Here is a 53,064-nt window from a genome sequence, read left to right on the forward strand (position 1 = left end):
TAGTCGAGCGTGACGGCGACGGCAAAATTTGGGTGAACGACAAAACATTTGACGGCTTGTTGGCTGCCGAACGGTACATCCGCGACCAATAAAGAAAGCAAGGGCCCCGCCGGAGCGGGGCTGCCTATCGCAGTTCTATTCTGAAAGGTCGATTACGTATTCTGCCTCTACGTCCCAAGCTGTCGCAATTAAAATTCTGCGCCTCGGAACTCGTTCTAAAACCACAGACGGGCTTCCGGTCACATCGGGAAATTGCCTTCTGTAATTGGCGAAGTGTCTGGCAACCCGTTGATCCGTTGTCCAACTCATTCCATTTCGAATCTGCCTTTCATCACCAACCCCGCCGCGCCACAGAGTTACTTCTTCTGGCAATCCGGGCTGGACCAACCAATCCGAGTATCTTCGGGCCTCTTTGGCGAACTCTATTATCCCGCCAAGGCTACTTATTACCTCTGCTATGTCTTCTTTCACGCAGACGTAAAACAACAATGCATCAAGCTCTGTAACCTCATCCCTTTGAACTGGGAAATGATAACCAGCGTCACACACATCAGGCCAGCCATATTGCGCCTCAACGATTGCCGCCTTTTCAGGGGGCAGTATCGGCTTGTCTTCCCAAAGCTGCATGCTCACTGGTCCCCTTTCTTGACCAAAACCACACCGGGACCCTTTGCGGCGTCCGTTTCGCTTAGGAACTGAATGCCTTCAGCCTCAAGCGTTGCCTGTATCCGGTCTGCGGTTGAAAGCTGGATTCCACCTTTTTCTGTTTCAAACCGTGTGATTGTAGCCGGTGCCGTTTCCGACATTTCCGCTAACTCACGAACGCCAATCCTAAGCGCTGCGCGGGCCATTCTAAGCTGCTCTGGGGTCATTCTTATATCCCTGACATAAAAAGTTATATCACAGTGTTGACACCAGTGTGTCATCGCACTAAATACTTATCACAAGGACATAAGTACACAACACAGAGTTACAAGTAAGGGTTTCCGCCATGTATGACCGTCAGAGCATCATGAACCGCGCATGGGCCATTATGGCAGGCCGCAAGTTTCACCGTGTTATCTGGCGCAATGCACTGTTTCAGGCTTGGGGCGAAGCAAAGGAAGCCATTCGCCGCGCCAGCATGACTGAAGCGGACCACATCCGCGAAGCCATGAACATGCTGCAGAACAAGGACACTTGGACGGATGCTGATTACCGCAAGCATGACGAACTGGCGGCTGCTCTGCGTATCGCCATGGATCACGAAGCCAAGGCCAAGGAATACGCCGAAAAGCGCGACCTGATTGCCAAGGCGAAAGGCCGGTTCGTCTCTGTCACGTTCACCAAGAAAGACGGTACGCCGCGCACCATGCGGGTACAGCCCGCCACACTGCGCCAGCACGTCAAGGGCGATGCAGCATCGAAAGCGGCCCGCTCAGCCATCGAGACCCGCGCACGCCGCCACCCTCACCTGCTGGCAGTCTGGGACACTGAGGCACGGGCTCCGCGCTCTGTGAACCTCGCAACCGTGTCCCGTATCGCTGCTGACGGACACGTTCACCACTTCACTCAGTAAGGGGACCCCCTATGCCAAAGACCCGCCACGAAATCGAAACGGACGCCGTGACCCTGAAAGGCCTGACGAAAGCACTTGAGGGCCTGTCATGGGAAGGCCCCGACCCTGAGACATGGGGGTCTGTTACCGCCCTGATCCGCACCATCAACAATCAGGCCATCGAGCTTTCCGAAGCCATCGCCCGCCAACCCGAACAGCCCTGAAAGGAACTGCAATGATTAACCGTCGCACCATGATACAGACCGCACCGATTGCCGCCGCAGCCCTGACCATTGGAACAGTCGCACCCGCATCTGAGACCGACCCACACCGGGCTTGGGTTGGCGAACACAAGGCAGCGTATGACCGCCTCTTTGCCCCTGACGCCCCTGACTTTGAATCTGACAATCCCGATTGGGTGCGCCTGCAGGAATTGGACAAGCTGATTTGCACGACGCCTGCCAAGACTCCTGAAGGTGCCGCCGCGCAGTTGGAATTCGCCTTGAGTGACGAGGCCAATTTTGACCTGACCGGGGGCGTTGCCCACGACTTGGACGACCGCGCTTTGCGCAACGTCCTAGCCACCCTGATAACCCTGACCTGAGAGGATCGAGCTATGACCACGTTTCACCGTCGCACATTGCTGAAATCCAGCATCCCCGCACTGGCCGGGGCAATCGCAACCGGGGCCGTCGCCAGTGAGTTTGTGACCGAGGAAACCCCCATTCAGCGCCTCTATGTCGAATGGGAGAGGCTGGGAAACCGCTACGGCAACGGGATCGACGAAAACAACGCCCTTGCTGCGCAACTGAAAGCGGCAGACCACCCCGACCGCTACGGTTTGGAAGAGGATCACTATAAGGAAAACGTTGACCCGCTTTGCACCGAATTTTTAGCGCTTGAGGATAAGCTGATGGAGATCCCGGCGCAGGACTTCAAAGACCTTGCCATCAAAGCGCGTATCTCAGCCCGCCAAGACGGCGTGATTGACAATGAGTTCAATCGGCTGATCCGTGAGGACGCGAACAGGTTGCTGGGGCACGTGAATATCTGAACCGACCCTACTGCCCTTTAGAGACCGCCCCTAGATACGGGCGGTTTCATCGCTTCAGCGGAAAGGCCGCTCTGAGCCCTGAGCGGTCATTTTCATCCTACAGACACGGTGCGCATTCATCCGTCAACTCTCCCAGAATACCTGAAATGCGGATTGCAACTCAGGTACAATGTCGGTGCGGTTGATGAACTCTCGGATTGGCATCATTCGCCAACACTGTCCCTCTTCACCAAACCTAATCATCGAAATAACGTCTTTCGACACAATGCTCGTAAAAAGAGCAACTTCGCGTTTGGGTAGAAAGCCTGCAGCTTCAGCGAAGTATGTCGCTTCGTAAACAATCGGGCTCTTTGACAAACAGATGCCAAACTCCTCCTGTGTTTCACGTAATGCACATTCAAGGGCGGTTTCGACAGACTCGCGTACGCCGCCTGGCAGGTCCCATTGATTTGGGTTGGGAATGTGGTCAAAATCATCTCTTAGATATGCCAAAACCGTGTCATCACAGATGATGGCTATCTTGGCCCCTTGCAGTTTTTTTGATTGGGCAACGCTCACTATTGCTCCTATTTGTCGTCTTTAACTAGGATGTCGCGTTGTATTTTGTCCCGCAGTAGCAGGAAGACGCAGACCAGAGCCATTGCCCCCCAAAAGATGAGGTACTTATAGGCTGTAAACGGTTTTGGCAGGAAATCAACGTCGGGGATTAAGAAGCCGGGAAAACCCATCGGCAAACCATATCTGAATGCTACTAATAAGGCTGTTGCAGCTAGAATTTTACAGCCCCGCAGAGCAAACTTTTGATTTTCAAAACCGCTCCAACGCCCCTGTTAGTCATCTACAGTACCTAGCCCGCTTGAGCCGTGACCGCGCTGCGCGAGTCTCAAGGTTTTTATACCGGCCACCGGAGTACCTGGCGCAATCCAAAGCGTGCCCTGCGGCGATTACAGCCGCTCCTACGTCCTGCCCGTCGGCGTAACACACCCCCACCCAGCGGTCATAGGTGCGCTCACCGTTCAATTCACAGGAGATAGATTTTCCCCGGAGGTAGTTCACCATCCAGCGCTTTGCATCCTGACCGGATCGAGTACCCAACTCGGGCGCATCCACTCCGTTCAGTCGCACCGGCGTGCCATCAACAACGATGGTGTCAGCGTCTCGGACATGTAGGGAGCCAGCGGTGGCAGAAGTGGCAAACAACAGAAAGACCAGTAATCGCATCATGCAGCTAATACACCTGGTGTGCAGGGCCGCAACACTCAAGAAACTGAGATGCAGTCTCAAAAGGACGGCTTCACCCATTGCATGCACAGCCAACACCTTTGTGGCATGTATAGCTTCGATTGATGCAACTGTCCCCGCAAGCCTTACCTTTTTTGCACACTTTACAACAGGCGGTATCAAGCACTTGGGACTTGTTGTCTTGTTTCATTAGGTTCCAAAACACGTCTGTCGCTACTAGTGATTGCGGAGTGTGTTTGGCTTTGGGAAAACTCTGAGCCACAGCAATTGAACTAAATAAACACAGCGCCATCGTGCCAAGTATTAGATAGTATTTCACGGGCTTACTCCGTCATATGTCAGTGGTTCCGCACGCGCTGCCTACAGCTCATTCCCACTGAAATAGGGCAGGATTATGGTGTCATTTTGACACCCCTTCCTGACGCTTTCCCCTTCAGGCGTCCAGCCGCCGCCGATTGTTGCCGCTTGACGTTCTTATCTCACACCTAGCACCATGCCCCTGCTGAGTATCGCTTGAGGCGAGATCCTTTGCCATCTGGATTTCTTCGTCGCTAAAACCTGCTTCCGAACAAAAGATTTCAAGCACTGTACCCAAACCAGACAAGACATTTAGCGACTTGTCTTGCTTTGCTTCGTCGACCAACTCCGACAAAGCCTCAAGAAACCAATGATTGTTACTCATGAAACCCCTCGTATTTTTGTTTTGCCTACTGTCGGGGTTGTTTGGTTAACGTCAAGTTAACTGATGGTTTGGTTTTGAGACTTTTGGCCGTTCATTTGGGACAACCCATTTGTTTCGTTCCGAATATAGGTGTCGATGACCTGCCGCATCGCTTCGGCGGTCAGGTGCAAACCTTCGGCTTCAAGCCTTAATTCTATGTCGTTCGCTCTTTGCAAGAATTCTGTGTTCATCTTGGCATCCCTCATTTTACCAATGTACCATTTACTAACACTGCCTAAATAACGCCGATTCCATTAACGAATGGTTAATTGTTCCTTGTAAGACCTTCGTTCCTGTGGCCGCCTAACGAAGTGGGTACAAAATCTTCCATTTGACTCAGTTTTTAGAGAACTCAGGATTTCGCTGTTTCCAATTAGACACCAGTCACGTCGTTAAATCTCTCTGTCCAATTCAGGTGTTCTCGTCTTGTTCTTGCCACACATGGGGTAATAAGTTACCTTCTCCTTAAAACGGATGGAGGTAGCAACAGCGAGGGCAGGCAAGAGTATGGAAGAGCTTGTCGCGATGGAGGAAGAAAACCGACCCGCCCTGGCTCAATTCGCACCTATGCGGGCACAGCCTATTCAAGCGTCTCAGCGTGACCCGATGTTGGCCTATCTGCAATTCACCCAATCCATGATGGGGCGTTAGTAAAGCGCTGAGTAGAGTATCCAGGCCCCGTATTATGCGGGGCCGACTGCACCACCAAGAGTGGCCAGCCCTATAGCGGCGTAGCCCAACCAAGAGAAACTATACTCGGGGTCCATGGCGACATTCCAAAGCGAAAAGCAAAAAAGGCAAATATCGACGCAGACGCAGCAATGACGCAATACAGTTCAAAAGTGGATAGGTCAGTAACTGTCATGCGTTCCAGATGGCAACTTGGGCGCAGACTTTAAAGCCTATGTCGACTTTTCCCAAACCAGCCTTTCGCGTGCAACCCATAGATGGCCCGGCTTTCGAAACACCTCAGCATTTTGTACCCCGGCGATTTCTCGCGCCTCATCTGCGGTGTGCGCCAATGCCCAGCCGTGGGATTTACCCCCAGCTGAAAAAGTTGCTGGCACTTCTATTTTCCAAACTTGTAACATGAGAAGACTGTGCCAGATTTTGGTTAACGAATAGTTCCCAAGAATGCGTTGGGTTTTCCTTATTAGGTACTTTGGCGCTTACTGACCGGCCCCAGCCAAGAGAGTTGATTTCAGCATCCATCGCAACCGTCCACAAGGACCAGCAAGCCAAAACGAACAGGGAGGCCGTCGCCCTTATCACGCAATACAGTTCGAAAATGGAAAGGTCAGCAACTGTCATGCGCTCGAAGAATCCAACTAAGTCACTACTTAGAAACGCCGTTCTAAACCTGCGGAAAACCTGCTTTCGTTGTAACTAAACGCATCGATACCGGACAACGATTCCCTATATTCAAACTCAGCAAAAGGCGAAAATCCGTTCCCAAAAAACACGTTACTTTTTTCAACCCTTATAGCCACCCCATAGGACGTCTCGTCAGGATCTCCGACCAACAAAGGGCTAGCGTCACGAAACCTCTTTTGGGCAACAAAGATACTGGGGGACACTGTCAGCCCTGCGCGCAAATCGAAGCTTCCAAAAATTCGCATTCCACGGATCAGGTAGTTTTCGAAACTGTAGTCGACGTTTTTGTCCTCAAAAAAAACACTGAACCCTAATATGTTTCTCCCGTAGACTGACCGTCGAAATCCAAACTCACCAAATGTCTCATAGCCATCCAAATTACTCGACATTTGATTGTGTAGGTTCGCGGTGGTTAGTGCTCCAAAGAAAGATCCTCCCAATAAGCCGCGATGTTCGAAAGCCGCATTCCAAGCGTATCGATTTTCAAAGACTCTGCCCGACACAATCCTGGTAGAAACTACCGGACCAATAGAAAGTGTGGTTCGTGGAGATAAAAAACGTGCGCCTACACTTCCAACGAATTGGTAGTCGTCATTAACAGAAGCCCTTGCTTCCCGTATTTCAAAAGACACCGAAGCAAAGGATACGGTATCCAGGCCAAATACTTGATACGGCAAGGGCTTTCTAAAATTGGCTGACCCAGCAAGATGCAGGCCAATCTCACTTGTGTTTTTTCGCTCTAGCTCAAAAGGAATTTCTAGCCCCCCTAGATTCAGAAGCACCTCATTGGTCCTGTAGTTCCTAGCCCCACCAACAGAAGTTACCCCAATACTGAGATCCCAATCGAAACCTCTCCTGGCATCAATAGCTCGAATGAAGTTTAAGACATTTGCTCGGACGGGGTCCGGCAAATCACTCGAAAGTACCCTAAAAAACTCGTTACGGGATCGTTCCCACTGACGATTGAAAAAATACGCTCTCGCCAGTTCTAGGCGAACCCGAACCAAAGAGGGGTTCTGAGCAAGTATCAGAAGAAATTGCTCGGTCGCTAGCTCTGGTTCTCCAGCTTCCAAATATCGCATTCCGAGCACAAAGGAGCTCTCTATGCGGGTAGAACTATCCAGTTGCTTTGGTTTTTCAGCCCTATTTTCGTTTGCGAATGCGGAGCTACAAAATGCCACTACTAGGAAGATTGTTTGGGCAAGACTGAAAAACACGGTTGAATGCCGCAATGCACTAACACCTTTATGCCGGTTGTTTCAAACTAGGGAAACTGGTCGCTTTTCCAGCGAAGGATGCCTTTAACCATAAACGTGAAAGGTTTCGCGAAATGCCCGCGCGTTCGGCTACACGGTTGCAATCCTCGGCTGAATAGGGCCACAGCCCCACCGAAATCTGATCGCGCCCCTTTCCTTCGGCCCCAAGAACAACGGGAGAAGACCCGATCAGCCGGTAAATCCGGATCATGCGCGCATCAAAGACACCGGCGATATGAGTCAGGCCGAACCATTCCATCATCTCGCCACCGCTGAGCATGATTGCCCCCGCCGTATGCGGGTTGGCCGTGCGAGAAAGGCAAAAGCGCGTCACCTCCCAGATCAAAGGACTACAAATCGGCTTACCGCCGGTCAGATGTCCGAACACCTCATTCACCATAACGGGTCCGGTTGTCGGCAGAACGCGCATGGAGCCGCCGTGACTGCCATCCTCTTCTTCCCAGATGACGTACAGAGGGTTCAGGTCATCGTACTGATCCCGCTCCTCTCCTTTTTCGTTGATGTGGACGTCCCAACCTAGCCGGGTCTTGAACTGATCCGCGCGGTCCCGGAACATACCTTCAGCTAGTTTGGGAAATTTATCCAGCTCTTCTGCAAATACATACCTTAGCATTGCTTGCCCCTTGATTCGAACACGAGGCAAGTAATGAAAAATAATGGTTAACTGCTTTTTAGCAGCCGCTTCAACGAGTAAGCTTTCGTAAACTAGTCGTCCGAAAAAAAGTGACCCCCCCTGCTTTTCGTTAAGTTGATTTTCATAAAATGCGCACAAAAAGTCTTCACAACCCAAGGGGGAGTGAAGCTTGTTTTGCACAACAACAACGCCATTTCAAATTGAGGATGTAGTTGAAACACTGGGCAAACCCCCAACTACAGTGGAGGTCGCGTGGAGGATGCTTCAAGCAGACTTTGGTGCGCAAGCCGTTTTCGGATGTGGCCGCGTCGAACCAACACCCAACTTTTATGATGTTGTCGCAATGGCCGTTTTGACAGCTTTACTAACTAAACCTGTGGAGGTTCGGTTTGCTATTGAACTTGCCATAGCAGTCGCCGATGAAACCTCGTTGGTGTTAGAATACTCCGATGACGAAAACACATTCAGTCCGCACAATCAGTTTTGTGTTCTAAATGAAATAAATGCTTTGTTGGATCAGAGCTCAAATTGTTCAAAATCAAAACTCGACTCTAAACGAATGCATGATATTAGCGCATCAATAGCTTCCATCTTTAAGCATATGAGGGCCAGTCTAGTTTCAGCGCCCAATTATCTAACTACTACAACACCCTCGGCATTGAAATTATCATTCTGAGGTATAGGATTTCGGTAGTTTGTCGCTTTTTGGTCGCCCGAAGAGTTTTATTGATCAGGTTTCGCAAATATCTGCGGGGTGCACGTCATACAAAGACGAAATCATCTTCCAAAAGAGTTGTTGGCGCACCTGCAAGTATTGCAATTGGAGAATCGTCGAGGCTTACCACTGTAGAACCGTCCTGGATGGTGAAAGTCAGATCCTCAAAGCTCGCCCCAGGTTGGTCAATTCTGATAACGTCAAGCCCGTCCTCAAAATCGAAGATGGTATCAACGCCCTCGCCTGCGCGAAAAACAAATACGTCGGCACCTCCGCCACCAACTAGTGTGTCGTTGCCCATCCCGCCTTCCAGCACGTCGTCATTGGCTCCTCCTTCCAAATAGTCGTGTCCCTCCCCTCCCCAAATCATGTCGTCACCCTTTCCTCCGGAAAGCACATCATGGCCAACTCCGCCAACTACAACGTCGTTTCCATCTCCCGCAAGTAGTGTGTCATCTCCGCTACCGCCGTCGAGAGTGTCATCGCCGGAACCTCCAAACAAAAAGTCATCACCGTCACTTCCAAACACAGTGTCGTTCCCAACTCCTCCTTGGATAGTGTCATCTCCGCCACCACCTTCCAGCGCGTCATCGCCACCGCTGCCAACGGCGCTAAAGTCGCTATCACTATCATCTGTGGCACTGATGATATTTTTGGCAACAGCACTGGCAATCTGAATTAGTGATACAGGACTGTAGTTATCATAGTATACGTCTCCCGGGTCTAAGGTGATTTCGACTACTTCGTAAGGGTCCAAAACAAAATTTATGTCGGACACATCGTCGAAATCATACTCTTCGACCTCAACCGTTACATCGACTTCACCTGCAAAATAGAAATCATCGATGCCTGTCGCGGTTTCAGGAGTAATTCCGGGCTTTAGTAGTATCGTGGATGGTGGGGGAAAATAGGTACGGAAAGTTCCATCCTCATAGGGGCTAATATCTCCGCTGTCTAAAATTCCTAATTTGAACAAATTCTTTAATAGTTTTTCTAGCTCCAGTTTTTCTGCCTCACTAATCACGCGGAGCTTGTTCCGCGAGTTCGGGACTAAATTTCCGTCGTCGTCATACACCGCTCGATCACTGAGACCATCTGAGCTACCATCCTGAATTCCGAGCTTTCGGACCGAAGCAAAAGTGCTGTAGGGAGCCAAGTAAGACAGGTTCAAACCCACATTGACCCCAAACTCATTTGTTCTACTGGAAATGTAGAGAATGGTCTTCACGCCGTTGGTGTAAGCGTTGATCTCTATGGGCCTATGGTTTTCTTGAATCCCGCCGAGGTCCAAAAGGGACAGACCTTGACCATTATCATCGATTAGGCTTTCTCTCATCCAAGCGAAAACCTGACCGGCGGGCGAGAAATGAACTGGGCTATCTTCCGTTATTCCCCCGGCAAAAGCATTGTAGTTTCTATTCAAAACCGACCAGACATCAGCGGCATCAACGCCCGCGTTAATCATGGTTTCGAACTGCTCAAGTATTACAGAAGCAGCCTTTAATCCCTGCTGGCCGATATTTGCATTCTGCACGTTCCATTCGGTTACGTGATAATCAAGTTCCTTTTCAAAAAAACTCTCCCACATACGAGTGCGAGACTCGATAGCGCGGTTCTCGTAATACCCACCGGAAAAAGTGTTATCATCCTCATAACTTTTGTTAAAATAGTAATGAGAAACGATCCCGTCGATTGCTTCGCTAGCTACAGTGGCTTGGAGACCGTCAGACAAGTTTTGGTTCGCATCAAAGGACTTTATGATTTCCATGTTTTTCTGATCTATGGAACTGTCCTCCCCCACGTGCCAGGGCGGCGCAGTTTGAACGAGGATCTTAGGATCATAGTCGGAAGCAGATGACGTATTATTGTAAGCTTCGATTGCATAATAAAGGTATTCCGCTGCTTTCGAAGCATCCTGACCGTACTCCGAAGCTTCCTGAAAATCCCAGTATTCATTACCAATCTCGAAGTTTTTCAGGAGATAACCGTCGGGGCCGAGCTTTTGGTACACAGCATCCACAAATTCGATCATCTGTTCTTGTGTAGCCAGCAAGTCTCCGACAGGAATACTCAACGTAAACGGAGTGCTCCGCTCCACCACCCAATCTAAAAACTCGATAAGTCGTTCATTGAGTTCGCCATCCGGCATGAAGGTGATGTTCTGCTCCTGGGCACTTCCGGAAGGGTAACGCAAGTTTGTGACATCTAATAGGTCGTACGCCTCGCCAATATTTGGAAACATTTCCCTAAAATTGGCACCAAAATGCTCGATGTTTACTTTATTAGAAATTGCCCCAGGAGTGAGTGTAAATTCATATGACGTCATGTCTTTCCCCGATTTCCGAGACGTGCACGAACCTGATAATCTGATAATGGTGACTCTTCGGAAACGGTCAAATTAAATGGCGCTAAACTTCGTTCTTTAAAATAATAAAAAGCACTTCAAATCGCGCAAATATATCCAACCCAAGACGGGCAAGTAACGTCAACTTAATAAATAGCTTTTTATCCTCCTAGAACCAAAGCGATTCTAGCTTTTGGCAATAGAGGACTTTCTATGCTGCCTGCTACTCTACGGTTTTTCATTTCAGCCACCGCGCTGTTGTTAGTGCCAGCATGCTCTGGCAGCGGATCAAGTTCCAGTACACCTTTATCCTCTGGTTATCCTAGCCTTCCACAAAACGTTACCCTAAGCCTTGATGGTCAAACCGTTACGGCCTCTTACACAATTGATGTACACTCAGGAAAAACTACTATTTCTGGTGCAACCGTGTCGGAAGATGGCCGTACCAGTATAACCAACAGTGACGGAAACTTGCTTGGGTGGAGCGCAGGCGGTTCTGATTCCTCGGTCACGTTTGACACATTGGTCGGCGACACCTTTACGACTCAGGGGGGCGTGATCTTTGCAGAAACTGCCGATAGGCAGAGTATCGGTATCTTTGTTGACCCTTCTTCGCAGGGATACGAACATCAAACTTTTGGAGCGTGGATGACTGGACTAGGCACCGGCTCAGGAAAAGTCGGAGCTGGGTCATTTGGGGCAAAAACAGAAGCCGGAAACGTACCGACCGGAACGAACGCAACATACAATGGTGCGACGACGGGGGTCGCAACTCTTGCCGATGGCCAGACATATTTGACCAGTTCAGAGGTTTCAGTTGCCACGGATTTCTCAGACATGACCTTTTCCAGCTCAGGCACGCAAGCTGTTAATATCAACACCGGCACAATCCAAACGACGCCGGAGCTGGATTTCGTAGGTACCGGGAGTGTTTCTGGTGCAACTTTTACAGCCAATGTCACTGGTTCTGGAACAAGTGGCAGCGTAGGTGGAGTATTTTATGGTCCTCAGGCTAACGAAATCGGTGGAACGTTCCATACTTCAGGACCGGGCGGAATCAGTCACACTGGCTCTTTCGGCGGAAAACAGTAGAACATGATTGAAAATTAGGTTAGGAACCGGGCTCAAATCTCGGCCCGGTTGCAAAACTTTGGCGGTCGGTTTGGCTACGACAACTTCCAGCTTTCTGCCGGTCGTCGGTCAAGGATATCAATCGACACACGACGCCGGGACGGACCCAGCAAAGCCCGACAATTAATCAGCCATTTTATAAAGGTGAAAAATTGGCGCTGGGCAAATCATCGCGCCGAGTGGTGGTAGGTCCGATTCAGCAGCAAAACCGTGCACTTTGTCCCCCATATGTCCCCCAGAACCGACACCGCGACACGCTGCGGCAGACGCCGCGTAGGGCGCGTCACTTCTAATGCATTGAAATTGATTAGGGAATTAGTGGTGCCCCCACACGGACTCGAACCGCGGACCTACTGATTACAAATCAGTTGCTCTACCAGCTGAGCTATAGGGGCACTTGGTGTCGATTACTTTCTCTTGTTGTGGACTGCAAGCCCATATTTTTATCTCAACTTAGGGATTGGCGGTTTTCCTGACTGTGCAATGATCCTTCCGCACATACTGACGCGGGTTTGACTGTTCAGGTCGCAGACTGTAACCCGGCAGGCGGGGCAAAAAGCAGGGGCAAGAACCGAAGATGCAGGTTGTTATCCACGCAGGTGTAGCTTTCACCGACGAGGGTCGGGTGTTGGCCTCGTTGAACAAAAACGCATCCGCTTTGGCGACACAAGGGGCCGCCTTTTTTGGTCCCCGGCGATACAAGCGCGTGTTCAAGCCAGCATTTGACAGATTCGAAAACGCGCCTGCCGAGTTCCTCGCCCAGCAGAATATCAATGCCATTCTCCCAATCGGCGATGGCACCCGGCGGGCAATCTACTCAAGTGGCAGTTTTGCAGGCGAACCGGAAACGGCGCTACAGGATGGGCAGCTGTACCCTTTCGCTGGCCGCAGAATGGCTTTGCTGGAACAAAGCTTTCACGACCACCAGGTTGAGCTGTTCATGGGGCTGAGAAACCCAGGGAGTTTCGTCCCAAAACTGCTGATGTCGCTACCGGAGGAAGTACGCTCCAACGCAATTCGGGATACCGATCTGAGCTGCCTGAACTGGATTGGCATGATCGAGGACATCCGGGATCTTGCGCCCGGTATTCAGATAACGTTGTGGGGCAACGAAGACACCCCTTTTATCTGGGGTGATATCATTCGCGCTCTGGCTGATCTGGACGAAGACACACCCCTGGAAGACGAGCACGATCTGTTGCTGTCGCTGCTGGATGAAACAGGCCAGAAGGAAGTGCTGGCGCTAACCAGTCAGGATGCAACCCATAGCAAGGCGAGCCTGCACGAAAACATGGCTCGAATATTCGACGATCACGCTCAGCCGGAAGAAATCGAAGAAGAACTGGACCTGCCCGGTTGGAGCACCGAGATCGTCGACGCGTTTTCGGAACTTTATGAGCAGGATCTCGAACGGCTTGGTACCATTCCCGGAGTTCGGGTTCTGAAACCCTGATCGTATTTCGAAAATCCGGTTTGTTGAAACTGCAAATGCGCAGTCATCCGGCCAAGGGCATTGCGTGCACTATGCGCGGTCAGAATTGCCCCAGTTTTCTTTCCACTTAAATGTCGCCCTGACCGGGAATAGTAGACCTGTGATGCGTGCCCCGGATCGCGCAATCCCTGCGGGGCACACATTTTTCACGCTTCTGAAGGGGCCCGTCAGTTGGGCCTCAGCTCATGCCCAGCGCTTCTTTGTACATTTCCAGCACGGCTTCTTCCTCGGCGATATCGTCTTTATCGCGTTTACGCAGAGCGATCACCTTGCGCATAACCTTAGTATCGTAACCGCGGGCTTTGGCCTCGGCCATCACCTCTTTTTGCTGTTCCGCCAGGTCCTTCTTTTCCGCATCCAGCCGTTCGAAGCGTTCGATGAACTGGCGCAGTTCACCTGCGGTAACGCGATAGTTGGCAGAGGCCTGATCTTCGGTGATGTCGTCCATTTACGTCTCTCCCAGAGGTAGATTTCTGTTGCTGTGGCAGCGGGCAATATGCCGGATACATTGCCGCCGCCCGCGCCGCAAGCGCGCAATCGCTGGCGGGCTTGTGTGCGCGGGGGTTCTCGGCTAAGCGCAGAGGAACGTGACAAGCACATGTGGGGAACCATGTTCGAATTCATCACCTGGGGCGGTGCCGCCCTGTCGCTTGCCGGGCTTGTGGGCCTGGTCTGGTGTATTGCGCACGTGATGAAGGCGCGCAAATCCGGCCTGTCGGACGAAGAATTGCGCGCCGTTGTTCAGGGTGTTCTGCCGTGGAATCTGGCGTCGTTGTTTCTGTCAGTGATTGGCCTGATGGTGGTAATCCTTGGGATTTCCTTTGGCTAACCTGCCAGCCTAAACCGGCAGATTATCAAAGCGCGCCTCCATGGCATCTTCGCACAGGGCTGCATCCAGCTGGCGCAGACGCGACGGTACGTGCATACCCTCCTGACGCATTCGTTCGATCACTTTGGCCACGCTTGGCTGAAGGGCAAGCCGTGTATCAAGGCATGCGCCGTTGAGCTTTTTTTCAAGTTGTTCAGCTTCTGAGTACAAATTGATTGATGACATTTCCATCCTCCCAAATGTCTTCATTTACTCCGATTTATGTGACCATTTTAAGACCCGCCCAGATTACCTGAAAATCGCGCGGGAATCCGCCTGTCGGCCCTGCCGTTCCGGTTGTCCAAAAGCGAGTTGACTAAATTTTACTCATAATGAGACTTCCCTGCCTTGACCAGCATCAAATTACGCATATTGATTACAACACATTCCGTAATTAAAATATGAAATGGCGACACAGGTGGAGGGCCACATGACACCCATTGTGAAAGCGTTTTTTGACCCCGAGACCTTTACGGTTTCATATCTGGCGCAGGAGCCCGAGGGCCTTGCCTGCGCGGTCATCGACAGCGTTCTGGATTTTGATCACGCCTCGGGTCGCACCAGCACGCGCTCGGCGGATCAGATCATTGACCATGTGCGCAAGAATGATCTGCGGGTCGACTGGATTCTGGAAAGCCACGTCCACGCCGATCACCTGTCAGCAGCCCCCTATTTGCAGCAGGAATTGGGTGGCAAGATTGGTATCGGCGATCAGATCGTCACCATTCAGGAGACCTTCGGCAAAATTTTCAACGAAGGCACCGAGTTTCAGCGCGATGGCAGTCAGTTCGATGCCCTCTTCCGCGAAGGTGACAGTTTCCATGTCGGTCAGATGCGCGGAGACGTGCTGCACACGCCGGGGCATACGCCGGCCTGTTTGACCTATGTGATCGGCGACGCGGCTTTTGTCGGCGACACCCTCTTCATGCCGGACTTCGGCACGGCGCGATGCGACTTTCCGGGTGGGTCTTCCGCAATGCTGTATGACTCGATCCAGAAAATCCTGTCGCTGCCGGATGAGACGCGGGTTTTTGTCGGCCACGATTACAAAGCCCCGGGGCGCGATGAATATGCCTGGGAGACAACTGTTGGCGAGCAGAAAGCACTGAACGTCCACATCGGTCAGGGCCGTTCGATCGAAGAGTTCGTCGAGATGCGTGACGCCCGGGATGCAACGCTGGCCATGCCGCGCCTGATCCTGCCGTCCCTGCAAGTCAACATGCGCGCAGGGCAGATGCCTCCGGCCGATGAACATGGCGACGTATTTTTGAAGCTTCCGCTGAACAAACTCTGAATTTCTGGCCGCGAACGGCAAAGGACGCAAAATGCAAATGGACTGGATATGGGGCCTTGGTGGAGGCCTTCTGATTGGGCTCGGCGCCGCCGTTTACCTGTTGGGCAACGGCCGCATCATGGGGGCCAGCGGCATTCTAGGCGGGTTGGTCGACAACAGCGACCGGTCGCTGGATCGGCTGAGCTTTCTGGCAGGCGTGATCGGGATACCCCTGTTGTTGCGGCCCCTGCTCTCTCCGGCGCCAGAGACACACCTAACCAGCAATATAACCGTGGTAATCATCGCAGGTCTGCTTGTTGGCGCCGGGACGCGCATCGCCAACGGGTGCACATCCGGCCACGGTGTCTGCGGGATTTCGCGGTTCTCACTGCGCGGCATCGTCGCCACCCTAATCTATATCGGGGCCGGCGTCGTGACGATCACTTTGTTCCGCCATGTCTGGGGGGTGATCTGATGCGTGCGCTTGTTTCCCTTCTTGCGGGTGCTCTGTTCGGTGCCGGCCTGCTGCTGTCAGGCATGACCGACACCACCAAGGTACAGAACTGGCTAGACTTTTTCGGCCAATGGGACCCAACGCTTGCCTTTGTGATGGGCGGAGCGATCCTGCCCATGCTGATCGCCTGGAGATTGACGGCCCATCGACGCCCCCTGACTGGAGGCCAGTTTCCGCAACCGACCGCGCCAGAACTGGACCGCCGCCTGATCCTGGGTTCGGTGCTGTTCGGGATGGGCTGGGCGCTGGCCGGGTTGTGCCCCGGGCCTGCCCTTGCCTCGCTTAGCTATGGCGGGATTGGTGGGATTGTCTTTCTGCTGGCCATGATTGCGGGTATGTACGCGGCGCCGACATTGGGCGCGCAACTGGACAGAGTCGCAAAGGCGGCCTAATCAATTGCCATGGAGATTCGCCCGATTACCCCCCGCTACGCCGTCTCACCGCAAATCACGGTCGAGGACGTTCCAGCCATTGCCGAGGCCGGTTTTGTCAAAGTGATCTGCAACCGGCCCAATGTCGAGGTTCCGGCCAACATGCAGTCGGATGCAATCGGTGAAGCGGTGCGCGCGGCGGGACTGGAATACGAGGTTCTGGAGCTGACGCACCAGACCATGACGCCCGAGAATGTGGCCCTACAACGCGAGCTGGCCGAAAGCTGCAGCGGGCCGGTTCTGGCCTATTGCGCATCGGGCACACGCTGCTCCGTGGTTTGGGCGCTGGGTCAATGCGACCGGATGAGCACGGACGACATACTGGATGCCACAACCAAAGCGGGTTACGCGCTGGAAAACCTGCGCCCAACCCTTGATCAGATCCGCGGCGGTGCCGACTGATTTAACTCAGGGCACCTGGGTCTGTGTCTGATAGCTTCAGTCCGGCCAATTGCGAAATCTCGGCCACCATCTGATCTGAATCGGCGAAATTCAGGTTGGACTCGATGTCGTTTGTTGCGTGCGGATCGAAAGCGACCGGCATCTGCGATATCTCCGCCCGCGTAGGCTTGTCCGGGTCAGATTGCGGCGTTGCGGTCGCGCGGGCCTCAAGAAACTCCGCAGCTTCGGATTGGGTCAGCGCTGTCAGCGGCGCATATTCATTCAGACGTACGGCGCGCATTCCTCCACATTGCCCCAACCGGCCAACCGCAGCGCGAGTGCGGTCAATCGTAAGGATCTCTGCCCGGTCCAGGCGCGACCCAGTCAGAGGCAGAACATCCCCAACCTTGAGCTGAGACAGGGATGTCAGAGGCAACGACATGCGGCAGATCACTGTGTTCAGCTCGGCCCGCAACACCCCCGATGCCTGTTCAAGATTTGGGCCGGTGCCCTCTTGCGGGGCCTCGTCGGCATCCCCGGCAAACCGGTCCGGCAGGAAAATGGAAATCTGCCCTTGCCGCAGACCGCCGCCCAGTTCCACTGTCAAATCAAACACCAGATAGGCATCTTCGACCATGGCCAGCGACATCGTGCGCAAATCAGCGAGACGCGTGGCAAATTCAAACCCCGACAAGCTGGATTGGTCCCCCGGCGCCTCTACCAGATCGACCGCCCGCGTGAGCGCATCTTCGATCAAGGGCGCCACCATCGCCCCATCGGTATGGGTAAACGCGCGGGGCGTGGGCTCCTCCGCCATAACCTCGCCAATGGTTTGCACCTGAACGATGGCTGAAACCGCCCCCAGATCCATGCAGATGGCTGCTGACGCCCCGTCGCCGGTCACAAACTGCAACAGCAACCAGTCCTCCCCGACGTGATCCGCTAATACGTCCGGTGTCCGATGGGATTGCTTCGCGCCGATAACGACCATGGGCAGTTGCAACCGATCCCCGGCGGCGCGGGCAAAGGCCAGCCGCAGCGCGCGCAGGACCGAACGCGGCTTGTCGCCCTGCTCTTCCTGTCCCACTGAAAGCTTGCGCGCCAAAGCTGCGCTGACCGTCTGCGTCATGCCCCAAAACCGCTGTTGATTGCTGTATCTGACATCCGGTCTAACCCGGTTCAGGTTACGAATGTCTTTACAATTGCGTCACTGCGCCGCCTGTTGATACGCCACCGGTAGCCTGACACGAAACGCCGCGCCGCCCTGTCCCGGCAGATAGGTGATCTCTCCGCCCAGACGCTGCATGATCTCACGGCAGATCGCCAGACCCAGCCCGGCACCGCCGGCCTTGTCGACGCCCACGCGGGCGAATTTCTCGAACACCATCGAGCGGGCTTCGGGCGGGATGCCACTGCCATTGTCGGCAAAATCAATCACCACCTGCCCACCGACATCATGGGCTGAAATCGTCAGAACCGGCTCATCGGCATCACAGTATTTTTGCGCGTTGGAAATCAGGTTGATAAAGACCTGCCCCAGCCGATCCAGATCCGTTTGCAGCGGGATACGTTCTGCCGTTTTCGAGCGCCGCACCGTCAGCTTCCGGCTGGACCCGGCCAACGCGCTGGACACGGCCCGGTCCAGCACCGAGCGCAGCGTGTCGTCACCGACATTCAGATTGACCCGCCCGCTCTCTAGAACGCTCAGGTCCAGTAGATCGTCCAGCAACCGGGTCAGGCGCAGGGCTTCGTCGTGGATGATCGCGGCATAGCGTGTCTGTTCTTCCCCGCTCAACCCCTCGGTGTCGCGCATGATCTCGGAAAACGCGCGGATCGAGGTCATGGGCGTGCGCAGCTCGTGGCTGACCTGGCTAAGGAAGCTGTCCTTCTGTTCCGAGATTTGCGTGAGTTTGGCGTTCGCTTCCCGCAATTGCCGCGCGGTACGAGTCAGCTCGGCGGATTTTACCTCCAGCTGGCTGGAGTACTCCAACAGTTGCGCGGATTCGTCTGCTACGGCCAGCAGGTCCTCGACCGATACGGACGAGCCGCCGACGATCTGACCGATCATCGCGTGGGCCGTGGCGGCCCCGACAGAGCCGCTCAGTTCGCGCTCAAGCCGTTCCAGAAACGCAGGGGTCGGTTCCGGCAGGCTGGAACGTCCGCCCTGCTGCTCTGCCTCAGCCTGAAAGAACTCCTGCGCGGGGCCTGCACCCAGTATTCTCTGGGTCATGATCATCAGGTCTTCGCTTTGCGCAACCGACCCGGACCAGCCGCGGGGCGCGACAGAGTGATCGAAGACGTTGACGAATTGGGCCCCCTGCAAACGCTCCAGCGGGCTGGGGAAACTCAGCAACGACGCGACGCAAAACGCGATGGTGTTCAGGGACAGCGACCACATCACGGTGTGCACCATCGGGTCCATGCCCTCGATCCCGAACAGGGCCTGCGGGCGCAGCCAACCCAGACCAAATGGGCCATTTTGCAGCACCGTCTCGGGCATCAACACCCCATCCATCCCGGGCAGCAGCAGGGTGTAGACCCACAGCAGGAACCCTACCGTCAGCCCCACCAAGGCACCGGTTCGCGTCGCCCCACGCCAGAACAGACCACCGACCAGAGCGGGCAAAATCTGGGAAACACCAGCAAAGGCAATCAACCCGATCGAGGCCAGAGCGGCCCCACCCCCGGACAAGCGGTAGTAATAGTAGCCCATCGCCATGATCACGGCGATCGACACACGCCGCGCCAACAGCACTACGTTCCTGACGTCGCCGGATACGGAACCGGACCCCTCCTGCGTGCTCAGCCAGATCGGCATGACCACGTGGTTCGACACCATCGTCGACAGCGCCATCGCTGTAACGATGACCATGGACGTGGCCGATGAAAAGCCCCCGATAAAAGACAGCATCGCCAGCCAGTCATTGCCCTGAGACAGCGGCACAGTCAGCACGAACAGGTCAGGGTTCGAGCCTTCGGGCATCAGGTCCAGACCGACAACGGCAATGGGCACCACAAAAAGGCTCATCAAAAGCAGGTACAGCGGGAAGGCCCATGCGGCGGTTCTCAGATGCCCCTCATCCGCGTTCTCGACCACCATGACCTGAAACATGCGCGGCAGGCAGACAAAGGCTGCGGCAGACAAAAAGATGAAAGTGGTCCAGCGCCCGGCGTCCACGTTCCATTGGCCGATCTCGGACGCGTCGATGCGGTCCATCATCGGCCCGACACCGCCCGCGATGCCCCAGACCACAAACGCGCCCACAGCAAGCAGGGCGAACAGTTTGACCACCGATTCCAGCGCAATGGCAGTGACAACCCCGTGGTGGCGTTCGTTGACGTCCAGATTGCGCGTGCCGAACAGGATCGCGAAAACGGCCAACCCCGTCGCCACCCAGAACACGCTTGAACCTTCGCGATAAAGGCCCGTGGGATCAGCCTCGGCAAAGATCGAAAACGACAGGGTGATGGATTGCAGCTGCAGCGCGATATAGGGCGTGCCACCCAATACCGCCAGAATAGTCACGCAGATCGCCAGCGTGTTGGATTTTCCGTACCGGGATGAGATCAGGTCGGCGATCGAGGTCACCCGCTGGCTGCGCCCAACCCGCACCAGCTTGCGCAGGCCCCACCACCAGCTGATCATGACCAGCGTTGGGCCCAGATAGATCGTGACGAACTCCAGCCCTGACCGCGCGGCATTGCCAACGGCGCCGTAAAAGGTCCAGGCGGTGCAGTAGATCGACAGTGACAGCGTGTAAACCAGCGGCGACCGCAGCCATGCCCCCCGCCCGGCGGCCGCCATCCTGTCGGCGGCAAAAGCGACGCCAAACAGCAGCACCACATAACCCAGACAAACCAGAATCAGAATGTTCAGCGTTGCCATCGGTCCGTCTCGGGTTCGGATTCGTCATGGACCCGCATGCGTCTGGCGGCAAACCCAAACACCAAGCTGGCCACGATCATCGCCGCCCAGCACGTGAAGATATAAAAGATCGCTGAAGACAGGGACACGCCCTCCTGTGTGCCTTGACCGTCAGGCCATAGCAACGGGATGGCCAGCAGGGCCGCTCCCAGAAAGGGCAGCAGTCGTGCGGCATCAGACAATCTGCGGCGGCGATAACTCTGCCGTTCCAGAAACAGCGAAGGCCGGACACCCGAAGGCTTACGGTCTTCGTCCGGTTTCATGACTGCGTTGCCTGCGCGTGCAGGTCCCGCACAGCAGTCAGCATCTCGGTATTAGAAAACGGCTTGGTCATGAAACGACTGACTCCGGCGTTTTCGGCCATCTCTCGATCCCGGGACTGCCCCCGCGCAGTCAGCATCAAAACCGGCAGGCTCTGCATACCTTCCACGTCGCGCAGGTCTCGTAAAATCTCCATCCCGCTCTTACCCGGCAGCATTACGTCAAGAATCACAAGATCCGGGCTTGCGCCCTGAATGACCTGTAATGCATCGCTGCCTTCGGCATGTGTTTCCACCAGCCAACCTTCGCGTGTCAGCAGGAACCGAATGGCCTCGGCGATGTTCGGCTCATCCTCAATTAGCAGAACCTTGCGGCTCATGATTATCTGTCCTCCCCGTGACCGGTCATAAACTGAATGACCCGTCGCCGCCAGCTTACGCGCAGTGTCAGGAAACTGTCAAAAACCTTCGCTCAGAATTGACGGTTCGCGACGGGACGTACAATCGCTGCTGGGACAAACCCTGCAACTGGGACCGACCCGGGCAACCGCCTGCTCATCCTGTGCAACATCCTCGACCGACCGCACCAGCATCACCGACCGATAGACCGGCCCGTCATCAAAACCGGATATGTGCTGTGGCCATGCGTAAGCATAGCAATCAAACACGGCGGCTGTCCGCCCAAGCTGCACGATGCGTTTGCGTATGGGCACCAGCGGCCGGTTCAGCGCCTGAAACAGTGGCCACAGTGGGCAAGCCTCACCAAAGCGCGGCATGGCGAAACCGGGCACGGATTTGCTGAACAGGATACTGCCGGAGGCATCGCACACCACCAACCCCGTCGGGCGCCCCAGATACCCGCCCGGCAACGCCGCCAGCCGCCTCAGCACCGTTGCAACATTCACTGAAAACCGCGCTGCCAGTTGCAGCGGGTCCAGCGGAGCCTCGGCCAGCGCGGCCTGCAATTGGTTCAGCGGCATGGCACGGGCGTCTGTTGCATAAACCTTGAGGAATTCCTGAGCCACCGTTTTCGCTGCCGACGATTCCAGATCGCTCAGGTCTATGTTGGCATCGGCTCCGCCTTCTTCGACCTCGGGGAAGTGGTGCCCGCGGGCCTCGAAAAACGCTTCGACGTCTTCCATCGGCACGCCGCGATGATCCCCGTCAGAATCGCTTTCATCCAGATAGGCCACCAGCGACTTGGAGCTTTCGGCCAAACGCTCGGCGTCCTGGTGCAGGTTGCTGTGAAAGCGATCCTGCCATTCGGGTTCGATATCCTGCGTATCCGCCAGAATCGCAGCGGTTGAGCGAATCGCAGCGGCGGTCGACAGAACCTCGTGCATCGAGGCCGCCAGATGCGGGTCGTGGGTCAGACGGTCCGACAGCGTTTCCACTGTGCGCTCCAGCGAAACAACCCGGCGGTGCATTTGCGCCAACACACCCGCCCATCCGGGGAAACGCCCGGCGAACTCTTCGAGCCCATCCAGTTCCGCTTGTTGGCCAACGGCATCAGCCGCTGCCTCGCGCAGAGCCGAGATCAGCGTGGCCTCGATCCCCTGCGTCAGAACCGAGGGCTCCACCGCCAGTGCCGTTGCGATATCGACCAGCAACTTACCGCCAATCCGGCGGCGGTTATGTTCGATCAGATTCAGATAAGACGCTGAAATCCCGACCTGACGTGCAAGTTCCGCCTGCCGCAGGCCTGCGATCTGGCGCCTTTCCCGAATGCGGCTACCTGTCAGCGTATCCCGCATGTTCTCACCTCTGCCAAAGCGGAACCATCCGAATTCGACCCCGATTGATTTTCAGAACTCTTAAAATATTTCTATAGGTTAAGGCAGGGTTTTCATAGACCGTTTACAAAGTTGACAAAACGCATGCGCCCGACGCCGGCAACGCCCACACAGAATCTGCGCAGGCCCCCTTCTATTTCCCCTGAAATCCCGGCACGATAGCCGCATGAGCGACCCCGCCTTTGAATATGCGCCAATCGGACTTGTCGAGTTGGAGAACCGGATCATCCGGCGCTGCAATCTGCAGTTCGCCCGCACCTTTGGCGGTGAGGCCGCGGATTACCGCAACATGCCCCTATTGCACCTTTATCCGTCTGTGGCCGATTGGGAACGGATCGGCGCACGCAGCCTGCAAGTGATGCGCGATACCGGCTATTACACCGATGAACGCGTCATGCGGCGGCGCAATAGCGATCTATTCTGGTGTCGTGCGCGTGGGCGTTCACTGACCCCGGACGATCCGTTCCGCCACGGCATCTGGAGCTTTTCCGACATCTCGGAAGAACGTCCTCTGGTCGAGCTGACCGCGCGTGAACGCGAGGTCGCGATCCTGTCCTGCCGCGGCTTGTCCGCCAAAGAGATCGGGGCCGAACTGGACCTCAGCTATCGCACGATCGAGGCCTACCGCGCCCGCCTTTTAGAGAAATTCGGGGCCCGCAAACTGCCCGAACTGGTGGCGAAACTTTCGGGAATGCCGCTTTAGGCCCTTTCGCCCCCTGAAATCTTCTTTAAAACCCTTACATCACAGGCTCAGACTGCGCTTTTCATGACCGGGCGCATGGCTTATAACGCTGCGTAATCAGACCAAAGCCCGCGGAAAACAGACGGGCCAAAGGGGAACCGTCGAGGACACTCATGACAGACACCAAACACGAAGCGGATGTGGCATTCATCAAAGCATTGGCTGAACTGCTGCGCGAAAATGACCTGACCGAACTGCAGGTCAAACGCGAATATGGCGAGGAAGACAGCCTGAACGTGCGCGTCAGCCGTATGACCCAGACTGTGGCTGCTCCGGTTCAGGTCGCCGTTCCGACCGCAGCGCCTGCAGCAGCCCCCGCCGCCGCACCGGCCCCTGCCGCAGCAGAGGCACCCACCGCACAGGAAGATCCGGCCAGCCACCCCGGCGCCGTGACCTCGCCCATGGTCGGAACTGTCTACATGCAGCCCGAACCGGGCGCGCCCGCGTTCATCTCGGTCGGTGCATCGGTGTCCGAAGGCGACACGCTGCTGATCGTCGAAGCGATGAAAACCATGAACCACATCCACGCGCCCAAGGCGGGCACCATCAAGCGTATTCTGGTCGGTGACGGCGATGCTGTGGAATTCGGCACCCCTCTGGTCATTGTTGAGTAAGGCAGGCCCATGTTCGACAAGATCCTGATTGCCAACCGAGGCGAGATCGCCCTGCGCGTCATCCGCGCCGCGCGCGAGATGGGGATTAAGACGGTCGCCGTCCACTCCACCGCCGACAGCGATGCGATGCATGTGCGCATGGCGGACGAATCGGTGTGCATCGGCCCTCCGCCCAGCCCGCAAAGCTATCTGTCCGTGCCCGCGATCATCTCGGCCTGTGAGATCACCGGCGCACAGGCGATCCACCCCGGTTATGGCTTTTTGTCCGAGAATGCCGAGTTCGTGCAAATCGTCGAGGATCACGGCATCACCTTTATCGGCCCCACTGCGGAACATATCCGCATCATGGGCGACAAGATCACCGCCAAGGAAACCATGAAGGCGCTGGGCGTGCCCTGCGTTCCGGGCTCGGACGGTGGTGTACCCGATCTGGCCACCGCCAAGAAGATCGGTGAGGAATTCGGCTATCCCGTCATCATCAAGGCCACCGCCGGTGGCGGTGGTCGCGGCATGAAAGTCGCGCAGAACGCCGGTGAGATGGAAAGCGCCTTCATGACCGCGCGCGCCGAGGGCAAGGCCGCCTTTGGCAATGACGAGGTCTATATCGAGAAATACCTGACCACGCCGCGCCATATCGAGATTCAGGTCTTTGGCGACGGCAAGGGCAAGGCGGTGCATCTGGGCGAGCGCGACTGCTCGCTGCAGCGCCGTCACCAGAAGGTCTTCGAAGAGGCCCCCGGCCCCGCGATCAGCCCAGAGGAACGCGCCAAGATCGGTAAGACCTGCGCCGACGCCGTGGCCAAGATCAACTATATCGGCGCGGGCACCATCGAGTTCCTGTACGAAAACGGCGAGTTCTACTTCATCGAAATGAACACCCGCCTGCAGGTGGAACACCCGGTGACCGAAGGCATCTTTGGCGTCGATCTGGTGCGCGAGCAAATCCTTGTCGCCGCCGGTGAGGACATGTCGTTCGGTCAGGACGATCTGGAAATCAACGGCCACGCCATCGAGGTTCGGATCAACGCCGAGAAACTGCCCAACTTCTCGCCCTGCCCGGGCAAAATCTCGGCCTATCACGCGCCGGGCGGCCTGGGTGTGAGGATGGATTCGGCGCTGTATGACGGGTATTCGATCCCGCCCTATTACGACTCGCTGATCGCCAAACTGATCGTACAGGGCCGTGACCGGGCCGAAGCGCTGGCACGTCTGGAACGGGCCTTGGGTGAACTGATCGTGGACGGCATCGACACTACTGTGCCACTGTTCCACGCGCTTCTGCAGGAGCCCGATATCCACAGCGGAAACTACAACATCCACTGGTTGGAGCGCTGGCTTGCGGAGCATATGGCCGATTAATACAAACGGGCCGAAGGGTGCCTGCCCTTCGGCCTTCGGGCATTCTGCATGAGCCTTTCCCCGGAACTCTTGTTACACGGCTATTCCATCGGCATTTTCCCGATGGCCGAACACCGTGACGCCGCAGAGCTGTTTTGGGTTGATCCCAAATTTCGCGGTGTCTTTCCCCTCGACGGTTTCCATGTCTCGCGCAGTCTTTCCCGCAGTATCCGCAAATGCGGGTATTCGATAACGATCAACCAGGACTTCGCCGGGGTTGTCGATGGCTGCGCAGATCGCGCGGACACCTGGATCAATGCCGAATTGCGGGACCTTTATCTGCAAATTCACCGCACTGGCCACGCGCACTCGCTCGAGGTGTGGGAGGCCGACCATCTGGTTGGCGGCGTCTATGGTGTTGCACTAGGGGCCGCATTTTTCGGAGAGAGCATGTTTTCGCGCCGAACGGACGCGTCAAAGATCGCTTTGGCCTATCTGGTGGATCGCCTGCGGCAAACCGGGTTTCGGCTTTTCGACACGCAATTTCTGACCGCACATCTAGCGTCACTGGGGGCGATCGAAATTCCCCGAACGCAATACCGGCAAGAGTTGGAAGAGGCGATAAACGCAGGCGCAGATTTCACCGCGCCTTTGGTTCAATCAGCCGAAGGCGTCATACAGCGGATCACCCAGACGTCGTAACGCGCATGATCCAGCGCGTTCAGCGCCGGAGATGTGGCAATCATCCAACCGTCAAACAATTCGTCCGACTTACCTTTTTCCCAGATCGTCAGATAGGCAAAGGCATCACCGGTGGGGTTCTCGGCCGGATAACGGCAATCCCCAAGCGCAACGTCCAGACCAAAAACCGCAGTGGTCTCACCGTTCTGCATTTCCACATCGACGGTCTGGCCGCTGACTTTGTCGAGACCCCGCAGGATCGCCCCAGGACCTGACTGCGCCTTTTGCTGCGCCATTGCACCCGAGGCGGCCAGCAGCGCTGCGATCAGGGCAAAACGCTTCATTCGCTGCCGTCCCCGGCCACGAATTTAACCAGCAGCGAGATCAGGCTGACCGCGCCTTGCGTATCTTCAACCTGATCGCCGGGCTCAAAATAGAATGGCGAGCCACCCGGCATCACCTCGACGAAGTTACCACCCAGCAGACCTTCGGATGAAATCACGATGGCACTGTCATCCGGCACCAGAATGCCGTCTGCAATCGAGAAGGTGGTGTCTGCGCGATAGGTATCCGGGTTCAGAGTAACGCCCGTCACAGTCCCGATCTTGACACCGGCCAGACGCACGTCCGTGCCCACACCTACACCTTCGAGCGAGCGAAACGACGCCTCAAGCTGATATCCCGCACCGCCCTGCGACAGGCCGGTGGACTGGCTCGCATAAACGCCAAAAGCGACGGCACAGGCCAGCACAGCCCCACCGACAAGAACTTCGGTAACGTTATAGGTCGACATCGCTCGCCTCGTTTATTCCGGGCTCCAGGCCTCGTAATCCGTGCGCTCAACCGGGTTTTGCCGACGCAGGGACCCCGCTGGGGTATAGGCCAGAGCCGTCCCCGTCAGGTTTTCCTGATGCGGTTTTTCCCAGGATTTATGCTCCAGCGGCTTGTCGGTCGGCGGCTCGTCCCAGGTGCGGTGCAGCCAGCCGTGCCAATCGGGGTCGATCCGGCTGGCCTCGGCCTCACCGTTGAAAATCACCCAACGTTTGCTGTCGTCGGCATTGCGATAGAAGACATTGCCTTCGTTGTCTTCGCCGACTTTCTCACCTTTCCGCGCAGTATAGATCTGCGTGTTCAAGGTGGCTCCGTTCCACCAGGTTACGGCCCGCAATAGACTGTTCAGGATACCCATCGGCTGCCTCCGGCATTTCTGTTCCCGCAGATATGGACCAAAGGCTCGCCAAGGTCCAGTGCCACTAGGGCCGCACCTGCTATTCCGGCAAATATGCCGTGACTTCGATTTCGATCCGGTACTTCGGGTCGATCAAACCGCACTCGATCATGGACGTCGCCGGAGGGTTTTCGCCGAAGTATTCCCGCAGGATTGGCCAGCAGGGCTCGAACTCGGATCGATCCGGCAGCATGTAGGTCACGCGCACAACATCAGCAAAGCTCGCTCCAGCTTCGGTCAGCGCCTTGCTGATGGTTTCAAGGGCCGACCGACACTGCCCAGTCACGTCATCGCCTTGCCCGACCGTTCCGGCTACATGGACCCAGCCCCCGGCAACCACCGCGCGGCAATACCCGATTTTAGCCTCGAATTCTCCACCTGACGAGATGCGTTTGATTGTCATAGTAACCCCCACAAGAAAACGGCGCGGTCAGTGCCGCGCCGTGAATGGTAAATCGTTTTGAGCTTAACCGGCCGACGCCGATTCCGCTGCATCCGCATAGATGATCAAGGGCTGCTTGTCGGACGACACCGCCTCTTCGTTGACCACAACTTCGGTGACGTTTTTCATGCCTGGCAGTTCGAACATCGTGTCCAGCAGGATATCTTCGAGGATCGAGCGCAGACCACGTGCGCCGGTTTTCCGTTCGATGGCCTTCTTGGCAATCGCCTTCAGCGCATCGTCGGTAAAGGCCAATTCGGCATCTTCCAGCTCGAACAGACGCTGGTACTGCTTGACCAGAGCGTTCTTGGGCTTGGTCAGGATCGTTACCAGAGCATCCTCGTCCAGATCTTCCAGCGTCGCCAGAACCGGCAGACGGCCGACGAATTCCGGGATCAGGCCGAACTTCAGCAGGTCTTCGGGCTCCAGATCCTTAAAGATCTCGCCCACGCCGCGCTCGTCATTGTCGCGCACATCGGCGCCAAAGCCCATGGCCGAGCCTTTGCCGCGCTGCGCGATGATCTTGTCCAGACCGGCAAACGCACCGCCACAGATGAAAAGAATGTTCGTGGTGTCGACCTGCAGGAACTCCTGCTGCGGATGCTTGCGGCCACCTTGCGGAGGAACCGACGCCACGGTGCCTTCCATCAGCTTCAGCAATGCCTGCTGCACGCCCTCACCCGATACGTCACGGGTGATCGAGGGGTTCTCGGACTTGCGGGTGATCTTGTCGACCTCGTCGATATAGACGATGCCGCGCTGTGCGCGTTCGACGTTGTATTCGCTGGCCTGCAGCAGTTTGAGAATGATGTTCTCGACATCTTCACCCACATAACCGGCCTCGGTCAGCGTGGTGGCATCGGCCATGGTGAACGGCACGTCCAGAATCCGCGCAAGCGTCTGCGCCAGCAGCGTTTTACCGCAGCCAGTTGGGCCGATCAGCAGGATGTTGGATTTCGCCAGCTCAATATCGCTGCCCGCTTTCTGGGCATGGTTCAGGCGCTTGTAATGGTTGTGCACAGCTACCGACAGAACCCGTTTAGCCGTAGCCTGACCGATAACGTAATCGTCCAGAACCTCGCAAATGTCCTTGGGCGTCGGTACACCGTCCGAGGATTTCAGGCCACTGGCCTTGGTTTCCTCGCGGATGATGTCCATGCACAGTTCGACGCATTCATCGCAGATGAACACGGTCGGGCCCGCGATCAGCTTGCGTACCTCATGCTGGCTTTTGCCGCAGAAGCTGCAGTAGAGCGTGTTCTTGCCGTCACCGCCTGAATTCGTCGCCATGTTCTACCTTTCGGGCTTCGTCCCTGCGGTCCCCCTCGGACCGCGTGCCGCCTGTTGGTGCAGCTTAGGCCAGCACCGAGACGGCTACAATCTCAAAATGCGCCCCGCGCAAGCCGCGCGGGGACTTGATCTTAGGCCTCGTCGCCGTCCAATTTGGCGCGGTTTTCGACGATTTCGTCGATGTGACCCCAATCTTTCGCCTCTTCCGGGCTCATGAAATTGTCACGATCCAACGCCTTTTCAACCGCCTTTTTGGTCTGGCCGGTATGACGAACATAGATGTCATAAAGGCGATCTTTCAGTTTCTGCGTCTCGGCCGCGTGAATCATGATGTCACTGGCCTGACCCTGATAGCCACCGCTGGGCTGGTGCACCATGATGCGGCTGTTGGGCAGCGAAAACCGCATTCCCTTCTCGCCACCGGCCAGCAGAACCGACCCCATCGAGGCCGCCTGACCGATCACCAATGTCGAACATTTCGGCTTGATATACTGCATTGTGTCGTAAATCGACAAACCGCTGGTCACAACACCGCCAGGCGAATTGATGTAGATCGAGATCTCTTTGCTGGGGTTTTCCGCCTCGAGATGCAGCAACTGGGCGACGACCAGATGGCTCATCCCGTCATGGATCGGGCCGTTGATGAAAATGATCCGCTCTTTCAGAAGGCGCGAGAAAATGTCGTAGGCGCGTTCGCCCCGGCTGGTCTGTTCGACCACCATCGGGACGAGCGTATTCATATAGGTATCAACTGGATCGAACATTCTGAACCTGCCTGCTTTGCTATGGATCGGGACATTACCCGAAGAAACGTTACCTGAGTCTTAGTGTCGCCACCGGGGGGCTGCAAGGGGGGCCGGAGACTTCGGGCCGCGCGGCCGGGATTTGAGTGTTGAACTTGCTCTTTCGCAGTCAGCTTCGAGAGCGTTCTTCGCATATTGCAGCCCTTACATCACATCATTTTGATTCATGCATATGGAAATACATGTTCAAAATAAGTACCCAAGACATTCGAGTCCGCGAACCCCCACTCACACCTCCACCTGGTTCGCGCGTAAACAAGGAAAACACGATGGCCCTTCCCCAGCTTTCGCAAGACATGCACCCCGAAACATTCGACAAGATGGTTGAAAACGCGACGCGCGCGTCGAATTTCCTGAAAGCCATCAGCCACGAAGGCCGCCTTATGATCCTGTGCCATCTTGTTTCCGGTGAAAAATCCGTGACCGAGTTGGAAGAGCTGCTGTCCGCCCGTCAGGCGGCCGTTTCCCAGCAGTTGTCGCGTTTGCGCCTTGAAGGGCTGGTGACGCCCCGCCGCGAGGGCAAGGCGATCTACTATCGTCTTGCCGATGATCGGCCACGCCGCATGATCGAACTGGTCTACGACATGTTCTGCGGCGAAGAAAAAGGCTAATCGCACAACTCTGTGGCGTTCCAATCACCATCTTCACGCCACCCACACTCAATGGCTGAGCAGGCCTCAAAGCACTGGTTCCATTCAGGGAAAGCTGTTACGCAACACAGGACAGACACGAATGGAGACACTGATGATCCGTGCAATTCTGATTGGGCTTGCCCTGTTCACTCTCACCGCCTGCGAAACCGCCAAAGGCGCTGGCAAAGATATCGAAAAAGCGGGTGACGCGATTCAGGACGCGGCGTCGGACGTTCAGGAGAACCTCTGACCCCCAAGTCTTGGCAGACCGCACGACGCACACCCTGCGTATTGTTGCTGATTCAGCCGATCCAGCGTAGGATTCGGGGTACAGGTGCATAGACGCGGTATTGCATTTCTGACAGGGCAGCGGGGTTCTTGTGAACGCACAAGACCCCGCTGTTTTGTCGAACAAGGGTAAAGTGGCAGCCTGTTTCAAGCCGAAAGACGGCAAAAGGAAAAGGCGTCAGGTGCGCAGACGCGGTCTATGCACGTATCCTTACGAACACTCCTGACGCCTTGCCGGGTCGACACGTCCGGCGGACGTCCCGAGCCAGTTGCCCTAGCCCCAGTAAGGGCCACGGCCGCCGTGCCGCGCCGAAAGGCACCACACAGCACGCGTCGGCCTTCTGAGAGGCTGGCCCTCTGATCCGGGTACGGAACCCCGATCACACGACCATCCACCGGTAAGTCTCTGCACAACAAGTCAGATCCTAAAACCTGCCCTCACCGTGCTGACCCCCTAGCCTTTGCGCCCCACCCGAGTTCCTGAGAACCGATGTGGTAGGGTGATCGTTGCACCGGTACCTGTGTCCGGCAAGAAAATAGCACTGCAGCATGAAAATTAGACGGGGATAACGTGTTGATATCCTCTGGGAAAGTTTTGGGGATAACTCCGGAAGTCGCGCGACTCTGCCGGTTTGAGGCAGGAAAACTCCGAACCGCGTCAAATCACCGTTTCAGGCCGAATTTCTGCAACTGCGAAAGGGTTGAGTAGACATTTGTGCGTGAAATCAGAGCACCCTGCCCCCGATTTCCGATTCTGCGATTCGTCTCACGCCTCAAACGGTCGAGAGACATGGAAACGGAACCAAGGCCGGACGCGCCCTCCCCCGCCTGAGACGCCGCGCTGAAGGTTCACGAGGTCCAAACCGCCCCGTGCCGGGCTACGCCGCAACCCGGCACGCTACGATCCGTACCCTGTCGCAGGTGGCGCAATGGCCGTCCGACTCGTCTCCTCCCGTCGGAGACATTGGTTCCGTTTCCTGAGAAGCGCTCTGGCCCGACCGGGATTACCAATTACGCGCTGCGACGAACAGCAGCCAGTACCCCCTACAGACCGCTCAGGCCAGAGACACTTCAGTTCACCTGACGTTCCAGAACGGTGCTGTAGGTCGTTCCGTTACGCAGGCTACGGAAATCCGCAAAGATTTTTCCGTCTTCGTACCGGGCATCGATCAACGCGTTCGCGCCGATGACCAACGGTGAGGTTTCAACGATCCCGATGCTACCAGATCCATCGAGGCTGATGGTGCCGGTGGCCTCGTTCTCATTCCATTCGGTGTCGCCATCGCGCCGCCACTTGCTGGGGCCCCAAAAGACGTTGTCTTCCTGAATCTGGATGTCCAGCATCCACTCGGCTTGGTTAAACCGGGGTTCATCGCCGCGATAGGTATGGGATGGCGAGACGGTCGTATAAGACCCCAGCCATGTGCCGCGCAGATCCGGCGCGTCGGCCAGAGCGGCCGTTCCAAGGGTGAGGGTCGCGGCCAGAGCGGCTGCTCCGGCAGTCATGTATCTGGTCATTGGCTCTCTCCTCCAAAACTGTGGCCGTCCTTGGCCTGCTGAACAGATTGGAAGCGAGTGAACCGGTTACAACTTACCTAAGGGAAACTTCATCTGTGGTTCATTGAACTCTCAGAGGTTTCAGGCGGACGGGGGCACACCCTCCCGCCCTAAACCGTTGCGAAGTATAAATTTATTCCACCGTGATACTGCCGGTGATCGTGTTTACGAATTTCTTGGTATCGGGGTCGGTCAAAGACGAAAAGGTCCCGCCCCCCGTTGCGCTGGCCCAATTGCCCGAGCCGCCCGAAACCGTCCAGTCCCCGGTCAAAGCGCCATCCGCGCCGATCCCTGTGGCCGTCCAGGTCATCACCGCTTTTTCGCCCGAGGCGGTGTCGAACACGCAATTCCCCGTGCCCGAGACCCCGGCCCCATTGACCAGCACCGCGCCGAAACAGCTACCCGACGCCCCTTCCAAAGGGTGCCCGGCGGCAATCTCGAAACTGTCATAATCGGTTTGCGATTTGATCACCGCGTGACCGTCCGAGATACCATAGACCTGGTTCACATTCGTCCCCGTGCCCGCGCCGGTGGCGTCAAAAGTCTCGGCTATGGCCGGGCCTGCGAACAGGCCCAGGGTCAAGGCTGTGGTTGCGGTCACTTTCAAGAACTTGTGCATAATAACCTCTCATTTCTGAGGGTTTGGCGTTGCAAGCATGTAAAGAAAAGGCCGCCTGAACGCGGTCCCCCGCGCGGAGGATAACACATTCCGTTCTTTGCGTCTAAACCGAGCGCTCAGCCTTCGAGCTTGCGGGCCACCAGAAACGAGGCCGGGAACGCCGCGACAAAGCCGACAACTGCCGCGATCAGCAGGGTCGTCCACGCGGCGTGCCCCATGACCAGAACCGCAATGACCGCGCACCCGGCAAGGGTGGAACCAAGGAAGATATGAATGATCAGCGTCAGGGGCGACATAGGGGCCTCGTTTTTCCAGTCTGTTTTGGCGGAGACTAGAATCGAGGCCGAGGCTGGTCTTTGATCTGGGTCAGAATGCGCGGTGATCCGGGGTGCAATTTCAACGGCTTATTAGGAGAACGGAGGGTCACGCCCGCCCTGACAGGCGGCGCAAACGCTCACCCAGTTTACCATTCCGGATCCGGCAATTTAGTGTCAGTTCAGGCCAAGCAGTTCCTTGGCCTGGGCCAGAGTTGCAACCGACGCGTCATGATCACCTGCATCGTGCAGCGCGGCACCTTCGTCGCGCCATGCTTCGACCTGTGTGATCTGTTCTTCAGACAGGTCAGGACCCGCAGCCAGAGCGGCATCGATGGCGGCAATGTCGGTGGGACATTGCCCGGCAAAGGCGGGCGCGGCGAACAGGCAGAAGGCAGCGGCCAGAGACAGATGTTTCATTGATTCATCCTCCCGTGTTTTGGGGTGAGATGAGAATATCATGAAACGGGTCAGGCCCGGAGGGCATCAGCATCCGATGCAGCGGATCGGCGAAGGATGGCTGACAGCGAGACAGTTTCGCTTTCGCACGTGTGGAACCACGGGACCAAACTCGCCGCCCCATGGGGGCGGGTCGGCGCGGCCCAGCGGTGCCACTAGGTTGACGGGATGAGATCACACAGCGGATTAAAGTACCGTCCAAACTAACGCTGTCCAGCTTCAGATAGAACTATTGACGGATTTTCAAAAGTTCCGGTTTCGAAATACTGAGAATAGCCTCGAAAGGAATAAGACCTAGGCTAAACACTTCACTCTCTATCAAAAACCTGACTCTACTCTCTGAAACCCTATCAACATATAAGGCTCCGACACCCCCCAAACCCAGCAATTTAACGTCAACCACACAACTCTCAGCCTCATGGCAACTTGACATCAAAACAGAAACAAAAGGTCGATCAACTAAATAGTCGAAGCGAGATGCTCCAGTCAGAGCAGAAAAGAAGATGACAAAAGCAGCAATTGCGGGAAATGATAAAGGAAGTGAAAGCAAGTATTTTCTTTGGAAGATTAAGAACACCGGTGAAAGCAACAGTGAAACCGCTTTCAATACAATAAATGAGCAATTCCTCCAACCATTGGCTGTAGAAAAATCATCTTTAAATTTACAATATCTTACCTTCAATTCATCATCCAGCCCCGAAACACGAAGCAAGACAAAACAAATAACTATTAGCACGAACAAACCTTGACCTAACAGGCCAAGAAATCGAAAAAAATCTAAAAATAAATAATGACCTACTACAAAAAAGGTGACAGTTAAAGCTACTGCTACCAATATCGTTACATTGATTTCCAAATTGTAGGATTCAACATCCTTTCCTTCGGAAATAAGCGTCATTGCAGCGGATCCAAAAAACGTCACTAACCGCACGCCTATCAAAACAATACCGGCCATTATTGAGACTACAATGTACTCAGAGGCGATAAATTTCGAATCAATCAGCGAAATAGCAACCGTATCTAACTTTATAAGGAAGCCAGCAAAGTATGCTGCCGAAATGGAGAATATGGCTAAAAAAGTCGAAATAGCGGGAGCCAATTTTCGACCTCCCCGTTCTAACAATCTCCACCCAAGACTCTCAGGCCTAGATTTCCACCTAAGACGTGCTTGCTTCAATGCAGACTCTTTTTGCCCTCTTCGGTAAACCACTTAACGCAATCACCACTGTGAAACAGTGGCCCCTCCGCCGCCAATTCATGGGCAGTCAATACTCAACTTTTTCAATTTCAAAGATAAACCAATTTAGGGGCATATTCAAATTCAAAGGAACTGGAGCCCTTCCTTGCACAACAGCTGAGCGGTTCATTCTTTTAAGGTCACCGATAGTTCGGCTTTTCTTTGGCCACTGGGATGTACAACAGTTCGCGACCAAAGAGAGCTAGGCAACTTTAACCTTCATACAAAATGGACAGCCTTAGCTATCCATCTTCAACGCAGAAATAAACGCCTCCTGCGGGATATCGACCTTCCCGAACTGGCGCATCTTTTTCTTACCGGCCTTCTGCTTCTCCAGCAGTTTGCGTTTCCGCGTGGCGTCGCCGCCGTAGCATTTCGCGGTCACATCCTTGCGCAGGGCCGAGAGGGTCTCGCGGGCGATGACCTTGCCTCCGATGGCGGCCTGGATCGGGATTTTGAACATGTGGCGCGGGATCAGGTCCTTGAGCTTTTCGCACATCGCCCGGCCCCGCATCTCGGCCCGGTCGCGGTGAACCATGGTCGACAGCGCATCGACCGGTTCGTCATTCACAAGGATCGACATCTTGACCAGCGCATCCTCGCGGTAGCCGGTCATCTGGTAGTCGAAGCTGGCATAGCCCTTGGTCACCGATTTCAGGCGGTCGTAGAAGTCGAACACGACCTCGTTCAGCGGCAGGTCATAGACGACCATGGCGCGGCTGCCCGCATAGGTCAGGTCCATCTGGATGCCGCGGCGGTCCTGACAGAGTTTCAACACGTCGCCAAGGTATTCGTCGGGTACCAGAATGGTCGCCTTGATGCGCGGCTCCTCAAGGTGGTCGACCTTGGACAGGTCCGGCATGTCGGCGGGGTTGTGAAGCTCGATCATCTCGCCGTCTTTCATGTAGACGTTGTAGATCACCGAGGGTGCGGTGGTGATGAGTTCGATATCATATTCGCGTTCGATGCGGTCGCGGATGACCTCAAGGTGCAGCAGGCCCAGGAAGCCGCAGCGGAAGCCAAAGCCCAGCGCGGCCGAGGTTTCCATTTCGTACGAGAATGAGGCGTCGTTCAGCGCCAGCTTTTCAATCGCGTCGCGCAGGTCTTCGAATTCGGCGCTGTCCACGGGGAAGAGGCCACAGAACACCACCGGCTGCGCGGGTTTGAAGCCCGGCAGGGCGACCTCGGTGCCGTTGCGATCATTGGTGATGGTGTCACCGACGCGGGTGTCGCGGACCTGTTTGATGGATGCCGTCAGAAAGCCAATCTCACCGGGACCAAGCGAGTCGACCATCTCCATCTCGGGGCGGAAGACGCCGACGCGGTCGACATGGTGCAGGGTGCCGTTCGACATGAACTTAACCCGCATGCCCTTTTTCAGCGTGCCGTCCATGATGCGGACCAGAACGATCACGCCGAGATAGGCGTCGTACCACGAGTCCACCAGCATCGCCTTGAGAGGCGCGTCGAGGTTGCCCTGCGGTGCGGGCAGTTGTTTCACGATGGCTTCGAGCGTCTCGTGGATGCCCTGCCCCGTCTTGGCGCTGACCTGAATGGCGTCGGTGGCGTCGATGCCGATCACATCCTCGATTTGCTCCGCCACGCGGTCACAATCCGACGCAGGCAGGTCGATCTTGTTCAGCACCGGCACGATCTCATGGTCGGCGTCGATGGCCTGATACACATTCGCCAGCGTCTGCGCCTCGACCCCTTGGGTCGAGTCCACAACCAGCAGCGACCCCTCGACAGCGCGCATGGACCGCGAGACCTCATAGGCAAAGTCCACGTGGCCGGGGGTGTCGATCAGGTTCAGCACATATGCCTCGCCATTGTCGGCGGTGTAGTCGATGCGAACCGTGTTGGCCTTGATGGTGATGCCGCGTTCCCGCTCGATATCCATGCTGTCGAGCAGCTGTTCCTTCATGTCGCGATCCTTGACCGTTCCGGTCTCTTGAATGAGCCGGTCAGCAAGGGTGGATTTGCCATGGTCGATATGCGCGACGATGGAGAAATTGCGGATATGAGCGAGGTCTGTCATGGGTTGGGGATATGTCCGTAGATTGGCCCCTCGTCAAGCCGGGAAGCGCCCTGACAGGACACTCAGAGCGCGTTATTGACCAGCCTCGTTTACTGTAAATTGAGGTCTGCCGGTGAATTTGCTAGCAACCGATCAAAACACCGGTGAGAGAGCAGTGTACTAGATGGCTGATTATTCAATATTTGTTATGGGTGAAAGCCAGCTGTCAATCTCGTTGGCGCAGGGGCTGGACGGCCTCAATCAGGGCGACGGCAGCCATCTGATCGGCCAGACCATAACGATCGACACCCGCTCGGCCACCGAAGTGTTCATTCGCGATGGTGGAAACGATGCCAATTTCGCCGACAATGACACCAATCAGCGCCTGGATGGCGATCAAACGATTGACGGTATGCTGTTCACCGACGGCACACGGGTCGAGGCCGAATACGGCATAACGCTGACGGACGGGGTAAACACCTATCAAGCCGTCGCCTTTAACGTGAACAACTCGTCCCCATCCTATGCCACGGTCGAAGGAATTGCCTTCATCGGCGGCCCGGGCGAGTTCCCCCCGGCCGGGGTGGAACTGCAGGTTGTCAGCACGCAGGAAGGACCCGGCTTTGCGGTAGTCGATTACGTCACGCCGATCTGTTACCGCCGCGGGACACTGATCCGCACCGATCTCGGGGATACCCTTATCGAGACGATGAAACCCGGCGACGTGGTTTGGACGCAGGACAATGGGTTTGCCCCTGTCCGCTGGGTAGGTTCACGGGATGTGATCGCAACCGGGCGATTCCGGATGGTCGAAATTCCGACAGGTGTGCTGACGAACTTTGCGCCCCTAAGTGTATCGCAACAGCACAGGCTTCTGGTCACCCATCCCCTTGCCGAATTGCATTTTGGCGTGCCCGAGGTTTTTGTACCGGCCATCAGCCTCGTGGACACCGGGCTCGCCGCGCTATCGGGCGAGAAAACGGCCTGCTATCATCACCTTCTGCTGGATCGGCACGCGGTGATCAAAGCCAATGGCGCGGCTTCTGAAAGCCTTCTTGCGGCACCGTCGGAAACGTCTGATGACCCCGACGCCCTGTTCTTTCCTGACCTCGCGGCGCAAAATCACAACGTTATGCAAACCGCAAGATTGGCCCTGAAGCGGCGGGATGCCACGTTTTTGATACAGAAAATCTTGTCCATTGATCCAATGGGGCGTTTGATTCATACTCCCGCCCAGACCGAGAGGGGCGACAGATCTCTCCGGGTAGGCAAAAACGAGGCTCGAGCATGAAACAGTTCCTCTTAATCGCACTCTGTGCCACGTCGATCTTGGCGATGGCACCTCAGGCCGCCGAGGCGGCGCAGATCAAGCGGGCATGTCTGGCATCCGACCGCACGGCCGCGACGCGGGACCGGTGCAGTTGCATCCAGCGGGTGGCCAATCAGGCGCTGACCCGCAGCGATCAGAAGACTGTCGCCAAGTGGTTCACCGACCCCCATCAGGCACAGGAATTGAAGATGTCGCAGACCGCACGCGATGATGCGCTGTGGGATCGGTATCGGAACTTCGGCCAGATGGCGCAGGCGATCTGCAGCTAAACTTATCTCAATCCTTGACCTGATCCGCACTGCGCCCCAGAAAAGGCGCAGCGAAGGGGATATCTGATGGTTATGAAAGGGCTGACCCTGCGCGGGCTCGAAGTGTTCGAGGCCCTGGCGCGGACGGGATCGGTGGCGCAAGCCGCCGAGATCACGGGGCTCAGCCAGCCCTCGGTATCGCAGCAATTGCGCAACCTGGAAAACGCCTTGGGGACCGAGTTGGTCGATCACGGGCGCCGCCCCATGCGGCTGACGCAGGCGGGGCGCAGCTTTCTGGCCAGGACCGAGGCTGTGCTGGCCGAACTCCAGATGGCACAAAGCGAGCTGACCGTGATGGATCTGGGCCATCTGACCACCCTGTCCATCGGGCTGATCGACGATTTCGACAATGACCTGACCCCGCGCCTTGCGACTCTGCTGGCCGACAGCCTGACCCGTTCGAACTTCAAGCTGCTCACCCTGCCCAGCCTGGATTTGTTTGAAGAGCTGGAGGCCCAGCGCCTGCATCTGATGGTTTCGGCCCATTCCGGCGAGGTGCTGGAGGGCGTGGTCGAATACCCCTTAGTACAGGACCCATTCATTCTGGTGACGCCCAAAGGGGTTGAGAACGCCGTTCAGGAACTGCCCTTTCTGCGCTACGCCCGCGATCAATTGATCAGCCGCCAGATCGAGGCACATCTGGCCCGGCGGCGGCTGGAATACGAAGAGCGGTTCGAGATCGGTTCCCATCTGGCGCTGATGGCGATGGTCGCGCGTGGCCTTGGCTGGGCGATTACCACGCCGCTGGGCTATATGCGGGCAACCCGTTTTCACGACGCGCTTGAGGCGCACCCCGCCCCGTTCGGAGATTTTGCGCGCACGATATCCCTGTTTACCCGCACCGACTGGTCCGATCAGGTTCCGCAAGAAGTTGCCGGCATGATGCGCCGCCTAATGCGCAACCAGATTGTCGACCCGGCGCTGGCGCAACTGCCATGGCTCGCCGACCGCCTGAAGGTGATGGGCTAGGCCCGCAGATGCGCCTCGAGCCCCGCCACGGCGGCCTCGATCAGGTCCAGCGCCCCGTCAAAATCCCGCGAATAGTAGGGATCGGGCACGTGATCGGCTCCGGTCTCGGGGGCGAAATCGGTCAGCAGGCGAACCGTGGTCTCATTCCCAGCAGGCCGCAAGGTCTCGATGTTCCTGATGTTCTCGGCGTCCATACCGATGATTAGGTCGAACCGATCAAAATCCTCAGCCACGAATTGCCGCGCCCGCAGGTCGCTCAGGTCGATACCCCCCGCCCGCGCCGCCGACTGCATCGGCCCATAAGGCGGTTCACCGATATGCCAACCCGAGGTCCCGGCACTGTCGGTCACGTGTTGGGGTGCACGAGCGCGAAACACGCCCTCGGCAGCAGGGGAACGGCAGATATTGCCCAGACAGACAAAGAGGATACGGTGGGTCATGGGCCAAGGTGTAGCGCGTGAGGCGAAGATGGAAAAGATCGTCATTTTGACAGGGGCCGGAATTTCCGCCGAAAGCGGATTGGGCACGTTCCGCAACGAAGACGGCCTGTGGGCACAACATCGGATCGAGGATGTCGCCACACCCGAGGGCTTTGCCCGCGACCCGACACTGGTCCATGCGTTCTACAACGCCCGCCGGGTTCAGGCTGCTGAGGCTCAGCCCAACGCGGCGCACAAGGCGCTGGCCCGCCTGCAACTGGATTTCCGCGGGGATGTGGTAATCGTCACCCAAAATGTCGATAACCTGCACGAGGCCGGTGGCGCCCCAAACGTAATTCACATGCACGGCACACTGGCCGGGGCGCTCTGTGCAGCCTGTGATCACCGGTGGCCCTCTCCACCCGAGATGGCGGTGGGCGAGCCCTGCCCAGCCTGCAATGCCCCCACTGCGCGGCCGGATGTGGTCTGGTTTGGCGAAATGCCCTACCACATGGACGCAATCTATGATCATCTGGCCAACGCGACCGTGTTCGCGGCGATCGGCACCTCAGGCCAAGTCTACCCCGCTGCCGCCTTTGTGCACGAGGCCCGCTTGTCCGGCGCGCAAACTGTTGAACTGAACCTCGCCCAGTCAGATGGGGCATCCAGCTTTGACGAAGTCATCCTCGGTCCCGCATCCGAAACCGTCCCACGCTGGGTCGAGGGACTGCTGGGCCGACCATGATCGCGATCCCAGCAGACAGCAGCGGATTTTCTTGTTTATAGTAAAGGCCTAACATGCCGGGAGAGCATCATGACAGACCCCCAGTTTCCACGCGAAGAAATCCTTGATGACAGCAGCTTGGACGGCCGCGATGCGCTGGGGGATCAATTGGCAGGCCTGTGGTGGACATTCCTACTGAGGGGACTTCTGGCCGGGGCGCTGGGCATCGCGGCCCTGTTCTGGCCGACGGGCAGCATCTCACTGCTGTTGCGACTTGTAGGCCTTTTGCTGGTGTTTGACGGCGCACTGACCTTGCTGGGCTTTGGACGGCGCGGCCTGATTGGAGGCGTGGGTATCGGCGCGCTGCTAATCGGATTGGTGTTGTTGATATGGCCCGAGGGCGTGGCCCGGCTGACCTTCTTCCTTCTGGGCGCGTGGGCGCTGATCGTGGGGGTCGGCTCTCTGATGGCTTGGCGGCAGATGTCGGATCAACATCCAGATGCCGCTTCGGTCCGCAACTCGGGAATCGTGGCACTGGTAATCGGGCTGGTGCTGATCTTCTGGCCAGGCAGCGGCATGGTGGCGCTTGGATGGGCCATCGCGTTCGGAGCGCTCGCCTTCTCGGCCGTGATGTTCTGGCTGACCGCCCGCTTCAAACGCGCCCATGACCGCGTGGCGATGCGGGTGGTCAATCGCTGATCCGTTCGACCCAACGCAAACAGGCCGGGCAAGGCCCGACCTGACGCATGGATGAGGGCCGCAGAGCGGCCCGAAGACAGGCGTTCGCTTAGTTCGAATGCGAACCGTGACCGCCTTTGTCCTGACGTTCCAGATCGACGGGAATCTCAATCTCGACCTCGCCCGCCTTTTCAAAGATCAGGGTCACGGGAACCGTCGCGCCATGCTCGAACGGAGCGGTCAGGCCCATGAACATCACATGGTCACCGCCGCGTTTCAGCATGTGCATCTCGCCTGTCGGAATGACAAAGCCTTCCTCGACATGCACCATCTTGGCAACGCCATTGTCATCAACCTTATGGGTATGCAACTCGACCCGTGCAGCCGCATCCGATTCCACGCCGATCAGCCGGTCATCGGTTTCGCCAGCGTTTTGGATCATCATGAAAGCCGCACCGGCCTTGGCCGACTTGCCCGACGACCGGGCATAAGCATCATTGACGGAAATTGCATCCTGCGCCCAGGCAGAAGTGGCCAGAAGTGCGGTGGCCAAAGTGGCCAGGAATTTGGATTTGAGGGACATCATGCCTCTCCTTGTTCAAGTGTCTGATAAGAGTAAAGTTTCAGATCAGAACCGGAGGTGCACGGGCCGGTCTGTAGGGAACCGGAAGGGCAATCAGATTGTCCGCCTTGCGCAAGGGTGCTGGTCGACCGGTTTTCGGGACCACAGGAAGTTCGGATCCCGAAACCGCAATCGCGCCCAACAGGGTCAGAGCGTAATCCGGGCAGAAATGCGGGGGCTTCGCCGGTTGGCCTTCGGCGTCCATATAGACCACCACAGGACCCGAGCCGGTGCACAGAACCATCTGCCCCACCGCTGTGTCCAGTCCGCGCGATGCAGCCACCCCCTGCCCCGTCAGTACGACGAGCAGCGAAAGTGCCAAAGGCAGGAATCTGTTCAGAACGGTCTTCATCCTGTGCCGGATATAAGCCCGACGCAAAGCGGGCTTCAAGCGCAATCGGATACGCCCGAAGCCCGCAAGGTTGGGTTTGGTGTCAGCCGTCCACGCCGGGACGTTTGACAGACCCTTTGGTCAGGCTCGTATGCAACCTGTTCACCTGTCGTTGCATCCGAAAGCATGTCCCAAACGATTTGCCAACAAAGGCAGCCAACAGGGAGAGGTAATCAGATAGTTTGAAAGACATGAGATAGAACTCCGCCAGATGAATATGACTAAACATAAAACAGGCAGAGCAAAGTGTATGTGAACAATGTCACCGACGAGAGAATTTTAGTTCCAATTTGAGAACAGGCCACGCAAGAAAAGACCCTGCACCTTACGGTACAGGGTCGAATTTCTTCGCAGTGAAAAAAGGGCTTAGGCCGAGGCTTGTGCCTTGGCGATTTCCTTTTTCACTTTCAGCGCGTTTGCCGACAGCTCTTCGTCCTTGGCTTTGGCCAGGAACGCGTCCAGACCACCGCGGTGGTCAACCGAACGCAGAGCAGCAGCCGATATGCGCAGCTTGACGCCACGGCCCAGAGCTTCGGACTGCAGGGTAACGTCGTTCAGGTTCGGCAGAAAACGACGACGAGTTCTGTTTTTGGCGTGGCTGACATTGTTGCCAGTCATCGGGCCTTTTCCGGTCAGTTCGCAACGGCGCGACATGGTTTCTTCCTTTGTTTCTGGAGGCCGGGCATAACGCCCTCGGCCAAATCACAAGGGGCGCAACCCGAAGTCGCGCCCGAAAACTGGTTGGATGCGTGTAGTGGGAATCGCAGGAAGGGTCAAGACGGATCAAGCGAATTCTTTAAACCGACGTCGTTGACCGGATAGGTTTGTGCCCGCAATAGCGGTTTGTTGTTCTTTCGGTGCCGTTCCAACAGGCGCGCCTGCTGCCGTCCGCGCGGGATAAAGCGCGCAGGCCTTGGCGTCAGTTGCATTTCGATCAGCTCAGGGAAAATTTCAAAAATCTCGCGCCTTGCATCCGCGCCAAGCGATTTCAGGGCCTCGGAACCGGTAAACAGGCTTTCGGTGGGGGCGTCTTCGGCAAAGATCACCTGATGGCGATCAAACAACAGGTGAAAATACTCTACCCCTGCCACGGTTTCATCGACAAAAATCCCCGGCAGGACGGTCAGCTTGATCGCCGGGATCAACACCTCGGATGTGCCGAACATACGTTCCGCGATTTTCGACTGTACCAGCATCCTGTGTTGGCGCGAGACCAGCAGGTCCCGCCGGGGCAGGCCGTTGCCCAGTGCTCCGGCCAGAATGCGAACCGGCCAAAGGCGCGGATTGTTCAGCAATGCGGCCCGGTCAAACCCGCGGCGACCAATCCAGTGGATGCTTTGCAGCCCGTGCTCCATGGTGGGGATCATATCCCCGGTCTGCAGCTCTTGAATCGGGCGCTTTCCTGTCTGAGTCAGAATAGATGTGTCGCGGGTAAAGCATGGGACCCCTGAGCCGTTTTCGAACGCCGAATACGTAACCACGATGCCGGACGGCAGGGTAAACGTACCGCTGGATAATGAATAGCCGACGCCATCCTCGACCGTGATAGTGCCAAAAACACTGTCATTGATCACGGTCCCGGCGGGCAGGTTCAGCGTGTCGGTTCCGTTGCCGCCGCGAATATCGTCAGTAACGGACGTACTGCTGAAATTCAGGGTGTCGTCGCCGCCGCCCAACCGAATGGACCCGACGGTCGAGCCCGTAATGTCAACGGTGTCAGCATCCGACCCCGATGCAACGCGGCCGCCGACGGTGCTGTTGGTAACGGTTATTGTGTCACTTCCGGCATTGCCGATCACGTTGTCGGCGATGACACTGTTGGTGACATTTATGTCGTCATCACCGCCCCGGCCCCGGATATTGTCAATAGGAGACCCTTCCGGATTCCCGTTCAGGGTCCCGTTGTTGTTTGTGACGTCGATATCGTCGTCGCTATTTGTCCCAACAATTCTGGGCATTCGGGCCGGTCCAATACTTCAGGTGGCCAGACTAACACGTTTCCGCGCCACCGTCAGTTCATAACCCCGGCTTCAGTCCGAGTGTCCGCCGCGTAACAATCAACCAGAACGTCTAACGGGGAATCAGTGACGACAGCATGGATTCCGCGGCGGCCGAGGGGCTCAGCCCACCTGCCCGCACCTGTGCGCCCAACTGCTCCATATCCGCCCGCGCCTGAGCGGTGGACAATTGCGCCAGAAGGGCCGCGCGCACCTCTTGCTCGAACCAGTATTGCGCCTGCGCCGCCCGGTTCGCGTCCCAATGGCCGCTGTCCCGGCGCGACTGGGTGAGGGACTGCATCTCGGTCCAAGCACCCTCCAGCCCATGTTCTTCGACCGCCGAGACCGTCATGGCCTTGGGGAACCCTTCCGGATCCTGCGGTCGTTTGCGCAACAGGCGCAGGGCACCGGCGTAATCGGCACAGGTACGGGTGGCGGTGGCCTTCAGGTCTCCGTCCGCCTTGTTGACCAGAATCATGTCGGCCATTTCCATGATGCCGCGCTTAACGCCCTGCAACTCGTCCCCGCCCGCCGGGGCCAGCAGCAAAAGGAACAGGTCCGACATCTCGGACACGACGGTTTCCGATTGGCCCACGCCCACGGTTTCGATCAGAACCACGTCGAAAGCCGCCGCCTCGCACAAAGCAATCGCCTCGCGCGTGCGGCGTGCGACACCACCCAGATGCGATTGACTGGGCGACGGGCGGATAAAAGCATTTTTCTCGCGGCTCAGACGCTCCATCCGGGTTTTGTCACCCAGAATCGAGCCACCCGACCGGGCCGAGCTGGGATCGACCGCCAGCACCGCTACGCGCAGCCCCTGCCCGATCAGCATCATGCCGAAGCTCTCGATAAAGGTGGACTTGCCCACCCCGGGCGTTCCCGACAGACCGATGCGCAGGGATTGCCGCTGGGACTTGGCGACATGGGCCAGCAGCTCGGTCGCCTGCGCCCGGTGATCGTCACGGCCGCTTTCGACCAGCGTGATCGCCCGTGCCAGCGCGCGGCGCTCGCCATTCAAAATCCTGTCGCCCAGCTCAGCGGTGTTCATGCGCGTCCCCTACCCGATTTTCGCCTTGATGGCGTAGCAGAACGGGTTTTGTCCAGTGCCAAGCGCCATGAGAATTGCCGCAGCCTGTCGGAACTGGACCTTGCGGAACGGTTGGCGGATAAAGCCTGCATGACACGCTTGCCCATCGACGACGCCATCCCTGACCTGCTTGCCGCCCTCAAGGCTGCGGGCCGTGCCGTGTTGCAGGCGCCTCCGGGTGCGGGCAAGACGACACGGGTGCCGCTGGCGATGCTCGAAGCGGGCGTGTGTGATGGCAAGATCGTGATGCTGGAACCGCGCAGGCTGGCCGCACGCGCCGCGGCTGAACGGATGGCGGAAACTTTGGGGCAGCGCGCGGGTGAGACGGTCGGCTACCGGGTCCGTAGCGACGCCAAGGTTTCGAAATCCACGCGGATCGAGGTGGTCACCGAGGGCATCCTGACCCGGATGCTGCAATCTGACCCTGACCTGCCCGGCGTGGGTGCGGTAATCTTCGACGAATTCCACGAACGCTCTCTGAACGCCGATCTGGGCCTGGCGTTGTGCCTTGAGGTCACCGGCGCGCTGCGGGACGATCTTATCCTGCTGGCGATGTCCGCAACGCTGGATGCTGAACCCGTGGGCCGGCTGATGGAGGCTCCCCTCGTCACCTCCGAGGGGCGCAGCTATCCGGTTGAAACCCGCTGGCTGGACCGGCCCTTGGGGGTGCAGGCTCGGCGACTGGATGCTCTGGCCGATCTGGTGGCCCAGGCCGAGCGGGACACGCGCAAAACCGGCGGCGGCGTGTTGGTGTTCCTGCCCGGCGAGGGCGAAATCCGTCGGGCCGAGGCCGCGTTGTCCGGGCGTTTACCCGGCGATTGCGTGGTGCGCCCCTTGTTCGGGGCGATGCCCTTTGCCGCCCAGCGCGCCGCGATTGCACCTGTTGAAACCGGGCGCAAAGTGGTGCTGGCCACGTCGATCGCCGAGACCTCGCTGACCATCCCCGACATCCGCGTTGTGGTCGATATGGGGCAAGCACGTCGGGCCCGGTTCGATCCGGGATCGGGCATGTCGCGGCTGGTAACAGAGCGCGTAACGCGCGCCGAGGCCACCCAGCGTACAGGCCGTGCCGGGCGCGTGGCCGAAGGAATCTGCTATCGATTGTGGTCCAAGGGCGAAGAAGGTGCTCTGGCCGCTTATCCCCCGGCCGAGATCGAAGCCGCCGACCTGACCGGGCTGGCGCTGGAACTGGCGCTGTGGGGCGCCGATCCGGGCGATCTGGCCTTCCTGACACCACCGCCCGAAGGCACCATGGCCGAGGCGAAGGGCCTGCTGAACATGCTCGGCGCGCTGGATGCCAAAGGGCGGATCACCGAACACGGGCGTGCGCTGGCCGCGCTGCCCCTGCACCCTCGTTTGGGGCACATGCTGGTGCGCGCCGGGCCAAACGCCGCGCCCTTGGCCGCACTGATGGCGGAACGCGACCCGCTCAAAGGGGCTCCGGCGGACATGCTGCTGCGGCTGGAAGCGTTGCGCGACATGCGCGCGTTTCAGCGCAATCGGGTCTGGCAGGTGAATGCGGGTGCCGTAGATCGGATCAAGGCTGAGGCTAAGCGGCTGCGCAAACAGGGCAACTCCGCCGATCTAAGCCCTGCTTCGATGGCCGCGCTGGCCTATCCCGACCGGATCGGGCAACGCCGCAAGGGCGATGTGCCGCGCTATGTTTTGTCCGGTGGTAAAGGGGTTGTGTTGGACGCTGGCGACACGTTGGCCGCCGCGCCCAATCTGGTGGTCACGGATACCGACGGCAATCCGCGCGAGGCGCGCGTGCGCATGGCGGCCCAGATATCGGAACGCGAAATTCGCGACCTGTTTGCGGATCAGATCGTCTGGGTCGACAGTTGCGAATGGTCAAAACGCGACCGGCGGGTGGTGGCGCGCCAACAAGAGAGGTTCGGGGCAATCACGCTGAGCGACCGCATCTGGAAGGACGTCCCGGACGACGCGGTGGCGCAGGCCATGCTGGACGGCGTACGCGATTTGGGCCTGCGGCTGGAGGGCGCCGCAGCACGGCTCGCCGCCCGGGTTGAACTGGTGCGGGCCGAGGGCGCAAATCTGCCCGATTTCACCATCGAGGGACTGACCCAAACCCTTGAAGACTGGTTGCTGCCGATGCTTTCGGGCGTCCGCAATGCCGAAGACTGGAAGCGGTTCGACCTGCTCCCCGCCCTGCGCGCCCGGTTGGACTGGAACCAGACACAAGAGCTGGACCGCCGTGCGCCCGGGTCGTTTGAGACACCGTTGGGCCGCAAGGTGCCGATTGATTACGGCGGTGCGGTGCCCGAAATATCGGTGCGCCTGCAGGAGCTGTTCGGTGTCACGCGGCACCCTGTCGTAGGAGGCGAAGCGCTGAAGATCACCCTGTTGTCGCCAGCGCAACGCCCGATCCAGATCACCCGCGATCTGCCCGGTTTCTGGGCCGGGTCCTATGCGGACGTCCGCAAAGATATGCGCGCGCAATACCCCAAGCATCCCTGGCCCGAAGACCCTACCCAGGCTGACCCTACCCTGCGCGCCAAACGGCGGGGGCAAAACCGCGATTGACCGATTGCTCAGGCTTTTCGGCGAAACATCCAGCCATGCAAAGAAGGTGCACTCGCTTCCAAAAAAGGCTCATTGAAGATGCGCCTTTGTGTTGCTATATCTCTGCGGCTTAAAGGTAACGCGCTTGTAATTGATCAGATCATGACAAAATGGTTGCAAAACATCTGGGAGGAGGTCGCTCGCCCCATTTTTCTGCGCCCCCGGCGGGTGCAGTTCGCAGCGCTGTGCACCCGACAAACCGATACCGGGCCCGAGGTTCTGTTGATCACCAGCCGTGACACCGGACGCTGGATCATCCCCAAAGGCTGGCCGATCGATGGCAAGGACGGCGCCGAAACCGCCTTGCAGGAGGCCTGGGAAGAGGCGGGCGTGCGTGCGCCCGGCCCAGCCAAGGAACCGGTTGGCCACTTTACCTATGATAAAATCCTTAAAGACGGCACAGCCCTGCAGGTACTGACCAGTGTTTATCAGATCGACGTTCAGGATCTAGTGGATGACTTTCCCGAAGCGGGTGCACGCAAACGGGTCTGGGTATCACCTGCGACTGCGGCCGCCCGCGTAAACGAGCCGGAATTGCGCGACATACTGCTCCAACTGTAACAGTTTCGCAAAAATTTGATGACAAAGCGGTTGCCCATGCGGGTGAAACCGTCTAGCCGCGTGCGTCAACTCAAGTAAGCCGCAAAATCCCATGTCGAACATGACCACAAAAACCCGTTGGCAGGCGCTGGACAGCGACCTGCACCGTATCTCGCGCATCGAAAACGCAAATGTCCACGTTGCGCGCCCGATGCTGGCACCCGGCATCGCACTGGCCTTTATTGCGCTGGCCGGTCTGTCGGCTGCAATGTTTTTCGGACAGGCCGATGGCGGGTTGATCGTTGTCGCGGCAGCGGTTTTCGGGGCCTATATGGCGGTCAATATCGGCGCCAACGATGTGGCCAACAACATGGGTCCGGCGGTTGGCGCCAATGCTCTGACTATGGGTGGCGCGATCGTTATTGCGGCCATCGCCGAAAGCGCAGGCGCGTTGTTGGCGGGTGGGGATGTAGTCTCAACCATTTCAAAGGGAATCATCGACCCGGCCTCGGTTCAAAACAGCAATGTATTTATCTGGGCAATGATGGCCGCGCTGATTTCGTCGGCAATGTGGGTCAACCTTGCCACCTGGGTCGGCGCTCCGGTTTCAACGACGCACTCGGTCGTGGGTGGCGTGATGGGCGCAGGCATCGCCGCAGCGGGCCTGAGCGCCGTAAGCTGGGGCACGATGAGCGCCATCGCCGCAAGCTGGGTGATCTCACCGGTTCTGGGCGGGGTGATCGCGGCGGGCTTTCTGGCCTTGATCAAAGCCAAGATCCAGTATCAGGACGACAAGATTGCCGCTGCGCGCCGATGGGTTCCGATCCTTGTGGCCGTTATGGCAGCGGCGTTTGCCACCTATCTGTCTGTCAAAGGCCTGAAACGGATCGTGAAGATCGAGCTTGAGATGGCTCTGCTGATCGGTCTGGCCTCCGGCCTGCTGGTTTGGTCAGTGACGGTTCCTTGGGTGCGGCGCAAGTCCGAAGGGATGGAAAACCGCACAAAATCTCTGAAAACACTGTTTGGTTTGCCGCTGGTAATCTCGGCCACGTTCCTCAGCTTTGCCCATGGCGCCAATGACGTGGCCAATGCGGTTGGCCCCTTGGCGGCGATCGTGCACACGGCTGAATTTGGCGATTTCGCCTCGAAAGTGGCGATCCCGAGTTGGGTGATGGTAATTGGCGCATTTGGGATTTCTTTCGGTCTGTTCCTGTTCGGCCCCAAACTGATCCGGATGGTGGGCAGCCAGATCACCAAGCTGAACCCGATGCGCGCCTTCTGCGTGGCGCTGTCGGCGGCGATTACCGTGATCGTGGCCAGCTGGCTGGGTCTGCCGGTCAGCTCGACCCATATCGCCGTGGGAGCGGTGTTCGGAGTTGGTTTCTATCGCGAATGGCACTCGGACCGCCGCTGGAGGCAAACGAACCGTCAGCGTCCGACCGAACAGCGACTGGCCCGCGAAGAGCATCAGCGCCGCAAACTGGTGCGTCGTTCGCATTTCATGACCATCGTGGCGGCCTGGGTCATTACCGTTCCGGCGGCTGCGGCCATGTCTGCGACGATCTTCGTGTTCCTGACGGCCTTTATCTGACCCTGCCTAAAGCCTGACCTGATCCGGCGACAAAGCGGTTTCCGGCGCTTGTTCGATCAGCGCCCGCACTTTGGCGCAAATCGGCGTCGCCACATCAAACTTTGCGCCAAGGCGAATAATCTCGCCTTGCAAACTGTCAATTTCGGTCGGACGCCCTGCCATCAGATCATAGGCCATCGAGGTTCGCGCGCTAGGGTCTATCGTCAACATCCGCGCCGCAATACGGGTAAAGATCGGCGTCGGCAGACGCAGGATATGCGGCGTCACCCATGCAGGCAGCGGTGTAGTCGAAGCCACCGGGTGACCGGCCGCCTTCAAAACCGCCAGAGCTTCGGCCATCTGCTGCGCCATCAACCGACGCCAGTTGCGGTCCAGCAGTTGCTCTTTCAGCGTCAGACCGGACAGCGCGTTCAGCGCGTTGTTGAGGTTGATCACCAGCTTACCCCATTGCACCGCGTCGATGTCATCGCTTTCGATCACCGGCAGATCCAGGCTGCTGAGCCTTTGACCCAGAGCACCGGGGCCGCTTTGGATGACAATTTCGCCCGAGGTCGCCCGATGAAAACACGCCGGTTCGGTCGGCACTACGTTAAACGGCACCATCCCGGCGCGCACGTCGCGGCCCGGCAGCACTTCACGCAGAGTGCGGGCATTTTCCATCCCGTTCTGCCAGGACAGGATTGGAGGAGATGTTGGCGTGTTCTGGGCGATCCGGGCGGCGATTTCAGCCGTAGCGACAGTCTTGACCGTGATGATCACGGCCTCTGCGGTGGTCAGACAGCTTGGGTCGTCAGTCAGGATCAGTTTTTGCGAAGAAACGTGACGACTCAGGCCCGAGAAATCCGTAACCGTCAGCCCCCTGTCGCGGATCGGGTCCAGAATGCGCGGTCGGCCGAGCAGGGTCACGTCATGGCCTGCATGGGCCAGCAAGGCCCCGCAATAGCACCCGATACTGCCTGCGCCTGCGATCACGATCTTCATGGTGTCCCTCCCCGGCGCAAAGGATCGCCGGGAACAGAGTGTCGGGCAAGGCCCCCTGACGTGTGGTCAGCGCACCAATCGTGGCCGGGTGCGCTCCAACTCTTCCGAGATCGGAATGAACTCTTGATCGTCCCCCGGAGGCAGGTGGAATGCGCCATTCGCCCAGTCGGCGGTTTTCCATTCGCGCGTGGCGGTTTCGATCTTGTCCTTCGAGGACGACACGAAGTTCCACCAGATATAACGTTCCTCGTTCAGCGTCGCGCCACCCAGCAGCATCAGCCGCGCGCCCATCGGCCCAGCTTTGACCGACAGACGGTCGCCCGGGCGGAACACCATCATGCGGCCTTCCTCGAACCTGTCACCTGCAATCTCGACCGAGCCCTGCGTGACGTAGACACCCCGGTCCTCGTGATCATCCGGCAGGGGGAACGCGGCGCCCGGATCAAGCTGTACGTCCAGATAGAAAGTTTCGGACAGCATCGTGACCGGGCTGGTTTCCCCATAGGCCGAACCGAGGATCAGACGCGCGCTGACCCCATTGTCCTGAATATGCGGAAGCGCGGCTTGTTTGTGATGCTCGAAATCGGGGGCCATATCCTCATGCGCCTCAGGCAGAGCAATCCAGGTCTGGATGCCGAACAGGCTGTGTCTCTTGCCCCGCGTTTCTTCACTGGTGCGCTCGGAATGCGTGACACCGCGGCCCGCGACCATCCAATTGACCTCGCCCGGGTAAATCATCTGATGTGTGCCAAGACTGTCGCGATGTTCGAACTCGCCCTGATACAGGTAGGTAACGGTGCCCAGTCCGATATGCGGATGCGGGCGGACGTCGATGCCGCCATCGGTGATAAACTCGGCCGGCCCCATCTGATCAAAAAAGATGAACGGGCCCACAAGTTGACGTTTGATAGAAGGCAGCGCGCGGCGCACTTCGAACCCGCCCAGATCGCGGGCGCGTGGGATGATCAAAGTCTCAAGTGCCGCATTTTCCGACAGGCATTCGGGGTTGTGGGTCGGGTTCCAACTCATTCCAGCTCTCCTGCGATCAGAGGATTAGAGTTCATAAATGAAGGATATAGGGCGATTTTTAACAAGAAAACTTGCAATTTTGCACAATCAGAGTGCAGGTGTTTTTGCGACAGCTACGGCCACAACCGGGGGAAAAACGGCCCGTCGATGCGATCCCCTTCGCTGTAGCCCGCCGCCTCGAACTGGGCACGCTCGTCTTTTGCCCAGTCGCCGCGATACCGGATGACCCCGTCCGGCGCCGTCATCCGCAGGGTAAAGCGCCGAACCGTTTCCGTTGGCGTTACCGAGGACAACCCTCCGTGCAGGGTACGCATGTCGAAAAAGATGCAATCGCCCAACTGCATATCCCATTGCAGCAGGTCGTAGGCGTCCGGTTCAGCGTTGACATCGGGCGGTGGGTGATAGGTCAGGCCTGCGACCTCGGTCGGTTCATAGCTGGGATGCCCGTCCGCAAACCGGACCCGCATGAACAGCTTGTCCCAGAGGTGCGAGCCTTTGACGAAGGTGATACCGTTCTCCTTGGTCACCGGCTCCAGCGGCAACCAGAGGACGCACATCGTGCCTTCGAAGTCGAAATAGGACAGG

At 57.3% G+C, this 53,064-nt stretch carries 65 protein-coding genes and 1 tRNA gene (2 of these 66 cut by a window edge); 28 read left to right on the plus strand and 38 right to left on the minus strand.

Annotated features, from left to right (window positions below; genetic code table 11):
- Window positions 1-92: the end of a hypothetical protein gene (locus tag ACR0KW_RS06605; RefSeq protein ID WP_480804289.1), read on the plus strand. 361 nt of this gene lie to the left of the window's left edge; the window shows 92 of its 453 coding nt (coding positions 362-453); the start codon falls outside the window, past its left edge; the stop codon is at window positions 90-92.
- 43 nt (window positions 93-135) lie between these two features.
- On the opposite strand, the gene ACR0KW_RS06610 is transcribed toward ACR0KW_RS06605, so the two are convergent.
- Entirely contained in the window at window positions 136-627 is a 492-nt protein-coding gene (locus tag ACR0KW_RS06610) for a hypothetical protein (RefSeq protein ID WP_480804290.1), read from the minus strand.
- A 2-nt stretch (window positions 628-629) separates the two neighbouring features.
- The gene (locus tag ACR0KW_RS06615) at window positions 630-872 is read right to left on the minus strand and encodes a helix-turn-helix domain-containing protein (protein WP_480804291.1); all 243 of its coding nucleotides are present in this window, start codon (window positions 870-872) and stop codon (window positions 630-632) included.
- Between the two features lie 119 nt (window positions 873-991).
- Between ACR0KW_RS06615 and ACR0KW_RS06620 the strand changes: the two genes are divergently transcribed.
- Genes ACR0KW_RS06620 through ACR0KW_RS06635 form a run of 4 tightly spaced genes read left to right on the plus strand, consistent with a single transcriptional unit; the run spans window position 992 to window position 2,591 of the window.
- Window positions 992-1,558, plus strand: coding sequence for a hypothetical protein (locus ACR0KW_RS06620; RefSeq protein ID WP_480804292.1), 567 nt, complete (start codon window positions 992-994; stop codon window positions 1,556-1,558).
- Between the two features lie 11 nt (window positions 1,559-1,569).
- Complete coding sequence (locus ACR0KW_RS06625) at window positions 1,570-1,761, plus strand: hypothetical protein (RefSeq protein ID WP_480804293.1); 192 nt, start codon at window positions 1,570-1,572, stop codon at window positions 1,759-1,761.
- 11 nt (window positions 1,762-1,772) lie between these two features.
- The gene (locus ACR0KW_RS06630; protein ID WP_480804294.1) at window positions 1,773-2,141 is read left to right on the plus strand and encodes a hypothetical protein; all 369 of its coding nucleotides are present in this window, start codon (window positions 1,773-1,775) and stop codon (window positions 2,139-2,141) included.
- Window positions 2,142-2,153: 12 nt separating this feature from the next.
- Entirely contained in the window at window positions 2,154-2,591 is a 438-nt protein-coding gene (locus ACR0KW_RS06635) for a hypothetical protein (protein WP_480804295.1), read from the plus strand.
- Window positions 2,592-2,714: 123 nt separating this feature from the next.
- Here ACR0KW_RS06635 and ACR0KW_RS06640 read toward each other — a convergent pair whose 3' ends face one another.
- The 4 genes from ACR0KW_RS06640 to ACR0KW_RS06655 form a co-directional block, all read right to left on the minus strand.
- On the minus strand, window positions 2,715-3,149 hold the full coding sequence (locus ACR0KW_RS06640; protein WP_480804296.1) for an NUDIX domain-containing protein: 435 nt from the start codon (window positions 3,147-3,149) through the stop codon (window positions 2,715-2,717).
- A 276-nt stretch (window positions 3,150-3,425) separates the two neighbouring features.
- The gene (locus ACR0KW_RS06645; protein WP_480804297.1) at window positions 3,426-3,815 is read right to left on the minus strand and encodes a thermonuclease family protein; all 390 of its coding nucleotides are present in this window, start codon (window positions 3,813-3,815) and stop codon (window positions 3,426-3,428) included.
- 451 nt (window positions 3,816-4,266) lie between these two features.
- Window positions 4,267-4,515: a hypothetical protein gene (locus ACR0KW_RS06650; RefSeq protein ID WP_480804298.1), complete on the minus strand. Its 249-nt coding sequence runs from the start codon at window positions 4,513-4,515 to the stop codon at window positions 4,267-4,269.
- 56 nt (window positions 4,516-4,571) lie between these two features.
- A complete protein-coding gene (locus ACR0KW_RS06655; RefSeq protein ID WP_480804299.1) occupies window positions 4,572-4,745 on the minus strand; it encodes a hypothetical protein in 174 nt (57 codons plus the stop codon).
- Between the two features lie 316 nt (window positions 4,746-5,061).
- On the opposite strand from ACR0KW_RS06655, the gene ACR0KW_RS06660 reads away from it, so the two are divergent.
- Window positions 5,062-5,205, plus strand: coding sequence for a hypothetical protein (locus ACR0KW_RS06660; RefSeq protein WP_480804300.1), 144 nt, complete (start codon window positions 5,062-5,064; stop codon window positions 5,203-5,205).
- Window positions 5,206-5,894: 689 nt separating this feature from the next.
- On the opposite strand, the gene ACR0KW_RS06665 is transcribed toward ACR0KW_RS06660, so the two are convergent.
- Together ACR0KW_RS06665 and ACR0KW_RS06670 are read right to left on the minus strand one after the other, a co-directional pair.
- A complete protein-coding gene (locus ACR0KW_RS06665; RefSeq protein WP_480804301.1) occupies window positions 5,895-7,010 on the minus strand; it encodes a surface lipoprotein assembly modifier in 1,116 nt (371 codons plus the stop codon).
- 163 nt (window positions 7,011-7,173) lie between these two features.
- Window positions 7,174-7,818: an acyl-homoserine-lactone synthase gene (locus ACR0KW_RS06670; RefSeq protein ID WP_480804718.1), complete on the minus strand. Its 645-nt coding sequence runs from the start codon at window positions 7,816-7,818 to the stop codon at window positions 7,174-7,176.
- A gap of 280 nt (window positions 7,819-8,098) precedes the next feature.
- Between ACR0KW_RS06670 and ACR0KW_RS06675 the strand changes: the two genes are divergently transcribed.
- Window positions 8,099-8,515, plus strand: a complete 417-nt coding sequence (locus ACR0KW_RS06675) for a hypothetical protein (RefSeq protein ID WP_480804302.1) — start codon at window positions 8,099-8,101, stop codon at window positions 8,513-8,515.
- Window positions 8,516-8,600: 85 nt separating this feature from the next.
- On the opposite strand, the gene ACR0KW_RS06680 is transcribed toward ACR0KW_RS06675, so the two are convergent.
- Window positions 8,601-10,880, minus strand: coding sequence for a calcium-binding protein (locus ACR0KW_RS06680; protein ID WP_480804303.1), 2,280 nt, complete (start codon window positions 10,878-10,880; stop codon window positions 8,601-8,603).
- Window positions 10,881-11,111: 231 nt separating this feature from the next.
- On the opposite strand from ACR0KW_RS06680, the gene ACR0KW_RS06685 reads away from it, so the two are divergent.
- Window positions 11,112-11,990 carry a transferrin-binding protein-like solute binding protein gene (locus ACR0KW_RS06685; protein ID WP_480804304.1) on the plus strand — a complete coding sequence of 293 codons (879 nt, stop codon included), beginning with the start codon at window positions 11,112-11,114 and terminating at the stop codon, window positions 11,988-11,990.
- Between the two features lie 358 nt (window positions 11,991-12,348).
- On the opposite strand, the gene ACR0KW_RS06690 is transcribed toward ACR0KW_RS06685, so the two are convergent.
- Window positions 12,349-12,424 (minus strand) — tRNA-Thr (locus ACR0KW_RS06690).
- Window positions 12,425-12,606: 182 nt separating this feature from the next.
- Here ACR0KW_RS06690 and ACR0KW_RS06695 point away from each other — a divergent pair.
- Window positions 12,607-13,482 carry a hypothetical protein gene (locus tag ACR0KW_RS06695; protein ID WP_480804305.1) on the plus strand — a complete coding sequence of 292 codons (876 nt, stop codon included), beginning with the start codon at window positions 12,607-12,609 and terminating at the stop codon, window positions 13,480-13,482.
- A gap of 217 nt (window positions 13,483-13,699) precedes the next feature.
- On the opposite strand, the gene ACR0KW_RS06700 is transcribed toward ACR0KW_RS06695, so the two are convergent.
- Complete coding sequence (locus tag ACR0KW_RS06700) at window positions 13,700-13,969, minus strand: DUF2312 domain-containing protein (protein ID WP_170326790.1); 270 nt, start codon at window positions 13,967-13,969, stop codon at window positions 13,700-13,702.
- A 162-nt stretch (window positions 13,970-14,131) separates the two neighbouring features.
- Between ACR0KW_RS06700 and ACR0KW_RS06705 the strand changes: the two genes are divergently transcribed.
- Window positions 14,132-14,350: a hypothetical protein gene (locus ACR0KW_RS06705; RefSeq protein WP_170445090.1), complete on the plus strand. Its 219-nt coding sequence runs from the start codon at window positions 14,132-14,134 to the stop codon at window positions 14,348-14,350.
- A gap of 9 nt (window positions 14,351-14,359) precedes the next feature.
- Here the strand turns inward: ACR0KW_RS06705 and ACR0KW_RS06710 are convergent, their stop codons facing one another.
- Window positions 14,360-14,575 (minus strand): hypothetical protein, encoded by a 216-nt coding sequence (locus ACR0KW_RS06710; RefSeq protein WP_480804306.1) that lies wholly within the window; start codon window positions 14,573-14,575, stop codon window positions 14,360-14,362.
- 244 nt (window positions 14,576-14,819) lie between these two features.
- On the opposite strand from ACR0KW_RS06710, the gene ACR0KW_RS06715 reads away from it, so the two are divergent.
- From ACR0KW_RS06715 to ACR0KW_RS06730, 4 genes are read left to right on the plus strand one after another with little or no spacing between them, the layout of a single operon-like run.
- Window positions 14,820-15,683 (plus strand): MBL fold metallo-hydrolase, encoded by an 864-nt coding sequence (locus ACR0KW_RS06715; RefSeq protein WP_480804307.1) that lies wholly within the window; start codon window positions 14,820-14,822, stop codon window positions 15,681-15,683.
- Window positions 15,684-15,714: 31 nt separating this feature from the next.
- Entirely contained in the window at window positions 15,715-16,137 is a 423-nt protein-coding gene (locus ACR0KW_RS06720; protein ID WP_480804308.1) for a YeeE/YedE family protein, read from the plus strand.
- Window positions 16,137-16,568 (plus strand): DUF6691 family protein, encoded by a 432-nt coding sequence (locus ACR0KW_RS06725; protein ID WP_480804309.1) that lies wholly within the window; start codon window positions 16,137-16,139, stop codon window positions 16,566-16,568. Before ACR0KW_RS06720 ends, ACR0KW_RS06725 begins: the two co-directional genes overlap by 1 nt.
- A gap of 9 nt (window positions 16,569-16,577) precedes the next feature.
- Entirely contained in the window at window positions 16,578-17,009 is a 432-nt protein-coding gene (locus ACR0KW_RS06730) for a protein tyrosine phosphatase family protein (protein ID WP_480804310.1), read from the plus strand.
- A 1-nt stretch (window position 17,010) separates the two neighbouring features.
- On the opposite strand, the gene ACR0KW_RS06735 is transcribed toward ACR0KW_RS06730, so the two are convergent.
- The 5 genes from ACR0KW_RS06735 to ACR0KW_RS06755 form a co-directional block, all read right to left on the minus strand.
- Window positions 17,011-18,117, minus strand: a complete 1,107-nt coding sequence (locus tag ACR0KW_RS06735) for a FliM/FliN family flagellar motor C-terminal domain-containing protein (RefSeq protein ID WP_480804311.1) — start codon at window positions 18,115-18,117, stop codon at window positions 17,011-17,013.
- Window positions 18,118-18,195: 78 nt separating this feature from the next.
- Window positions 18,196-20,874 carry an ATP-binding protein gene (locus ACR0KW_RS06740; protein WP_480804312.1) on the minus strand — a complete coding sequence of 893 codons (2,679 nt, stop codon included), beginning with the start codon at window positions 20,872-20,874 and terminating at the stop codon, window positions 18,196-18,198.
- Complete coding sequence (locus ACR0KW_RS06745) at window positions 20,862-21,176, minus strand: hypothetical protein (protein ID WP_170326799.1); 315 nt, start codon at window positions 21,174-21,176, stop codon at window positions 20,862-20,864. The genes ACR0KW_RS06740 and ACR0KW_RS06745 overlap by 13 nt, the downstream gene beginning before the upstream one ends.
- Complete coding sequence (locus tag ACR0KW_RS06750; protein WP_170326800.1) at window positions 21,173-21,553, minus strand: response regulator transcription factor; 381 nt, start codon at window positions 21,551-21,553, stop codon at window positions 21,173-21,175. Before ACR0KW_RS06750 ends, ACR0KW_RS06745 begins: the two co-directional genes overlap by 4 nt.
- 78 nt (window positions 21,554-21,631) lie before the next feature.
- Window positions 21,632-22,927 (minus strand): short-chain fatty acyl-CoA regulator family protein, encoded by a 1,296-nt coding sequence (locus ACR0KW_RS06755; RefSeq protein WP_480804313.1) that lies wholly within the window; start codon window positions 22,925-22,927, stop codon window positions 21,632-21,634.
- A 205-nt stretch (window positions 22,928-23,132) separates the two neighbouring features.
- On the opposite strand from ACR0KW_RS06755, the gene ACR0KW_RS06760 reads away from it, so the two are divergent.
- From ACR0KW_RS06760 to aat, 4 genes are all read left to right on the plus strand, one after another.
- A complete protein-coding gene (locus tag ACR0KW_RS06760) occupies window positions 23,133-23,669 on the plus strand; it encodes a LuxR C-terminal-related transcriptional regulator (protein WP_170326802.1) in 537 nt (178 codons plus the stop codon).
- A 152-nt stretch (window positions 23,670-23,821) separates the two neighbouring features.
- Window positions 23,822-24,322, plus strand: a complete 501-nt coding sequence (accB, locus tag ACR0KW_RS06765; RefSeq protein ID WP_480804314.1) for an acetyl-CoA carboxylase biotin carboxyl carrier protein — start codon at window positions 23,822-23,824, stop codon at window positions 24,320-24,322.
- A 9-nt stretch (window positions 24,323-24,331) separates the two neighbouring features.
- On the plus strand, window positions 24,332-25,681 hold the full coding sequence (gene accC / locus ACR0KW_RS06770) for an acetyl-CoA carboxylase biotin carboxylase subunit (protein ID WP_170404379.1): 1,350 nt from the start codon (window positions 24,332-24,334) through the stop codon (window positions 25,679-25,681).
- Between the two features lie 48 nt (window positions 25,682-25,729).
- On the plus strand, window positions 25,730-26,362 hold the full coding sequence (aat, locus tag ACR0KW_RS06775; RefSeq protein ID WP_480804315.1) for a leucyl/phenylalanyl-tRNA--protein transferase: 633 nt from the start codon (window positions 25,730-25,732) through the stop codon (window positions 26,360-26,362).
- On the opposite strand, the gene ACR0KW_RS06780 is transcribed toward aat, so the two are convergent.
- From ACR0KW_RS06780 to ACR0KW_RS06805, 6 genes are all read right to left on the minus strand, one after another.
- A complete protein-coding gene (locus ACR0KW_RS06780) occupies window positions 26,317-26,685 on the minus strand; it encodes a DUF2155 domain-containing protein (protein WP_480804316.1) in 369 nt (122 codons plus the stop codon). The two genes, aat and ACR0KW_RS06780, sit on opposite strands and share 46 nt — an antisense overlap.
- Entirely contained in the window at window positions 26,682-27,134 is a 453-nt protein-coding gene (gene mlaD / locus ACR0KW_RS06785; RefSeq protein ID WP_170545238.1) for an outer membrane lipid asymmetry maintenance protein MlaD, read from the minus strand. Before mlaD ends, ACR0KW_RS06780 begins: the two co-directional genes overlap by 4 nt.
- A 12-nt stretch (window positions 27,135-27,146) precedes the next feature.
- Window positions 27,147-27,530, minus strand: a complete 384-nt coding sequence (locus ACR0KW_RS06790) for an NADH:ubiquinone oxidoreductase subunit NDUFA12 (protein WP_170326808.1) — start codon at window positions 27,528-27,530, stop codon at window positions 27,147-27,149.
- 79 nt (window positions 27,531-27,609) lie between these two features.
- A complete protein-coding gene (locus tag ACR0KW_RS06795) occupies window positions 27,610-27,972 on the minus strand; it encodes a RidA family protein (protein ID WP_480804317.1) in 363 nt (120 codons plus the stop codon).
- Between the two features lie 63 nt (window positions 27,973-28,035).
- Window positions 28,036-29,301 carry an ATP-dependent Clp protease ATP-binding subunit ClpX gene (clpX, locus tag ACR0KW_RS06800; protein ID WP_170332602.1) on the minus strand — a complete coding sequence of 422 codons (1,266 nt, stop codon included), beginning with the start codon at window positions 29,299-29,301 and terminating at the stop codon, window positions 28,036-28,038.
- A 131-nt stretch (window positions 29,302-29,432) separates the two neighbouring features.
- Window positions 29,433-30,065, minus strand: a complete 633-nt coding sequence (locus ACR0KW_RS06805; RefSeq protein ID WP_170326811.1) for an ATP-dependent Clp protease proteolytic subunit — start codon at window positions 30,063-30,065, stop codon at window positions 29,433-29,435.
- A gap of 308 nt (window positions 30,066-30,373) precedes the next feature.
- Here ACR0KW_RS06805 and ACR0KW_RS06810 point away from each other — a divergent pair, with 308 nt between their 5' ends.
- Both ACR0KW_RS06810 and ACR0KW_RS06815 read left to right on the plus strand, forming a co-directional pair.
- Window positions 30,374-30,715, plus strand: coding sequence for an ArsR/SmtB family transcription factor (locus ACR0KW_RS06810; protein WP_170326812.1), 342 nt, complete (start codon window positions 30,374-30,376; stop codon window positions 30,713-30,715).
- A 133-nt stretch (window positions 30,716-30,848) separates the two neighbouring features.
- On the plus strand, window positions 30,849-30,986 hold the full coding sequence (locus tag ACR0KW_RS06815; protein ID WP_170404358.1) for an entericidin A/B family lipoprotein: 138 nt from the start codon (window positions 30,849-30,851) through the stop codon (window positions 30,984-30,986).
- Between the two features lie 1,109 nt (window positions 30,987-32,095).
- On the opposite strand, the gene ACR0KW_RS06820 is transcribed toward ACR0KW_RS06815, so the two are convergent.
- The 6 genes from ACR0KW_RS06820 to lepA form a co-directional block, all read right to left on the minus strand.
- Window positions 32,096-32,542 (minus strand): hypothetical protein, encoded by a 447-nt coding sequence (locus tag ACR0KW_RS06820; RefSeq protein ID WP_480804318.1) that lies wholly within the window; start codon window positions 32,540-32,542, stop codon window positions 32,096-32,098.
- Window positions 32,543-32,714: 172 nt separating this feature from the next.
- On the minus strand, window positions 32,715-33,200 hold the full coding sequence (locus tag ACR0KW_RS06825) for a hypothetical protein (protein WP_480804319.1): 486 nt from the start codon (window positions 33,198-33,200) through the stop codon (window positions 32,715-32,717).
- Window positions 33,201-33,316: 116 nt separating this feature from the next.
- A complete protein-coding gene (locus ACR0KW_RS06830) occupies window positions 33,317-33,496 on the minus strand; it encodes a CTP synthetase (protein WP_170326816.1) in 180 nt (59 codons plus the stop codon).
- A gap of 195 nt (window positions 33,497-33,691) precedes the next feature.
- On the minus strand, window positions 33,692-33,934 hold the full coding sequence (locus ACR0KW_RS06835; RefSeq protein WP_480804320.1) for a hypothetical protein: 243 nt from the start codon (window positions 33,932-33,934) through the stop codon (window positions 33,692-33,694).
- 268 nt (window positions 33,935-34,202) lie between these two features.
- Window positions 34,203-35,072: a hypothetical protein gene (locus ACR0KW_RS06840; protein WP_480804321.1), complete on the minus strand. Its 870-nt coding sequence runs from the start codon at window positions 35,070-35,072 to the stop codon at window positions 34,203-34,205.
- Between the two features lie 376 nt (window positions 35,073-35,448).
- Window positions 35,449-37,248, minus strand: coding sequence for a translation elongation factor 4 (gene lepA / locus ACR0KW_RS06845; RefSeq protein WP_480804322.1), 1,800 nt, complete (start codon window positions 37,246-37,248; stop codon window positions 35,449-35,451).
- 163 nt (window positions 37,249-37,411) lie between these two features.
- On the opposite strand from lepA, the gene ACR0KW_RS06850 reads away from it, so the two are divergent.
- The 3 genes from ACR0KW_RS06850 (at window position 37,412) to ACR0KW_RS06860 (ending at window position 39,834) form a co-directional block, all read left to right on the plus strand.
- A complete protein-coding gene (locus ACR0KW_RS06850; protein WP_480804323.1) occupies window positions 37,412-38,518 on the plus strand; it encodes a Hint domain-containing protein in 1,107 nt (368 codons plus the stop codon).
- On the plus strand, window positions 38,515-38,826 hold the full coding sequence (locus tag ACR0KW_RS06855; protein ID WP_480804324.1) for a hypothetical protein: 312 nt from the start codon (window positions 38,515-38,517) through the stop codon (window positions 38,824-38,826). The genes ACR0KW_RS06850 and ACR0KW_RS06855 overlap by 4 nt, the downstream gene beginning before the upstream one ends.
- 66 nt (window positions 38,827-38,892) lie before the next feature.
- Entirely contained in the window at window positions 38,893-39,834 is a 942-nt protein-coding gene (locus ACR0KW_RS06860) for a LysR family transcriptional regulator (RefSeq protein ID WP_480804325.1), read from the plus strand.
- Here the strand turns inward: ACR0KW_RS06860 and ACR0KW_RS06865 are convergent.
- Entirely contained in the window at window positions 39,831-40,274 is a 444-nt protein-coding gene (locus ACR0KW_RS06865; RefSeq protein WP_480804326.1) for a low molecular weight protein-tyrosine-phosphatase, read from the minus strand. The two genes, ACR0KW_RS06860 and ACR0KW_RS06865, sit on opposite strands and share 4 nt — an antisense overlap.
- 28 nt (window positions 40,275-40,302) lie before the next feature.
- Here ACR0KW_RS06865 and ACR0KW_RS06870 point away from each other — a divergent pair, with 28 nt between their 5' ends.
- Window positions 40,303-40,998 carry an NAD-dependent deacylase gene (locus tag ACR0KW_RS06870; RefSeq protein ID WP_480804719.1) on the plus strand — a complete coding sequence of 232 codons (696 nt, stop codon included), beginning with the start codon at window positions 40,303-40,305 and terminating at the stop codon, window positions 40,996-40,998.
- Window positions 40,999-41,067: 69 nt separating this feature from the next.
- Entirely contained in the window at window positions 41,068-41,676 is a 609-nt protein-coding gene (locus tag ACR0KW_RS06875; RefSeq protein WP_480804327.1) for an HdeD family acid-resistance protein, read from the plus strand.
- Window positions 41,677-41,764: 88 nt separating this feature from the next.
- Here ACR0KW_RS06875 and ACR0KW_RS06880 read toward each other — a convergent pair whose 3' ends face one another.
- The 5 genes from ACR0KW_RS06880 to meaB all read right to left on the minus strand — a co-directional run bounded on the left by ACR0KW_RS06880 (window position 41,765) and on the right by meaB (window position 45,716).
- Complete coding sequence (locus tag ACR0KW_RS06880) at window positions 41,765-42,238, minus strand: copper chaperone PCu(A)C (protein ID WP_480804328.1); 474 nt, start codon at window positions 42,236-42,238, stop codon at window positions 41,765-41,767.
- 40 nt (window positions 42,239-42,278) lie between these two features.
- Window positions 42,279-42,629 (minus strand): hypothetical protein, encoded by a 351-nt coding sequence (locus tag ACR0KW_RS06885; RefSeq protein WP_480804329.1) that lies wholly within the window; start codon window positions 42,627-42,629, stop codon window positions 42,279-42,281.
- Window positions 42,630-43,034: 405 nt separating this feature from the next.
- Complete coding sequence (gene rpmB, locus ACR0KW_RS06890; RefSeq protein WP_170326827.1) at window positions 43,035-43,322, minus strand: 50S ribosomal protein L28; 288 nt, start codon at window positions 43,320-43,322, stop codon at window positions 43,035-43,037.
- Window positions 43,323-43,441: 119 nt separating this feature from the next.
- On the minus strand, window positions 43,442-44,626 hold the full coding sequence (locus ACR0KW_RS06895; RefSeq protein WP_480804330.1) for a Hint domain-containing protein: 1,185 nt from the start codon (window positions 44,624-44,626) through the stop codon (window positions 43,442-43,444).
- A 112-nt stretch (window positions 44,627-44,738) separates the two neighbouring features.
- On the minus strand, window positions 44,739-45,716 hold the full coding sequence (gene meaB / locus ACR0KW_RS06900; protein ID WP_480804331.1) for a methylmalonyl Co-A mutase-associated GTPase MeaB: 978 nt from the start codon (window positions 45,714-45,716) through the stop codon (window positions 44,739-44,741).
- A 129-nt stretch (window positions 45,717-45,845) separates the two neighbouring features.
- On the opposite strand from meaB, the gene hrpB reads away from it, so the two are divergent.
- The 3 genes from hrpB to ACR0KW_RS06915 all read left to right on the plus strand — a co-directional run bounded on the left by hrpB (window position 45,846) and on the right by ACR0KW_RS06915 (window position 50,469).
- Window positions 45,846-48,299 carry an ATP-dependent helicase HrpB gene (gene hrpB / locus ACR0KW_RS06905; RefSeq protein WP_480804720.1) on the plus strand — a complete coding sequence of 818 codons (2,454 nt, stop codon included), beginning with the start codon at window positions 45,846-45,848 and terminating at the stop codon, window positions 48,297-48,299.
- Window positions 48,300-48,440: 141 nt separating this feature from the next.
- Complete coding sequence (locus ACR0KW_RS06910) at window positions 48,441-48,899, plus strand: NUDIX hydrolase (RefSeq protein ID WP_480804332.1); 459 nt, start codon at window positions 48,441-48,443, stop codon at window positions 48,897-48,899.
- A 91-nt stretch (window positions 48,900-48,990) separates the two neighbouring features.
- On the plus strand, window positions 48,991-50,469 hold the full coding sequence (locus ACR0KW_RS06915) for an inorganic phosphate transporter (RefSeq protein WP_480804333.1): 1,479 nt from the start codon (window positions 48,991-48,993) through the stop codon (window positions 50,467-50,469).
- Between the two features lie 6 nt (window positions 50,470-50,475).
- On the opposite strand, the gene ACR0KW_RS06920 is transcribed toward ACR0KW_RS06915, so the two are convergent.
- The 3 genes from ACR0KW_RS06920 to ACR0KW_RS06930 form a co-directional block, all read right to left on the minus strand.
- Window positions 50,476-51,450: a 2-dehydropantoate 2-reductase gene (locus ACR0KW_RS06920; protein WP_480804334.1), complete on the minus strand. Its 975-nt coding sequence runs from the start codon at window positions 51,448-51,450 to the stop codon at window positions 50,476-50,478.
- A 66-nt stretch (window positions 51,451-51,516) separates the two neighbouring features.
- Window positions 51,517-52,479, minus strand: coding sequence for a pirin family protein (locus ACR0KW_RS06925; RefSeq protein ID WP_480804335.1), 963 nt, complete (start codon window positions 52,477-52,479; stop codon window positions 51,517-51,519).
- A gap of 113 nt (window positions 52,480-52,592) precedes the next feature.
- Window positions 52,593-53,064: the 3' portion of a phytanoyl-CoA dioxygenase family protein gene (locus ACR0KW_RS06930; protein ID WP_480804336.1), read on the minus strand. 359 nt of this gene lie beyond the right edge of the window; the window shows 472 of its 831 coding nt (coding positions 360-831); its start codon lies beyond the right edge, outside the window; its stop codon occupies window positions 52,593-52,595.

Source organism: Ruegeria sp. CG11 (assembly GCF_056537245.1).

Excerpts from the sequence above, each read along its gene's own strand:
- ACR0KW_RS06610 (WP_480804290.1), bottom strand. The coding sequence starts at position 627 with ATGCAGCTTTGGGAAGACAAGCCGATACTGCCCCCTGAAAAGGCGGCA.
- ACR0KW_RS06615 (WP_480804291.1), bottom strand. The coding sequence starts at position 872 with ATGACCCCAGAGCAGCTTAGAATGGCCCGCGCAGCGCTTAGGATTGGC.
- ACR0KW_RS06620 (WP_480804292.1), top strand. The coding sequence starts at position 992 with ATGTATGACCGTCAGAGCATCATGAACCGCGCATGGGCCATTATGGCA.
- ACR0KW_RS06625 (WP_480804293.1), top strand. The coding sequence starts at position 1,570 with ATGCCAAAGACCCGCCACGAAATCGAAACGGACGCCGTGACCCTGAAA.
- ACR0KW_RS06630 (WP_480804294.1), top strand. The coding sequence starts at position 1,773 with ATGATTAACCGTCGCACCATGATACAGACCGCACCGATTGCCGCCGCA.
- ACR0KW_RS06635 (WP_480804295.1), top strand. The coding sequence starts at position 2,154 with ATGACCACGTTTCACCGTCGCACATTGCTGAAATCCAGCATCCCCGCA.
- ACR0KW_RS06645 (WP_480804297.1), bottom strand. The coding sequence starts at position 3,815 with ATGATGCGATTACTGGTCTTTCTGTTGTTTGCCACTTCTGCCACCGCT.
- ACR0KW_RS06650 (WP_480804298.1), bottom strand. The coding sequence starts at position 4,515 with ATGAGTAACAATCATTGGTTTCTTGAGGCTTTGTCGGAGTTGGTCGAC.
- ACR0KW_RS06655 (WP_480804299.1), bottom strand. The coding sequence starts at position 4,745 with ATGAACACAGAATTCTTGCAAAGAGCGAACGACATAGAATTAAGGCTT.
- ACR0KW_RS06660 (WP_480804300.1), top strand. The coding sequence starts at position 5,062 with ATGGAAGAGCTTGTCGCGATGGAGGAAGAAAACCGACCCGCCCTGGCT.
- ACR0KW_RS06665 (WP_480804301.1), bottom strand. The coding sequence starts at position 7,010 with ATGCGATATTTGGAAGCTGGAGAACCAGAGCTAGCGACCGAGCAATTT.
- ACR0KW_RS06670 (WP_480804718.1), bottom strand. The coding sequence starts at position 7,818 with ATGCTAAGGTATGTATTTGCAGAAGAGCTGGATAAATTTCCCAAACTA.
- ACR0KW_RS06675 (WP_480804302.1), top strand. The coding sequence starts at position 8,099 with ATGCTTCAAGCAGACTTTGGTGCGCAAGCCGTTTTCGGATGTGGCCGC.
- ACR0KW_RS06680 (WP_480804303.1), bottom strand. The coding sequence starts at position 10,880 with ATGACGTCATATGAATTTACACTCACTCCTGGGGCAATTTCTAATAAA.
- ACR0KW_RS06685 (WP_480804304.1), top strand. The coding sequence starts at position 11,112 with ATGCTGCCTGCTACTCTACGGTTTTTCATTTCAGCCACCGCGCTGTTG.
- ACR0KW_RS06695 (WP_480804305.1), top strand. The coding sequence starts at position 12,607 with ATGCAGGTTGTTATCCACGCAGGTGTAGCTTTCACCGACGAGGGTCGG.
- ACR0KW_RS06700 (WP_170326790.1), bottom strand. The coding sequence starts at position 13,969 with ATGGACGACATCACCGAAGATCAGGCCTCTGCCAACTATCGCGTTACC.
- ACR0KW_RS06705 (WP_170445090.1), top strand. The coding sequence starts at position 14,132 with ATGTTCGAATTCATCACCTGGGGCGGTGCCGCCCTGTCGCTTGCCGGG.
- ACR0KW_RS06710 (WP_480804306.1), bottom strand. The coding sequence starts at position 14,575 with ATGTCATCAATCAATTTGTACTCAGAAGCTGAACAACTTGAAAAAAAG.
- ACR0KW_RS06715 (WP_480804307.1), top strand. The coding sequence starts at position 14,820 with ATGACACCCATTGTGAAAGCGTTTTTTGACCCCGAGACCTTTACGGTT.
- ACR0KW_RS06720 (WP_480804308.1), top strand. The coding sequence starts at position 15,715 with ATGCAAATGGACTGGATATGGGGCCTTGGTGGAGGCCTTCTGATTGGG.
- ACR0KW_RS06725 (WP_480804309.1), top strand. The coding sequence starts at position 16,137 with ATGCGTGCGCTTGTTTCCCTTCTTGCGGGTGCTCTGTTCGGTGCCGGC.
- ACR0KW_RS06730 (WP_480804310.1), top strand. The coding sequence starts at position 16,578 with ATGGAGATTCGCCCGATTACCCCCCGCTACGCCGTCTCACCGCAAATC.
- ACR0KW_RS06735 (WP_480804311.1), bottom strand. The coding sequence starts at position 18,117 with ATGACGCAGACGGTCAGCGCAGCTTTGGCGCGCAAGCTTTCAGTGGGA.
- ACR0KW_RS06740 (WP_480804312.1), bottom strand. The coding sequence starts at position 20,874 with ATGGCAACGCTGAACATTCTGATTCTGGTTTGTCTGGGTTATGTGGTG.
- ACR0KW_RS06745 (WP_170326799.1), bottom strand. The coding sequence starts at position 21,176 with ATGAAACCGGACGAAGACCGTAAGCCTTCGGGTGTCCGGCCTTCGCTG.
- ACR0KW_RS06750 (WP_170326800.1), bottom strand. The coding sequence starts at position 21,553 with ATGAGCCGCAAGGTTCTGCTAATTGAGGATGAGCCGAACATCGCCGAG.
- ACR0KW_RS06755 (WP_480804313.1), bottom strand. The coding sequence starts at position 22,927 with ATGCGGGATACGCTGACAGGTAGCCGCATTCGGGAAAGGCGCCAGATC.
- ACR0KW_RS06760 (WP_170326802.1), top strand. The coding sequence starts at position 23,133 with ATGAGCGACCCCGCCTTTGAATATGCGCCAATCGGACTTGTCGAGTTG.
- accB (WP_480804314.1), top strand. The coding sequence starts at position 23,822 with ATGACAGACACCAAACACGAAGCGGATGTGGCATTCATCAAAGCATTG.
- accC (WP_170404379.1), top strand. The coding sequence starts at position 24,332 with ATGTTCGACAAGATCCTGATTGCCAACCGAGGCGAGATCGCCCTGCGC.
- aat (WP_480804315.1), top strand. The coding sequence starts at position 25,730 with ATGAGCCTTTCCCCGGAACTCTTGTTACACGGCTATTCCATCGGCATT.
- ACR0KW_RS06780 (WP_480804316.1), bottom strand. The coding sequence starts at position 26,685 with ATGAAGCGTTTTGCCCTGATCGCAGCGCTGCTGGCCGCCTCGGGTGCA.
- mlaD (WP_170545238.1), bottom strand. The coding sequence starts at position 27,134 with ATGTCGACCTATAACGTTACCGAAGTTCTTGTCGGTGGGGCTGTGCTG.
- ACR0KW_RS06790 (WP_170326808.1), bottom strand. The coding sequence starts at position 27,530 with ATGGGTATCCTGAACAGTCTATTGCGGGCCGTAACCTGGTGGAACGGA.
- ACR0KW_RS06795 (WP_480804317.1), bottom strand. The coding sequence starts at position 27,972 with ATGACAATCAAACGCATCTCGTCAGGTGGAGAATTCGAGGCTAAAATC.
- clpX (WP_170332602.1), bottom strand. The coding sequence starts at position 29,301 with ATGGCGACGAATTCAGGCGGTGACGGCAAGAACACGCTCTACTGCAGC.
- ACR0KW_RS06805 (WP_170326811.1), bottom strand. The coding sequence starts at position 30,065 with ATGTTCGATCCAGTTGATACCTATATGAATACGCTCGTCCCGATGGTG.
- ACR0KW_RS06810 (WP_170326812.1), top strand. The coding sequence starts at position 30,374 with ATGGCCCTTCCCCAGCTTTCGCAAGACATGCACCCCGAAACATTCGAC.
- ACR0KW_RS06815 (WP_170404358.1), top strand. The coding sequence starts at position 30,849 with ATGATCCGTGCAATTCTGATTGGGCTTGCCCTGTTCACTCTCACCGCC.
- ACR0KW_RS06820 (WP_480804318.1), bottom strand. The coding sequence starts at position 32,542 with ATGACCAGATACATGACTGCCGGAGCAGCCGCTCTGGCCGCGACCCTC.
- ACR0KW_RS06825 (WP_480804319.1), bottom strand. The coding sequence starts at position 33,200 with ATGCACAAGTTCTTGAAAGTGACCGCAACCACAGCCTTGACCCTGGGC.
- ACR0KW_RS06830 (WP_170326816.1), bottom strand. The coding sequence starts at position 33,496 with ATGTCGCCCCTGACGCTGATCATTCATATCTTCCTTGGTTCCACCCTT.
- ACR0KW_RS06835 (WP_480804320.1), bottom strand. The coding sequence starts at position 33,934 with ATGAAACATCTGTCTCTGGCCGCTGCCTTCTGCCTGTTCGCCGCGCCC.
- lepA (WP_480804322.1), bottom strand. The coding sequence starts at position 37,248 with ATGACAGACCTCGCTCATATCCGCAATTTCTCCATCGTCGCGCATATC.
- ACR0KW_RS06850 (WP_480804323.1), top strand. The coding sequence starts at position 37,412 with ATGGCTGATTATTCAATATTTGTTATGGGTGAAAGCCAGCTGTCAATC.
- ACR0KW_RS06855 (WP_480804324.1), top strand. The coding sequence starts at position 38,515 with ATGAAACAGTTCCTCTTAATCGCACTCTGTGCCACGTCGATCTTGGCG.
- ACR0KW_RS06860 (WP_480804325.1), top strand. The coding sequence starts at position 38,893 with ATGGTTATGAAAGGGCTGACCCTGCGCGGGCTCGAAGTGTTCGAGGCC.
- ACR0KW_RS06865 (WP_480804326.1), bottom strand. The coding sequence starts at position 40,274 with ATGACCCACCGTATCCTCTTTGTCTGTCTGGGCAATATCTGCCGTTCC.
- ACR0KW_RS06870 (WP_480804719.1), top strand. The coding sequence starts at position 40,303 with ATGGAAAAGATCGTCATTTTGACAGGGGCCGGAATTTCCGCCGAAAGC.
- ACR0KW_RS06875 (WP_480804327.1), top strand. The coding sequence starts at position 41,068 with ATGACAGACCCCCAGTTTCCACGCGAAGAAATCCTTGATGACAGCAGC.
- ACR0KW_RS06880 (WP_480804328.1), bottom strand. The coding sequence starts at position 42,238 with ATGTCCCTCAAATCCAAATTCCTGGCCACTTTGGCCACCGCACTTCTG.
- ACR0KW_RS06885 (WP_480804329.1), bottom strand. The coding sequence starts at position 42,629 with ATGAAGACCGTTCTGAACAGATTCCTGCCTTTGGCACTTTCGCTGCTC.
- rpmB (WP_170326827.1), bottom strand. The coding sequence starts at position 43,322 with ATGTCGCGCCGTTGCGAACTGACCGGAAAAGGCCCGATGACTGGCAAC.
- ACR0KW_RS06895 (WP_480804330.1), bottom strand. The coding sequence starts at position 44,626 with ATGCCCAGAATTGTTGGGACAAATAGCGACGACGATATCGACGTCACA.
- meaB (WP_480804331.1), bottom strand. The coding sequence starts at position 45,716 with ATGAACACCGCTGAGCTGGGCGACAGGATTTTGAATGGCGAGCGCCGC.
- hrpB (WP_480804720.1), top strand. The coding sequence starts at position 45,846 with ATGACACGCTTGCCCATCGACGACGCCATCCCTGACCTGCTTGCCGCC.
- ACR0KW_RS06910 (WP_480804332.1), top strand. The coding sequence starts at position 48,441 with ATGACAAAATGGTTGCAAAACATCTGGGAGGAGGTCGCTCGCCCCATT.
- ACR0KW_RS06915 (WP_480804333.1), top strand. The coding sequence starts at position 48,991 with ATGTCGAACATGACCACAAAAACCCGTTGGCAGGCGCTGGACAGCGAC.
- ACR0KW_RS06920 (WP_480804334.1), bottom strand. The coding sequence starts at position 51,450 with ATGAAGATCGTGATCGCAGGCGCAGGCAGTATCGGGTGCTATTGCGGG.
- ACR0KW_RS06925 (WP_480804335.1), bottom strand. The coding sequence starts at position 52,479 with ATGAGTTGGAACCCGACCCACAACCCCGAATGCCTGTCGGAAAATGCG.